Source organism: Pseudomonas sp. B6002 (assembly GCF_013385985.1).
Classification (GTDB): domain Bacteria; phylum Pseudomonadota; class Gammaproteobacteria; order Pseudomonadales; family Pseudomonadaceae; genus Aquipseudomonas.
The window spans coordinates 157,179-214,849 of the sequence record NZ_JACAOY010000001.1; the positions used below are offsets into that span (position 1 = coordinate 157,179).

Sequence of the window (57,671 nt, forward strand, 5' to 3'; positions counted from 1 at the left end):
GGCGCTGACCCCGCTGGATGAAATGCTTACCCGCATGGCCGCCCTCACCGGCCACCTCAAGACGTTTGCGCGCAAAAGTCCGAGCGGCCTGCGCGAACGACTGGATTTGGCGTTAGTGGTGGACCAGTCCCTGCATCTGCTCGATGCACGCCTGCGTGATGAAGGCATCGGCGTGGTACTCGACCTGACCCGCCCGGCCTGGGTCCGTGGTGATGCAATCCGCCTGGAACAGGTGCTGATCAACCTGCTGCGCAACGCCCTTGATGCGATGGCCGACAAACCGCGCAAGCGCCTGGAAATCCGTCTGCATGCCGACCAGCAACTGTGGCAACTGACCGTCAGCGACAGCGGCGGCGGGATAGCCGAGGAACACCTCAACAGCGTGTTCGACCCCTTCTTCACCACCAAGCCGGTGGGCGACGGACTGGGCCTTGGGTTGGCCGTGTCGTACGCTATCGTGCATGAACTGGGTGGACGCCTGATCGCCGGTAATCGGGGCGATGGCGCCGTGTTTACCCTGACCTTGCCCATCGCGCTGGAGACACCCGACCTATGTTGAACGCGGTGATTGTGGTCGATGACGAAGCCAGCATTCGCACGGCCGTCGAGCAATGGTTGAGCCTGTCCGGCTTTGAAGTGCAGTTGTTCAGCCGCGCCGAGGAATGCCTGGCGCAACTGCCCAAGGATTTTGCCGGCGTGATCCTGAGCGACGTGCGCATGCCGGGTCTGAGCGGCCTGGAACTGCTGGCCGAAGTACAGCGCCGCGACACCGACCTGCCGGTAATCCTGCTCACCGGCCATGGCGACGTGCCGATGGCCGTCGAAGCCATGCGCGAGGGTGCCTACGATTTCCTGGAAAAACCCTTCAGCCCTGACGCCCTGCTCAACAGCCTGCGCCGGGCGTTGGACAAGCGCGGGCTGATCCTGGAAAACCGGCGCCTGCATCAGCAGGCCGATGCCAAGGCGCAACTGGAATCCAGCCTGCTCGGCGTATCCCGTGGGCTGCAGAACCTTCGGCGCCAGGTGCTCGACCTGGCGAGTTTGCCAGTCAACGTGCTGATCCGTGGCGAGACCGGCAGCGGCAAGGAACTGGTCGCCCGTTGCCTGCATGATTTCGGGCCTCGGGCGAAGAAGCCGTTCGTGGCGCTCAACTGCGCCGCGATCCCTGAGCAACTGTTTGAGGCCGAGCTGTTCGGCCACGAAAGCGGCGCGTTCACCGGCGCCCAGGGCAAGCGCATCGGCAAGCTGGAATATGCCCATGGCGGCACGCTGTTCCTGGACGAAATCGAGAGCATGCCCCTGGCCCAGCAGGTCAAGCTGCTGCGGGTGCTGCAGGAACAGAAGCTGGAACGGCTGGGCTCCAACCAGAGTATCCCTGTGGACCTGCGCATCATCGCCGCCACCAAGCCGGACCTGCTGGAAGAGGCCCGCGCCGGGCGTTTCCGCGAAGACCTGGCCTACCGGCTGAACGTCGCGCAACTGCGCCTGCCGCCCTTGCGCGAGCGCCGTGAAGATATCCCGTTGCTGTTCGACCACTTCGCCCGAAGTGCTGCCGAACGCCTGGGGCGCAGTGTCGAGCCCCTGAGTGGCGCGCAGTTAGGACGCCTGCTCAGCCATGACTGGCCGGGCAATGTGCGTGAATTGGCCAACGTCGCCGAGCGCCAGGTGTTGGGCCTGGGTGATCCGGAGCCAGAGGGTATAGAGGCCGGGCAATCCCTGGCGGCGCAACAGGAGGCCTTTGAAGCACACTGCCTGAAGGCGGCGCTGATGCGGCACAAAGGCGATATCAAGGCGGTATTGGCGGAGCTGCAACTGCCGCGGCGGACCTTCAATGAGAAGATGCAGCGGCATGGGTTGGTGCGGGAGATGTTTCTCTAGCGATCTTCAGGCCGCCATCGCGGGCAAGCCCGCTCCCACAGTTTGATCTGTGAACACATTCCCATGTGGGAGCTGGCTTGCCTGCGATGAGGCCGGCAGCCATAAGCGGATTTCCGCTCATCACCCAAAATTTATCAGCGACTTTCCGCTCAAAAAATCCTGCCAACCCTTCTAGGCCGGGCCTTCATCTACCTGGCACAGCTCCTGCTATAGCCCGAACCAGGCTGTGCTCAGGCACGCTCCATAAAAACAACTAGATGAAGGATCCTTCAATGGATAACTCCAACGCCCTGCCTCTGGGGTCGACGGCCGCGCCGACGAAAGAGCGCACTACCTCAAGCCGTATCAAATCGATTTTCAGTGGTTCCGTCGGCAACATGGTCGAGTGGTACGACTGGTACGTCTACGCCGCGTTCTCGCTGTACTTCGCCAAGACCTTTTTCCCTAAAGGCGACACCACCGCCCAACTGCTCAACACCGCCGCGATTTTCGCCGTGGGCTTCCTGATGCGCCCGATCGGCGGCTGGCTGATGGGCCTTTACGCTGACAAAGTCGGGCGTAAAAAAGCCTTGATGGCCTCGGTCTACCTGATGTGCTTCGGCTCGCTGCTGATCGCCCTGAGCCCGGGCTATGAAATCATCGGCATCGGTGCACCGATCCTGCTGGTGTTTGCCCGCTTGCTGCAGGGCCTGTCGGTCGGTGGCGAATACGGCACCTCCGCCACTTACCTCAGCGAGATGGCCACCAAAGAGCGCCGTGGTTTCTACTCCAGCTTCCAGTACGTCACCCTGATCTCCGGCCAGCTTATCGCGCTGGGCGTGCTGATCGTGCTGCAACAATTCCTCACCACCGAACAACTGTACGCCTGGGGCTGGCGTATTCCGTTCGCCATCGGCGCCCTGTGTGCGGTGGTCGCGCTGTACCTGCGTCGTGGCATGGAAGAAACCGAGTCGTTCACCAAGAAGGAAAAAGCCAAGGAAAGCGCCATGCGCACCTTGATGCGTCACCCCAAGGAACTGATGACCGTGGTCGGCCTGACCATGGGCGGCACCCTGGCCTTCTACACCTACACCACCTACATGCAGAAATACCTGGTGAACACGGTCGGCATGAGCATCTCCGACTCCACCACCATCTCGGCCGCCACGCTGTTCCTGTTCATGTGCCTGCAACCGATCATCGGCGGGCTATCAGACAAGGTCGGTCGTCGCCCGATCCTGATCGCCTTCGGCGTCCTCGGCACCCTGTTTACCGTGCCGATCCTCACCACCCTGCACACCATCCAGACCTGGTGGGGCGCGTTCTTCCTGATCATGGCGGCGCTGATCATCGTCAGTGGCTACACCTCGATCAACGCGGTGGTGAAGGCCGAGCTGTTCCCTACCGAAATCCGCGCCCTGGGCGTGGGCCTGCCGTATGCACTGACGGTGTCGATCTTCGGCGGTACGGCTGAATACATCGCACTGTGGTTCAAGAGCATCGGCATGGAAACCGGGTATTACTGGTACGTCACGGCGTGTATTGCGATTTCGCTGGCGGTTTACGCGACCATGAAAGACACCCGCAAGCATTCACGCATCACCACCGACTAAAGGTTTAACACGGTAAAAAATGTGGGAGCTGGCTTGCCTGCGATAGCGGTGAGCCAGCCAACGAATTTAGAGACTGATCCACCGCAATCGCGGGCAAGCCCGCTCCCACATTTTAGTTTTGTGTCGCCTGGCTAATGCGGTCACGCCCATACCGCCGCTGCGCATACGACGCCCCCGCAATCATCACCACCAGCACCGCCGCCAACACTGCCGACGAGCCAATAGTGCCGAAATCCAGCCCGCCCTTTTCATGGGGTTTGGTGAGGAAGTCACCCAAGGTCGCGCCAAACGGTCGGGTCAGTACAAACGCCACCCAGAACAACAGCACCGACGAGATCCGGGTGAAGTATTTGAGTACTACCACCGCCGCAATGGCGGAGCCGATCAGCAAGGCGCCACCGGCGAAACCAAGCCCCGAGTCATCAGCCAGGAAGTCGCCCAATGCGGTGCCCAGGGTGTTGGAAAACAGAATCGCCATCCAGTAGAACAGCTCACCGCGAAAGCTCTGCACCTTATTCACGTTCAGCGAATCGCCGCTCACATGCCACAAGGCAAAGATGATCATCAGGATCGCAATCAGGATCATCGACCCCGTGGCATACCCCAGGCCCAAGGAGCGGTCCATGAAGTCCGACATGGTGGTGCCCGCCGTGCTGGTGGACAAAATCACGATCCAGTACAACACCGGGTTGTAGGCTTTGGACCAGAGTTGCGTCACCAGGGTGACCAGAAACACGCTGATCAAGATCATCGAGCTGATGGCGTAACCCACGTTCAGGGTCATCGACAGCAAGTCACCGGCCGTTTCGCCGAGGGTGGTTGCGCAGATTTTCATGACCCAGAACGCCAGGGTGATCTGAGGAAGTTTGTTCATCGTGTAGAAGGCTCCAAAGCTCAGTCTTTCAATTGGCCGACTTATAAAGGGGGGTGTCGACCTGGGCGCAGACTGAACGTGGCGCTGTGAAAAATAGGTGGCCGATCAATGAAAATTCCATAGGGCCGGTGGAAATTCAGCGCCGTGGCTTGCAGTATGGCCACCTCACCGACCCCATTAGCAGGAACCCCGGCCATGCCTGACGATATCCACTTCTACGAACCCGCCAACGGCCATGGCCTGCCCCATGACCCGTTCAATGCCATTGTCGGCCCACGTCCCATTGGCTGGATTTCGTCACAGGACAGCGAAGGCCGCCTGAACCTGGCGCCCTACAGTTTCTTCAATGCGTTCAACTACATTCCGCCGATCATTGGGTTTTCCAGTGTCGGGCGCAAAGACAGCCTGAACAACATCGAACAGACCGGCGATTTTGTGTGGAACCTGGCCACGCGCCCGCTGGCCGAGCAGATGAACCAGAGTTGTGCGGCGGTATCGCCAGAGGTGAACGAGTTCGAATTGTCCGGGCTGACCCCGGTTGCGTCGAAGATCGTCAAGGTGCCACGGGTAGGCGAAAGCCCGGTGTCGTTCGAGTGCAAGGTGACGCAGATCATCCAGCTGCAACGCGCGGACAAAGCGCTTGTGCCCAGCTGGTTGGTGCTGGGTGAAGTGGTTGCCGTGCACATTGCCAAGTGGTTGCTCAAGGACGGCATCTACGACACCGCTGCCGCCGAGCCGATCTTGCGCGGCGGTGGGCCGGCGGATTATTTCCAGCTGGGGCCAGAGGCCCTGTTCAAAATGCACCGCCCACGCTGATTGATCACTTTCTAACAAACACAACCGATCCATGTGGGAGCCGGGCTTGCCCGCGATGGCGGAGTCTTAGCCACCCAATGAGTCGGCTGACCTGCCCTCATCGCGGGCAAGCCCGGCTCCCACATTTGCTCTTCGTTAGGCAGTAAAAAGTGTTCGGCTTCAGTTAGTGGCAGTTGCCCAGGTCAACTGACCTTCTTCATCCACATCAACCAGCCGCTCAAGCTGCACCGTCGCCGCATCATCGGCGTCGGAAGCGGTCTTGAACTTCTGTCCATCAAGGATCTTGTGAAACTGCGGTGCGCCCATGCCATCCAGTGCCTTGACGGCGACGGCGGCGCTGTAGCCACCTTCTCCCGGTACAACGGCAGAGACGGCTTCGTGATGGGCAAATTGTTTACGTGCCATGTTGCAGGTCCTGGCCAATGGAAAGTCGGCCATTCTACCTTTTAACCAGCAAGTTGCAGGTACTCGCCGTAGGCGTGTGCAGCGGATGCATCGGTGAAGGTCTGGAAGTCCATGCTGCGGACCACCATGTCGTTCAACAGCTCGGTAAAGATCATCAGGGCCGGCGAGTTGAAGTAGGCACTCATGGCCTGTTCGCTGCTCCAGAAACCCGAGACCAGCCAGACATCGGGGTCGACCTGGGAATGCTGCAACGAAAATTGCAGGCAACCCTGAGCCTGACGGCCCGGTTCGATCAAACTGCTCAAGCGTGCACCGAGTTCGGTGCTGCACCCGGTACGGGCACGGATAAAGGCCATATGGCTCGCGGGAATTGGGGTGGACATATTCGACTCTCCCGTTGAGAAGTGATGCTCGGCAAACACTGTGAGGGCGTGTTGCCACAGGATCAAAGATAACGGCGCGGGTGTGGGCGCAGTTAGTCAATTCCTGCAGGCTTATTGCACAATCCTGCGAGAAGCGTAGATAGGACGTTTGCCGTCCGGGGTTTATTCCAAGCCCATGTTCAGTGTTTCAAGGAGATGACAGGCCCTGTGATTGCCTGATTCACGACCTGTCGCAGGATCAGGCAAGGATTGTGCAGAATCGACCTAACACTTTTTGAAAAGCCGCCGCTAAGCTGATCCCATCGAAACAGCCTGTAGAGGACGTCCCATGTCGTCGCCGGAACATAAGCCCATTCCCCTCGATGCCGAGATGGAAAAACAGCGAGCTGAGCTGGCCAGCATCGTGCACCGGCATACCTGGGAAGATGGCTCCTACGGTACGGCGGTGACCTCGCTGTACCTCAACCGCCACAACACACCGCGTGACTTCATGCCGGTGCTGGTGGAGCCGGCCTTGTGCATCCTGGCCAGCGGCAGCAAGGAAGTGCGCCTGGCCGACGAAATCTTTGCCTATGACCCGCTCAACTATTTGGTGTTCTCGGTGGCGATGCCGGTGGCCGGGCGAATCATCGACGCCACGCCAGAAGACCCCAATCTGTCGGTGCGCATCAACATCGACCCGGCGCAGCTCACCGCGTTGATCGCCGAGGCCGGACCGATGGGCGTGCCCTCGCGCCCGACCTCCCGTGGCATGTACGTCGACCGCATTGACACTCAATTGCTCGACGCCGTGTTACGCCTGGCGCGCCTGCTGGACACCCCCAAAGACATCGCCATGCTGGCGCCGCTGATCAACCGCGAAATCCTCTACCGTTTATTGCGGGGCCCGCAGGGCTATCGGCTGTATGAGATCGCCGTGGCCAACAGCCAGAGCCATCGGGTCAGCCAGGCGATCACCTGGTTGAACGGCAACTACGAACAACCGCTGCGCATCGACGACCTGGCCAAGGAAGTGAACCTCAGCGTCTCGACCTTGCACCACCGCTTCAAGGCGATCACCGCCATGAGCCCGCTGCAATACCAGAAGCAACTGCGTTTGCAGGAGGCTCGGCGGTTGATGATTGCCGAAGGGCTGGAGGCGTCGGCGGCGGGGTATCGGGTGGGTTATGAAAGCCCGTCGCAGTTCAGCCGCGAGTACAGCCGGTTGTTTGGCGCGCCGCCCTTGCGTGACCTGGCCCGGATGCGCCAAAGCGTCTGACCCCTCGCCGATCAAAATGTAGGGGCTGGCTTACCGGCGATGAGGGCTGCACGCCGTCCCTATTGTAGGAGCCCGGCTTGCCGGCGATGGCGTCCGTGAGAGCGCTATCGCCGGCAAGCCGGGCTCCTAAAAGGGGTGCGGTATATTCAGTCGAGAGTGCGGGGGAGCTGCAAGGTGACCCGCAATCCACCCTCGCGCAAATTCTGCAAACTCACTTCCCCGCCATGGCTGTGCGCAATGTTGCGCGCAATCCCAAGGCCCAGGCCGTAGCCCTGCTGCTGGCCGGCGAGGCGGAAGTGCGGTTCGAAGACTTGCTCCAGGCGCTGCTCCGGCACGCCCGGGCCTTCGTCGTCGACGTGCAGGATAAATTCCGCGCCATCGTCCTCGATGTGCAGGTGCGCGTTCTGCCCGTACTTCAAGGCGTTGTCGATCAGGTTGCCAATGCAGCGCTTGAGCGCCAGCGGCTTGCCCGGGTACGGCGCCAGCGCACGGCCGTCCTGGGTGATCCGGCCGTTGCCGTTGGGGGCGAGGTAGGGTTCCACCAAGCAATCGAGGACGTGGTTGAGGTCTACGGGCTCGATGTTTTCGTGGATGTCGGTGTCTTTCACGCATTGCAGCGCACCTTTGACCAACAACTCCAGTTCGTCCAGGTCGCGCCCGAACTTGGTTTGCAGGTTCTCGTCTTCCAGCAGTTCCACACGCAAGCGCAGCCGCGTGATCGGGGTGCGCAGGTCGTGGGAAATGGCGCTGAACAACTGACTGCGCTCGGTGAGGTAACGGCTGATGCGCTCGCGCATGGCGTTGAAGGCCCGACCCACTTCCACCACTTCACTGCCGCCGCCTTCGGCCACCGGTTCTACATCGGCGCCCAGGGACATGTCCCGCGCGGCCCGCGCCAGGCGCTTGAGTGGCCGGCTCTGCCAGTGCACCAGCAGGCCGATGAACAGCAGCAGGAAACCGCTGGTGAGCACGATGAACCACACTTGCTGGGACGGCAGGCCTTGCTCTTCAAGGCTGGTGTAGGGCTCGGGCAGCAGCGAGGCGATGTAGAGCCATTCGCCGGGGGCTAGCTGGATCTGGGTGACCAGCACCGGTGGGTTGACGGGTTCGAGGGTCAGCGCGTAATGCGCCCACGAGCGCGGCAGCTCATCAAGCTTCAAGCCGGCGTTGAAGATGCGCAGGTCTTCGGCGCTGACGAATTCCACCGAGATATGCACGTCGGCGCCCAGGGTCTGGCGCAGCACTTCATCCACCGCCTCCAGCACCGCTTGCTTGCGCGGGGTCTGGGGCAGGATGGCCATGTCCAGTGGGCGGTCGTTGAGGGTCACCACAAAACGGGTGCCGCCCATGCTGCGCAATTGGTCCAGGACCAACGGGCGATAGGCCACCGGCAACGAACGAAAGTAGCTCACGCTGGCCGTCATCGAATGGGCCAGGCTACGGGCGCTGGTGACCAGGCCTTCGAGCTGGGTGGCGCGCAATTGCGAAACCCAGATCACGCTCGACAGCGCCTGGGCGAACAACACCGCCAGCAACGTCAGTAACAACATCCGCCCCAGCAGCGAACGCGGCACCGGGAAGCGACGGCGGCGCTCGGTCAAATGCTCAGTGGGCATTGCCGGCAACCACGCTGGCTGCCAGTTGATAACCGCTGCCACGCACGGTGCGGATCAGTCGCGGAGGTTTTTCGGTATCGCGCAGGCGCTGGCGCAAGCGGCTGACGGCCATGTCGACGATACGGTCCAGCGGCATCAGGTCCCGGCCCCGGGTGGCGTTGCCGATGGTGTCGCGGTCGAGAATTTGTTGGGGGTGGTCGAGAAACAATTTGAGCAGGGCAAAGTCGGCGCCCGAGAGAATCACCTCTTCGCCATCCACGTGGAACAGCCGGTGGCTGATCATGTCCAGGCGCCACTCGTCAAAGACCAACACATCGCCCGCGCCACTGCGCTCCTGGCCAAACTGGGCACGGCGCAGCAACGCCTTGATGCGAGCCTGCAATTCGCGGGGGCTGAAGGGTTTGCCGATGTAGTCGTCGGCGCCCAGCTCCAGGCCGATCACGCGGTCGGTTTCGTCGGAGCTGGCGGTGAGCATGATGATCGGCACCTGCGCCTGACGCGGGTGCTGGCGGATCCAGCGGCAGAGGCTGAAACCGTCTTCGTCCGGCAACATCACATCGAGGATGACCAGGTCGCAGGGCGCCTCGTTCATCGCCTGACGGAACCCCGCACCGTCCGGCACCCCACGCACCTGGAAACCGGCGCGGCTGAGGTAGGTTTGCAGCAATTCGCGGATTTCCTGGTCGTCGTCGACGAGGAGAATCGATTTACTGATTACGCTCACGGGGTCCTCCTTGTTGTTATGGGGTGTTCTTCGGGGCCTCATCGCCGGCAAGCCGGCTCCTACAGGGAAATGCATTCCAACTGTGGGAGCTGGCTTGCCTGCGATGGCGCCATCACGGTCTACGCAAATGCCTGCTCCAACGCCACGCCCGCCCCAGTCAACCCGGAGTAAGGCGCCGTCACCAACCACACCGGAATGCCTTTGAAGTAGTCACTCATGCAACCCTTGTCACCGAAGCTCTTGGCAAAGCCGCTGTTGATAAAGAAGTCGGCAAACCTGGGAATCACCCCGCCCACGATATACACACCGCCGCGTCCACCCGTGGTCAACACGTTGTTCCCGGCTACCCGGCCCAGCCAGATGCTGAACTGGTTCAACACTTCCATCGCCACCGGGTCACCCGCCAGGCCGGCTGCGGTAATGGCTTCGGGCGTATCGAGCACCGGCGTATGGCCGTCGACCGCGCAAATCGCGCGGTACACACGCGGCAAACCGCCACCGCTCAAGGCGGTCTCGGCGCTGACGTGACCGATCTCAGTGTAGATGTGTTGCCACAGCTGGGTTTCACGCGGGCTGCTCAAGGGCAGGTCGACATGGCCGCCCTCCCCCGGCAACGCCGCCCAGCGGCCGCCGCCCAGATCCAGCAGGGTGCCGACACCCAGGCCGGTGCCCGGGCCGATCACCACCGCAGGGCGCAACGGTTCCGGCGTGCCTTCGCAGACCACGCGGAATTCGTCCGGCTTAAGGCGGGTCATGCCCAGGGCCATGGCCGAGAAGTCGTTGACCAGCAGCAGTTCATCCACCTGCAGGGTTTTGCAAAACGCAGTCTTGCTCAGGCGCCAGTGATTGTTGGTGAATTTAAATTCATCCCCGCTCACCGGCCCGGCGACTGACAGGCACACCGCACCGACGTCCCCGATTTCCAGGCCTTCTTCCTTGAGGTAGACCTTGATGGCCTCCTCAGGGCTTTGGTGATCCGCCGTGGCATGCACGCGGATCGAATGCAGTTCCTGGTCCCGCCACAACGCAAAACGGGCGTTGGTGCCCCCGATATCACCGACCAGCGCAAGCTTCACTTAAGCGTCTCCAAAGCAGCGGTAAAGGCGCTGGCGCCTTGCTCTGCGGAGCTTGCGGCCAAGCGCATAAATGCAAACAGCTCGCGACCGGCCCCCACGTTATTGCCCAACAGGCCCGTGGCAGGCGTGCGCGCTGCAAATTCTTCGGCGTCCACCTTAAGCTCCAGGGTGCCGGTGACGCCATCGACGCGAATGATATCGCCATCTTGCACTCGCGCCAGCGGCCCGCCGCTCTGGGCTTCGGGGTTGACGTGAATCGCGGCGGGGATCTTACCCGAGGCGCCGGACATACGCCCGTCTGTTACGAGGGCCACTTTGAAGCCACGGTCCTGCAACACACCGAGGAACGGGGTCATCTTGTGCAATTCGGGCATGCCGTTGGAGCGCGGGCCCTGGAAGCGCATCACCGCGACGAAATCCTTTTCCAGCTGGCCGGCCTTGAACGCATCGGCCAGGTCTTGCTGGTCCTGGAACACCACCGCCGGTGCTTCGACGACCTGGTGCTCAAGGGCCACGGCCGAGACCTTCATCACGCCGCGGCCGAGGTTGCCTTCCATCACGCGCAGGCCGCCTTCTGGCGAGAATGCACGGGCCACGGGGCGCAGGATGGTTTCGTCGAGGCTCTCGATAGGGCCGTCGCGCCAGATCAGTTCGCCGTCCACCAGGAACGGCTCCTGTGTGTAGCGGCTCAGGCCCTTGCCGGCCACGGTGTTGACGTCTTCGTGCAGCAAGCCGGCTTCGAGCAGCTCGCGGATCAGGAACGACATGCCGCCCGCCGCCTGGAAGTGGTTGATGTCGGCCTTGCCGTTCGGATACACGTGGGACAGGGTCGGCACCACCTCGGAGAGGTCGGCCATGTCCTGCCAGGTGAGGATGATGCCCGCCGACATGGCGATGGCCGGCATGTGCAGGGTGTGGTTGGTGGAACCACCGGTGGCATTGAGGGCGACGATGGAGTTGACGATGGATTTTTCGTCGACGATCTCGCCGATCGGCGTGAAGTTGCCATTGGCCTTGGTCAGGCGCGTGACCTGGTGCGCGGCTTCGCGGGTCAGCGCGTCACGCAGCGGCGTGTACGGGTTGACGAACGAGGCGCCCGGCAGGTGCAGGCCCATCACTTCCATCAGCAACTGGTTGGTGTTGGCGGTGCCGTAGAAGGTGCAGGTGCCCGGGCTGTGGTAGGACTTCATCTCCGATTCCAGCAACTCTTCGCGGGTGGCCTTGCCTTCGGCGTAGCGCTGGCGCACGTCGGCCTTTTGCTTGTTGGAGATACCCGACGGCATCGGGCCACCCGGCACGAAGACCATCGGTAGGTGACCGTAGCGCAGTGCGCCCATCATCAGGCCCGGTACGATCTTGTCGCAAATGCCCAGCATCAGCGCCGCGTCGAACATGTTGTGGGACAGCGCTACCGCCGTGGACATGGCAATCACTTCACGGCTAAGCAGGCTCAGCTCCATGCCGGGCTCGCCCTGGGTCACGCCGTCGCACATGGCGGGAGTGCCACCGGCGAACTGGCCGACCGAGCCGACTTCGCGCAGGGCTTTCTTGATCTGTTCAGGGAAATGTTCGTACGGCTGGTGCGCCGAGAGCATGTCGTTATATGACGAAACAATTGCCACGTTGGCGGCATTCATCATGCGCAGACTATTTTTATCTTCAGTGCCGCAACCGGCCACGCCATGGGCGAAGTTGGCGCACTGCAGCTTGCCGCGCATCGGACCGTCGCTGGCTGCGCCGCGAATGAGCGCAAGGTAGGCCTCGCGGGTGGCGCGGCTGCGGGCGATAAGCCGTTCGGTGACCTCAAGGACGCGGGGATGCATGTGTAGAACTCCAGGCTAACGGATGTGGCGACCTGAGTGTCTATGCTGGTCAAACGCCCGCCGCGAAGAGGTTGGCAGGGTGTTACTTGACCAATCGGACCAGTTGATTCAGGTCACTCGTTGTAGATTGAACAAAATATTGCCACTAAAAAGGCTTGTTTTCTATTTTTATGCGAATAATCTTGTAATTCTTACAACAAATCGACGACAGGCACTTTCCAATGACTCTTCGTATCGCAATCAATGGTTTTGGCCGTATCGGCCGTAATGTCCTGCGCGCACTGTATACCCAAGGCTACCGTCAGGATTTGCAGATCGTCGCCATCAATGATTTGGGCGACAGCGCAATCAATGCCCACCTGCTCAAGTACGACACCGTGCATGGCACTTTCGAAGCAGAGGTCGCCCACGATCAGGAAAGCCTGACCGTCAATGGTGACCGGATCGCCGTCAGCGCCATTCGCAACCCGGCCGAACTGCCGTGGGCCGCGCACAAGATCGACGTGGTGTTCGAATGCACCGGCCTGTTCACCGACCGCGACAAGGCCGCCGCCCATATTACCGCTGGTGCGCGCAAGGTGATCATCTCTGCACCCGCCAAGGGCGCTGATGCGACCGTGGTTTATGGGGTTAACCATGACATTTTGCGTCAATCCCACCAGATCATCTCCAACGCGTCGTGCACCACCAACTGCCTGGCGCCTGTGGCGCAGGTGCTGCACCGTGAACTGGGCATCGAAAGCGGCCTGATGACCACCATTCACGCCTACACCAACGATCAGAACCTGACCGACGTCTATCACACCGACCCGTACCGTGCGCGCTCGGCCACCCAGAACATGATCCCGAGCAAGACCGGCGCCGCCGAAGCCGTGGGCCTGGTGCTGCCGGAACTGGCCGGCAAGCTGACCGGCATGGCCGTGCGTGTACCGGTGATCAATGTGTCGCTGGTGGACCTCACCGTCACCCTGAAAAAAGACGCCACGGCCGAAGAGGTCAACGCGCTGCTCAAGGAAGCCAGCCAACATTCGAAGATCCTTGGCTACAACACCCTGCCGCTGGTTTCCAGCGATTTCAACCACAACCCGCTGTCGTCGATTTTCGATGCCAATCACACCAAGGTCAGTGGCAAATTGCTGAAAGTGCTGGCCTGGTACGACAACGAGTGGGGTTTCTCCAACCGTATGTTGGATAACTGCCTGGCGCTGTGCAACGCCGAATAATCCTCAACCCTTGTAGGAGCCGGCTTGCCGGCGATCGCATCGACACGGTTTTCCAGGAAACCGAGTTGCCTGCATCGCCGGCAAGCCGGCTCCTACAAGGTTTTGCAACGCCGGCCAACGTGCCACTTGCCATTTGAGTTGATGATAAGCATTATCATTCACTGCAAATCGGTCTGGTATCACTGTGAGCCAATCTCGCTTCAACCACGTCTTTCTCACCCAACGGGTGATTCTGCTTCGCACCTTGCAGCGGATGGTGAATAACCACAGCACCGCAGAGGACCTGTTGCAGGAAACCTACCTGCGCGTCACCCGGGCCTTGAGCGAGCGGCCCATCGATCACCTCGAACCTTTCGTCTATCAAACCGCGCGCAACCTGGCGCTGGATCACCTGCGTTCGCGCAGGATCCAGGCTCGCACCTTGCAGGAAGATGTGCCGCTGGACATCCTGCAAAGCGTTGCCGCCCCCATCAGCACCCCGGAAGACGCCACTCAGGCCGAGCAATTGCTTGAGCACCTGAGCGTCAGCCTCGGCCAGTTGAGCGCCCGCCAGCAACAGATCTTCATCCTCAGCCGCCTGCACGGTTGCAGCTATCAGGAGATTGCCGATCAGCTCGACGTGTCCTTGAGCACGGTGCAAAAGGAACTGAAATTGATCATGGCCATCTGTGTAGGTGTGGCCGAACGGCTGGATCAGCCTTAAGCTTCACCCGACAGATAGGTCGATCCAGGCTGTAGGAAAGATGAATAAGACGTGGCGAAGACCCGAGGAACACCGTGACGGACCCGAATAAACTGCGCCCCCATGAGCTGGCTCATGAGGTGCTGCAAGACGTGGCTATGGACCAAGCCCTCGACTGGCTGATCGCCTTGCAGTGCCCGCAACCCGGGCAACAGGCCGAGTTCGAGGCCTGGCTGGCCAAAGACCCTGCCCACGTCCACGCCTTCGCCAAAGCCCAGGCTGCCTGGGGTGGCGCGCCGGTGTACAGCGCCGCCGTGGCGCTGGCAGCACCGCGCAAGCCGTCGGCCTGGCGGCGGATCAAACCGCACTGGAAACCCTTGGCCACCGCCGCCGTGCTGCTGATCGGCCTGTTCAGCTTCAGCAACTTGCCCGTGCGCCTGCAAGCCGATCACCTCACCGTGGTGGGCGAACGCCAGCGCCTGCAACTGGACGATGGCTCCAAAGTGTTGCTGAACACCAACTCGGCGTTTTCCAGCAGCATCAAGGACCACCAGCGCATCGCGCGCCTGTACCAGGGCGAGGCGTTTTTCGAGGTTCTGCCCACCCATGGACTGCCGCTGGAAATCGATGCAGGCCCGGTGCGTGCGAGCGTGCGCGACACGTCCTTCGCCGTGCGCTACCTCAATGGCGAAGCCCAGGTGCAGGTACAGCGCGGCGATGTCGACCTGAGCAATACCGTCAACGATGCGCGTGTGCGCCTGAGCGCGGGCGAAAGTATCCGTATCGGCCCCACAGGTTTCGGCCAACCAGCCAAGCTTGATCTCAACAAAGACCTGGCCTGGGTGCAGGGCCGGCTGATTTTTGAAAACTGCCCGATGAGCGAAGTGCTTGCCGAGCTGCGTCGCTACTACCCGGGCTGGATCGTGAACAACAACGACAAGCTCGCCAGTGTCGCGGTCACCGGCAATTACCGCCTCGACCAACCGCTGGACGTGGTGCGTTCCCTGGCCCACATCACCTCGGCCAAGCTCTCGGAATACCCCGCGCTGGTCATCCTGAACTAAATGAGAATTATTTTTACTCGATAGCTGTCGGTGGTACGTCTCGTCTTAGCCAATGCAACTGATTCCTATTTGGTTCGGTTCGCAACTATAAGATTCGTACCCCCGGAGCGCTCTCGATGTCCTCTTGTTTCAATCGCCGGTCTTCCTCGCCCGTCCTGTCCTTACTGACCGCCGCCATCCTGCTGGCCGCAACGCCAGTCATGGCCGCCACGGCCACTGAACCGGCCGCGCGTAGCCACGGCAACTACACCTTCAGCATCGAACAACAACCGCTGGTCTCGGCATTGAACGCGTTCACCGTGGTGACCGGCTGGCAAGTCGGCCTGCCTGCTGAACTGGGCCAGGGTGTGTCGTCACCTGGCGTGCGCGGCCCGCTGACACCAGAAAAAGCCCTGGATCGCTTGTTGGTGGGGACCAACCTGAGCTACCGCAAACTGGGCAACAACAACATCGTGTTGGAAAAACGTGCCGCCGGCAGCACCCTCAACCTGCAACAGGTGACCATCAGCGCCACCCGCACCGAGCAGGACGTGAGCAGCGTGCCCAGCACCGTCTCCGTGCATGATCGCCAGGACCTGGACCGCGACAACGTGAACACCATTCGTGAACTGGTGCGCTACGAGCCCAACGTCTCTGTCGGCGGCGCCGGCACTCGCGCCAGCAATGCGGGCTACAACATTCGTGGCATCGACGGTGACCGCATCCTCACCCAGGTCGACGGCGTCGAAGTACCGGACAACTTCTTCAACGGCCCTTATGCCAAGACCCGTCGCAACTACGTCGACCCGGAAATCGTCAAGCGTGTGGAAATCCTGCGTGGCCCGGCCTCGGCCCTGTACGGCAGCAGCGCCATCGGCGGCGCCGTCAGCTATTTCACCCTCGACCCGGATGACATCATCAAGCCCGGCCAGGACTACGGCGCCCGCCTGAAAACCGGCTACAGCTCGGCCGACGACAGCTGGCTGACCTCCGGCACCGTCGCCGGACGCGTGCAGGACTTCGACGGTTTGCTGCACCTGAGCCAGCGCAATGGCCACGAGATGGAATCCTACGATGGCAACAACGCCACCGGCCTCGCCCGCACCGGCGCCAACCCGGAAGATGCGCGCACCACCAACGTGCTGGCCAAACTGGGCTGGAACTACGGCGATGACAACCGCCTGGGCCTGACCTACGAGAAGTTCAAGGATGACCGCGACGTCAACCTGAAAAACGCTGTGGGCGGCCCGTTCACCGGCGGCCGTGGCTTCAACTTCTACCGTGCACGTTCGGGTAACGACACCATCACCCGTGAACGTTTCGCCATTGAAAACCGCTTCGCCCTCGACTCGCCGATTGCCGATCACATCAAGACCAGCCTCAACTATCAGATCGCCAAGACCGACCAGACCACCGCTGAAATCTACCAGCCCTCGCGCCGCGTATTGCGCACCCGCGAAACCCTGTATGAAGAAAAACAGTGGGTGTTCGACGCGCAGCTGGACAAGGCGTTCAGCATCGGCGAAACGGATCATCAGGTGACCTACGGCACCACCCTGAAACAACAAAAAGTCACCGGCTCCCGCGAAGGCGGCGCGACCTGCCTGGCCGTCGGCGGCGGTTGCACGGCCATTGGCGCACCGAGCCCACAGGCCAGCGACAGCGTGAAAAAGGCCAGCGACTTCCCGGACCCGACCATCAACACCTATTCGCTGTTCGCCCAGGACCAGATCACCTGGGACAAATGGACCTTCCTGCCGGCCGTGCGTTACGACTACACCCAGCTCAAGCCCAAGCTGACCGAAGAGTTCCTCAACACCGTTGACCCGACGCGGATCTATGACCACAGCGACGCCGACAAAACCTGGCATCGGGTCACACCCAAGTTCGGCCTGACCTACGCGCTGACCGACCATTACACCTGGTTCGGCCAATACGCCGAAGGTTTCCGCACGCCATCGGCGAAAGCGCTGTACGGCCGTTTCGAAAACCTGAACCAGGGCTACACCGTCGAGCCCAACCCGAACCTCAAGCCGGAAACCAGCAAAGGCATTGAAACTGGGATTCGCGGCAACTTCGACGAGGGCTCGTTCGACATCGCCGTGTTCTACAACAAGTACCGCGACTTCATTGACGAAGACGCCTCGGTCGCTGGCGGCACCGTGCAGCAGTTCGAAGCCAACAACATCAAGCACGCCACCATCAAGGGCATCGAAGCCAAGGGCCGCCTGAACCTCGATGCGTTCGGCGCACCACAAGGCCTCTACACCCAGGGTTCGGTCGGCTACACCTACGGGCGCAACGACGACAACGGCGAGCCGCTCAACAGCGTCAACCCGCTCAAAGGCGTGTTCGGCCTGGGTTACGACCAGGACAACTACGGCGGCCTGCTGAGCTGGACGCTGGTGAAAAAGCAAAACCGTGTGGACAGCACCACCTTCCACGCCCCCGATGGCAGCACCAGCGCGCCCTTCAAGACTCCGGGCTTTGGCGTGCTGGACCTGACCGCCTTCTACAAAGTCACCGACGACGTGACCATCAACGGTGGCGTCTACAACCTGACCGACAAGAAGTACTGGAACTGGGATGACGTGCGCAGCTACGACGGTGTCGGCGAAGCCGGCGTGACCGCGCCCGCCAATCTCGACCGTTTGACCCAGCCGGGCCGAAACTTTGCGATCAACCTGATCTGGGACATCTGATAACGCCCGCCTCACCCCGCTGGAATTTCATCGGCGGGGTGAGGATTTTTTACTGTGCTGCGTCTTCTTGTTCGTCTAGTTGATAACAGCTCTCTTTAGAGCCACAAGGCGCTACCCTTCTCAAGGACTTTCCCCATGACCGCTTCCCCTACCGCAGAACGCCCAAGCCTGCGCTCCCAGCGCCTGAACCAGATCACCAACGAGCCACACACCAAGCTCGACGCCCTGGTCAAGGCTCACGCGCCGTTTGAAACCCAGGCCAACTTCGCCCGCTTCGTGGTGGCGCAGTACCTGTTCCAATCGGAACTGGTTGCGCTGTACAACGACGCCGAGTTGATCAAGATTGTCCCGGACCTGGCGGCACGCTGCCGCGCAGAAGCCGCCAAGCTGGACCTGGGCGATCTGGACACCGACGTACCGGCTCCCGTTGCCGGCGCCGTAAAAAACCCGAGCAAGGCCGAAGCCCTGGGCTGGTTGTTCGTGTCTGAAGGTTCCAAGCTGGGCGCTGCGTTCCTGATCAAGCGCGCCGTGGGCCTGGGCCTGAGCGAAACCTTCGGCGCCCGCCACCTCGGTGAGCCGGCCGGTGGTCGTGCCGAAGGCTGGAAGAGCTTCACCCGCACCCTCGACGGCCTGGAATTCAGCGCCGAAGAAGAAGCGGCCGTGGAAAAAGGTGCAATCGACGCGTTCGTGCGCTTCACCGTGCTACTGGAACAGGCGTACGCTAGCGCCCCTGAATTCGCCTGATTCAACACTCCCTGTAGGAGCCGGCTTGCCGGCGATAAGGCCATCAGCCTTGCGCTGATTTCAAAGGCCTCATCGCCGGCAAGCCGGCTCCTACAATGGGTGTAATCCCTCTCTCTGCAAATCACTCCCCATGACCGGCAAAACCCAATCCACCTCGAAAATCGCGCAGATCCTCTTCGGCCTGCTGGCCTACGTCAGCCTGGGCATCGGGTTGGTGGCGATTGTCATCCCGGGTTTGCCCACCACCGAATTCATCCTGCTCGCCGCCTGGGCCGCTACCAAAAGTTCGCCGCGCCTGAGTGCCTGGCTGGAAAACCACCGGTTGTTCGGGCCGATCCTGTTCAACTGGCGCAACGGCAAGATCATCGCGCGCCGCGCCAAAATCAGCGCCACCATCAGCATGTTGGTCTGCGCCGTGCTGATGCTGGTCATGCTCGAACACGGCTGGCCGGTGTACCTGGCCATTGCCGGGATGAGCCTGGGCAACCTGTGGATCTGGTCCCGCCCGGAACGGCTTGCAGCCCCCGTATAACGCTGCGTGTAGCCTTTTGCCTACCGCTCATCGCCTTCCCCTCATGAAACATCCCGTAACGCCGATGTTCCGGATATAGCGCCGAATGGACTTGGCTCGCCCTGCTTGCATTCCAACAAGTCCATACGCGAGTGAACCTATGTTCGACACCCTCTCAATCCGCTTGAAAATCGTGCTGCTGTCCGGCCTGTGCCTCTTGGGCGTCATCGCGCTGGTGGTGGGGGTCAACCTGTACGAGGCCGATCAGAACAACCGAGTGGTCAGTGATTCAAGCTCGCGGATGCTCACCCACAGCGTGCAAAACCTGTTGCAAGCCAAGGCCGCGGAACAAGCGGTGCAGTTGCAGAAAACCTTCGGTGAAAACCTGATCGTCATCACCGCGCTGGCCGACCAGATCAAAGGCTTGCGCACCACCGCCGCCAAGCGCGGGCTTGAAGCCGGCGCCCTGCGTGAAGAACTCAACCAAAGCCTCAAGACCACGTTCGAGCGCAACAGCAAGGTGCTCGGCATCTGGCTGTCCTTCGAACCCAACGGCCTGGATGGCAAGGACAGCGAGTTCATCGACGACAAGGCACGCGTCTCCAATGAAAAAGGCCGCTTCTCCAGTTACTGGAGCCGCGCCGGTGGCGATGGCCTGAACACCATCATGGTCGAGGACGACCTCACCAAGACCACCCCCAACCTCAGCGGTACGCCCTACAACATCTGGTACACCTGCCCACGGGACACCCGCAATGTGTGCCTGCTGGACCCTTACGCCGACGAAGTGGCCGGCAAATCGATGCTGATGACCACCATCGCCCTGCCCTTGCTGGTAGACGGTAAAGTGATTGGCGTGGTGGGGATCGATATCGCCCTCAACACCCTGCAGGCCGTGACGGAAGCTGCGCAAAAAGAACTGTTCGACGGTGCGGCGCACCTGGAAATCCTGGCCGGTACCGGCTTGATCGCGGCCTACAGCGGCCAACCGGACAAAGTCGGCAAGAACCTGATCGACACCATCGGCGCCGAAGGCAAAGAGATTGTGCAGTTGCTGGCCAGTAACACACAGATGATCCGTGAACAGGACGACACCATCCGCGCCGTGTACCCGGTCAAGCCGATTGCCGACGCCAAAGCCTGGGGCATCGTAATCAAGCTGCCCAAAGACGTGATGCTGGCCGATACCGTGAAGCTGCAAGGCGTGCTCAACAAAGCCCAGGCCGCCTCCACCTTCAAGGCATTGCTGGTCGGCGCCGCGGCCGCCTTGCTCGGCTTGCTGCTGATCTGGCTGACCGCAACCGGCGTCACCCGCCCCATTAACAACGTGGCGGCCATGCTCAAGAACATCGCCAGCGGCGAAGGCGACCTCACCCAGCGCCTGGCCTACGCCAAGAAGGATGAATTGGGCGAGCTGGCCAACTGGTTCAACCGTTTCCTCGACAAGCTGCAACCGACCATCGCGCAGATCAAGCAAAGCATCACCGAAGCCCGTGGCACCGCCGACCAGTCCTCGGCCATCGCACGCCAGACCAGCGAAGGCATGCAAGTGCAGTTCCGCGAAATCGACCAAGTGGCCACCGCGTCCAACGAGATGAGTGCCACCGCCCACGATGTGGCCAACAGCGCATCCAATGCCGCGAGTGCGGCACGCGGAGCTGACCAGTCGGCGCGTGAAGGCATGTCGATCATTGAGCAGAGCACACGTGACATCACCACCCTGGCCGAAGAAGTCAGTAAGGCGGTGAGCGAAGTCGAAGCTCTGGCGGTGAACAGCGAGCAGATCGGTTCAGTGCTGGAAGTGATCCGCAGCATCGCCGAGCAGACCAACCTGCTCGCGCTGAATGCCGCCATCGAAGCGGCTCGTGCCGGGGAAAGCGGCCGGGGTTTTGCAGTGGTGGCTGACGAAGTACGCAACCTGGCCAAACGCACGCAGGATTCCGTGGAGGAAATCCGCCTGGTGATCGAACGCATCCAGACTGGCACTCGCGGCGTGGTCGCGACCATGCATTCCAGCCAGAGCCAGGCGCAAAGCAACGCCGGGCAGATCCATCAAGCCGTGCAGGCCTTGGGCAAGATCAGCGATGCGGTGACGGTGATCAGCGACATGAACCTGCAGATCGCCAGCGCCGCCGAACAACAGAGCGCCGTGGCCGAAGAGGTCAACCGCAACGTCTCGGCGATCCGCACCGTGACCGAAACCCTGACCGGCCAGGCCACTGAGTCGGCGGCCATCAGCAGCCAGCTCAATGCCCTGGCGACGCAGCAGATGACGCTGATGGACCAGTTCAAGGTCTGACCGCTTATTCAAACCCCACGCTAAACCCTGTGGGAGCCGGGCTTGCCCGCGATGGCGGTGGGTCAGCAATGACTCTATTGGCTGACACACCGCTATCGCCGGCAAGCCGGCTCCTACAGATTAACGCCCGGGCCAGGCCTGGACGAACGCTGCTACGTCTTCTTTGCCCGCCGTGCGCGGCGGGTTCTGCGGCGTGCCCAGGTACAGGAAGCCAATCACTTCCTCATCCGCCGTCAGCCCGAGGCCTTTGGCGACGTGGGCTGAGTAGGACAATTCACCAGTGCGCCACACCGCACCGATCCCCTGGGCGTAGGCCGCCAGCAGGATGCCGTGGGCTGCACAGGCGGCCGCCAACAACTGCTCGGACTTGGGCACCTTGAAGTGCTCCTGCAACCGTGCAATCACCACCACCACCAACGGCGCACGCAGCGGGCCGTTCTGGGCCTTGTCGATCACCGCTTGCGGTGCGTCGGCGTCTTGCAGGCGGGCGGCCTCGGCCAGCAGCGTGCCCATTTGCTCGCGGGCGGCGCCTTCCACAGTGAGGAAACGCCATGGGCGCAGTTGGCCGTGGTCAGGCGCGCGCATGGCGGCGGCGAACAGCACGTCGCGCTGCTCCTGGGTCGGCGCCGGCTCCAGCAAACGCGGCACGGAAACACGGTTGAGCAAAGCGTCGAGAGCCTGCATTGGCCACCTCCAGAGAAAAATGTGCGGCCATTCTAGCGGGATTGAATCGGATTGGACCAAACGATAATTGCTCTTATTCAATCCGCCCCGCCCTGTTAGACTTTGCGACCTTATTTTCAGCCGCCGTTCAGGAAACTCGATGTTCCGTTCGCTTTTTCGCCTGTCCGCAGCATTGATGGCCTTGAGCCTCACGGCCTGCGATGACGCCCCTCGCTTCACCAAGGCCGAGCCGGGTGAATCGCGCAGCGGTGGCGCCACGACGGTGAACAAGCGCGACCAGAACGCGTTTTCCCTGCCTTCGGCCAACCTGCCCCCTACCCGCCGCCTGGACTTCAGCGTCGGCAACAGCTTCTTTCGCAGCCCGTGGGTGATCGCGCCGTCCACCACCACCGCACGGGATGGCCTGGGCCCGCTGTTCAACACCAATGCCTGCCAGAACTGCCATATCAAAGACGGCCGTGGCCATCCGCCGCTGCCCGACGCGCCCAACGCGGTGTCGATGCTGGTGCGCCTGTCGATCCCGGGCACGCCGGCCTATGCCAAGGTCATCGAACAGATCGGCGTGGTGCCCGAGCCGGTCTACGGCGGTCAACTGCAGGACATGGCCGTGCCCGGCGTGGCTCCGGAAGGCAAAGTGCGGGTGGACTACACACCGGTCAACGTCACGTTCAAGGACGGCACCGTTGTCGAGTTACGCAAGCCCAGCCTGCAAATCTCCCAGCTCGGCTACGGCCCGATGCATCCAGATACACTTTTTTCCGCGCGAGTTGCGCCGCCCATGATCGGCCTGGGGCTGCTGGAAGCCATCAGCGACGCCGACATTCTGCGCAATACCGACCCGAAAACCGCCGACAAGGAAGCCCTCGTCGGCCGTGCCAACCGGGTGTGGGACGACGCCCAGCACACCACGGTTCTCGGGCGTTTTGGCTGGAAAGCCGGGCAGCCGAACCTGAATCAACAAAATGTTCACGCGTTTTCTGGTGATATGGGTCTCACCACGTCACTGAGACCCTTTGATGACTGCACCGATGCACAAGTCGCCTGCAAACAGGCGCCCAATGGCAATGGCCCCGATGGCGAGCCGGAAGTCAGCGACAATATCCTGCGCCTGGTGCTGTTCTACACGCGCAACCTCGCCGTACCCGCTCGCCGAGGCGTCAACACGCCGCAGGTGTTGGCCGGCAAGAACCTGTTTTACCAGGCCGGCTGCCAGGGTTGTCACAAACCGACGTTCACCACGGCCGCGACTGCCGCCGAGCCTGAGCTGGCCAACCAAGTGATCCACCCCTACAGCGACCTGTTGTTGCACGACATGGGCGAAGGCCTCGCCGACAACCGCAGCGAATTCAAGGCCGGTGGCCGCGATTGGCGCACCGCGCCGCTGTGGGGCATTGGCCTGACGCAAACCGTGAGTGGCCATACCCAGTTTTTGCATGACGGCCGCGCCCGCAACCTGCTCGAAGCCGTGCTGTGGCACGGCGGTGAAGCACACGCGGCGCAGCAGCATGTGCTGTCCTTTAATGCCGAGCAGCGCGCTGCGTTGCTGGCGTTCCTGAATTCTTTATAAGCGTTGCCCCAATTACAGAAGGGAGCTCTACATGTTCCGTCCCAAGTTGTTGTTCACCAGCCTGGCCGCCCTCGCACTGGGCGCCTGCTCGCCACAAGACCCGCAGGCCGTGACCTCGGCGGCCATCGCCAAGCAAGTGATCCTGCCGACCTACAGCCGCTGGGTCGAAGCCGACCGCCAGTTGGCCGTCAGCGCCCTCGCCTACTGCCAGGGCAAGGAAAGCCTGGAGACCGCCCGCGCCGATTTCCTGCACGCACAAAAGGCTTGGGCCGAGTTGCAACCGCTGCTGATCGGCCCGCTGGCCGAAGGCAACCGTTCGTGGCAGGTGCAGTTCTGGCCGGACAAGAAAAACCTGGTCGGTCGCCAGGTTGAACAACTGGTCACCGCCCAGCCACAGATCGATGGCGCGGCGCTGGCCAAATCCAGCGTTGTGGTACAAGGCCTGTCGGCCTACGAATACATCCTCTACGACGCCAAGACCGACGTCGCTGACGAAGCCCAGAAAGCCCGTTACTGCCCGTTGCTGGTGGCCATTGGCGAGCGCCAGAAAGCCCTGGCCGAAGAGATTTTGGCCAGCTGGAACAGCACCGACGGCATGCTCGCGCAGATGACCAAGTTTCCGAACCAGCGCTACGCCGATTCCCACGAGGCCATCGCCGATCTGTTGCGCGTGCAGGTAACCGCACTGGACACGCTCAAGAAGAAACTCGGCACGCCGATGGGCCGCCAGACCAAGGGCATCCCGCAGCCGTTCCAGGCCGATGCGTGGCGCAGCGAGTCGTCCCTGCAAAGCCTCGAAGCCAGCCTCGCCGCCGCCCAGACCGTATGGGTCGGCGTCGACAACAAGGGCCTGCGTGGCCTGTTGCCGTCGGACCAGAAGCCATTGGCTGACAAGATCGACGCCGCCTACGCCGCCTCCCTCAAACTGTTCGCCAGCAACCAGCGCACCCTCAATGAGTTGTTGGCAGACGATGCCGGGCGCCAGCAACTCAACGACCTCTATGACAGCCTCAACGTCGTCCACCGCCTGCACGAAGGCGAGCTGGCCAAGGCGCTGGGCATTCAACTGGGCTTTAACGCCAACGACGGTGACTGATGATGCTCAGGCGACAGGCTTTGGCCGTTGGCAGCGTGCTGCTCAGTGCAATCACATTGGGTGGCTGGACGCTGTTTAAAAGCAAAGACAAGGGCCCGCTGCTGCTGTCGGCACGGGATGATGCGGACGGCAAACACTACGCCGTAGGGTACCGCCTGGACGGCAAACCCGTGTTTGCCACCCAAGTCGGTCAACGCTGCCACGACATCATCAACCATCCGACGCTGCCGATTGCGCTGTTTGTCGCCCGTCGCCCGGGCACCGAGAGTTACCTGATTGACCTGCGCGATGGCACGCTGCTGCAAACGATCACCTCCAAGGCCAATCGTCACTTCTACGGCCACGCGGTCATTCACAAGGGCGGCGACTGGCTGTATGCCACCGAAAACGACACGTCCGACCCCGGTCGTGGCCTGCTCGGCGTGTATAAATTCGAAGGCGAGCGGCTGGTGCACACGGGTGAGATTTCCACCCATGGCATTGGCCCGCACCAGGTGTCCTGGATGCCCGACGGCGAAACCCTGATTGTGGCCAACGGAGGCATTCGCACCGAGGCCGAAAGCCGCGTGGAGATGAACCTCAACGCCATGGAACCGAGCCTGGTGCTGATGCACCGCGACGGCACGCTGATCAGCAAGGAAACCCTCGGCCAACAGATGAACAGCGTGCGGCATATGGGGATCGCCAGCGATGGCACGATCCTCACCGGGCAGCAATTCATGGGGCCGTCCCAGGAGCGTTCCGAGCTGCTGGCGATCAAGCGCCCAGGGCAACCGTTCGTGGCGTTCCCGGTGGCTGATGAGCAGTTGCAGGCCATGGGGCACTACACCGCAAGCGTCGCGGTACACAGTGAGTTGCGCCTGGTTGCACTGACGGCACCGCGTGGCAATCGCTTCTTTATCTGGGACATGGACAGCGGTGAGTTGCGCCTGGATGGGCCGCTGCCCGATTGCGCCGGCGTGGGTGCGGTGGCCGATGGATTTGTCGTCACCTCAGGCCAGGGGCGCTGCCGTTTCTACGACTGCCGCCAGAAACCGCTGGTGGCCAAACCGCTGGAGTTGCCGGCAGGGCTTTGGGACAACCATCTGCATCTGGCCTGACGCGAAGTTATTCAAGGCAAAAAAAAGGGCCTCGCATCGCAAGGCCCTTCTCCGGGGGTTTGAATAATTTCAACTTTGCGGCCTCATGCCTTGAGACATGCCAAACATGAACAGCAACAGTTCATGATCAGGCTTGACCGCCACACCGGCCTTGGCGACGCGTGGCAACAGGCATTGCCCGCCACCTTGCACCGCATGCAGAACCTGTGTGCGAGGCTGCTCCCACGCCGCCAGGGCGAGGGCTGCAATGCCCAATGCCCCGACCAGAAACAAACCTCGTGCTATTTCTAGCTTCATCTGGTTAAACCCTTGATAGCGCTGCCAAACGCCGTCTCGTAAAAGTAGCTGAGTTTTTTCCAGTCGGTACTGTTCCACGACGAATGGCGGCGCAATTGCAGCATGTCGTGGGAGGCGGCCCGATAAGCGGTCAAACGCTGGCGGCATTTCTCGAAATCCAGCAACGCCACCTCCACTTTGGCCGAGTCACCCTCGCCCGTTACCCGTACAAAGATGTGCTTGATGTACAGGCAACCATGTTGCCAACGGCCCTTGTGCATGCGCGCCAGGGTGCCCGCCAGTTCCTTGAGCAAACGCTCGTGAACCTGTTCGCCGTACTGCTCACGCCCACCGGCGGCGTACCAGTTTTCGATCTCGTCGAAACCGTCCAGGGACGCGGTCACCAACAGGGCCTTCCACTGATGCTCCGGGTCGCGGCGCGCTTCGCAGAACACCAACTCTGGCACCCGCACATCCAGCAAACGCAGGCCCTTGAGGGCATCACGCTCGCGCAAAACGGTCGGGCGTCCAAACGGGTGCAGCAGGCTGCGGTAGATATGCCCGGTCTGGCGCTTGCTGTAGAGCAAGCGGCCATTGGGGCTGATCACCCGCTGCACACCACTTTCACCACCGCGCCGACGGTTGGGTTCTTCCACCCACTCGCCCTGCTGGCGCCAGAAAAAATCGAATCGTTCTTCGGGAGCTACATGACTGCCTACTGCGCACTCAACTGCCATCCTGTTACCTCTTACGCAAGACATACACTCGCCACATGGCGTAGAGCGGTATGAAGTCCAGGGATTCCTGAACACGGAAACCGGCCTGCTCAAACTCTGCCTCAACAGTAGCAGCCGGTAGCACAAAGCGGTTTTGGTAACCTTCCTGCTCACCTTTCTCGCGACGTTTCGCTTCGGTGCGCTTGCGCTTCCATGCCTTGAAATTGCCATCCACCCACAGCGAAATAATCACGCTGTCACGGGTAACCCGCTGAAATTCCTTCAAAATCGCCAACCGATGCGCAGGCTCACCAATGTGGTGCATCAAGCGCATGCAAAAAATGCTGTCGACCGAGTTATCGGGCAGATCGATATCAAAGGCAGATGTCTGCAAGGGCCGTACCCGTTTCACCACATCGGCGGGCTGGGCGGCTGTAGCAACCTTTAACATCGACGCTGAATTGTCGGCCCCGATAATCACACGGTTGGGTTTTTCGGCCAGTAACGGCCAGAAACGCCCCGCCCCGCAAGGCAGGTCCAGCACCAGGCCGGGCTCACCAGCCATCGCCAGTGCACCACGCGCCAATTGCTCGTCGCGTTTGTGGGACAACCGGCGAGCCAGATTGTCCTGATGCTTGAGCAAATATTTCTGAGCGTGCTGATCGTCGTACTTTTCAGAAAATTCGAGTTTGGTCGGGGTAGACATCAACGGATCTCCAGTTGCTGATGCCTACAACCTTAAGCAGCGAACTGTGATCAACAGGTCAACCCGTTGTGAAAAACTTGTCCTGTCCAATCCCATACATTTCAAGACTTTACAGATACAAGCAGTGGCATGGGGCCATCTTCGCCGAAAAGGTGGGGATCTGCCGCAGGATAGCGGCAGGGAGGGGGCTCAGGGTTTGACCTGGCTCAACTCGACGTGGAAGCGGCAGCCGTTAGGCTCCATGGTACTGAGGCTGACGCTCCAGCCCTGGTTCTCGCAGATGCGCTGCACCAGTGAAAGCCCAAGGCCCAGGCCATCACCACGCTTCTCGCTGCCACGTACAAACGGCTCGAACATCGCTTCGCGCTTGTCTTCGGGGATGCCCACGCCGGAGTCTTCCACCACAAAACCACTGGGCTCCAGGGTCAAGCGGATAAACCCTTGCTCGGTGTAGTGCAAGGCATTGCGCAACAGGTTGCCCATGACCGCATGCAGGAACGTCGTGTTATAGCGCGTATCCAGCGGCTGACCGGGCTGGTAGATCAGCTCCAGGCCCTTGCGCTCGATGGGTTCACGCCAGATGCCAAGCAGGTCGTCGGCCACCTGGGAGAGGCTGACCTGAGGCGACATGGCGCCGTTATCGTGCTGGGCACGGGCCAGCATCAGGAAGGTCTGCACCAGTTCGCGCATTTCCTCACACGCCCGGGCAATTCGCTCGACCTGGTTGCGACCGCGCTGGTCGATGGCCGGGTTCTCCAGGAGCAATTCGCAGGAACTGGCCAGTACCATCAAGGGGGTGCGCAACTCGTGGCTCACATCGCTGGTAAACAACTGCTCGCGGTTCAGCGCCTGGCGCAACCGGCCCAGGGTGGCGTCGAAGGCCACTGCCAACTCGCCCACTTCGTCAGCGGCATAGTCAGGCGCCAAGGGCGGCGCCAGGCCCAGCAGCTGGTCACGATGGCGAACCTGGCGGGCCAGGCGGACCACCGGTGCCATCACTTTGCGCGCCAGCACCCAGCCGAGGAACACCGCGAGCGCCAGGCTGAGCACAAAGCCCACCAGCACCACGGCGAACAGCACGCGCTCCCGTTCTTCAAAATCGCTTTGGTCTTGCAACAGCACATAGCGCCGGCCGTCGACCACTTCCACCATGGCGTGGTACGACAGCGCCTCGCGGAACACTTCGTGAAAACCCGGTTCCAGGTGCCTCAGGTCCTTGGGCAACTCGAAATCACCGCGCCCACCGCTGAAATAAAACAGCTGGTCCGGCTCAGGCCGGTGGCTCCAGTCTTCGACGCTGTCCATCAGCAGCAGGCGTTGCAAGTCACCGCCCAGGCCAGCCGAGATCAGCTTCTCTTCCACCAAATGCACGGTGGCGACAATGCCCATGGCGAAGGCCCCCGCCACCAGTGCGCTCATCAACGCAAAGGCGATGATGATCCGCTGGGCAAGGCTCTGCTTAAACTCCATCACGACCCTCGGCCAGGCGATAACCCACACCGTGCACCGTTTGCAGCAACGGCTTGGCGAACGGTTTATCGATCACTTGGCGCAATTGGTGAACGTGGCTGCGCAGGCTGTCGCTGTCCGGGCAGTCATCGCCCCACAGCGCTTCTTCGAGGATCTCGCGGCGCAGCACGTGCGGGCTCTTTTGCATCAACACCGCCAGCAATTTCAGGCCGACCGGGTTGAGCTTGAGCAGGCGCCCTTCGCGGGTGACTTCCAACGTATCAAGGTCATAGCTCAGGTCGCCGACTTGCAGGGCACGTCGCCCGCCGCCCTGGGCACGGCGCAATACGGCTTCGATGCGGGCCGCCAGTTCCGACAGGGCGAACGGTTTGAGCAAGTAGTCGTCGGCGCCGGACTTAAAGCCCTGCAGCCGGTCATCCAGTTGGTCGCGGGCGGTGAGCATGATCACCGGGGTGTCGCGGCGTGCGTCTTCGCGCAGGCGTTTGCACAAGGTATAGCCATCGATACCCGGCAGCATGATGTCGAGCACGATCAAGTCGTAATGTTCGGTGGCGGCCAGGTGCAAGCCCGACAAACCGTCCTGCGCGCAATCCACGGTATAGCCTTTTAGCCCCAGGTAATCCGCCAGGTTGGCCAGAATATCGCGGTTGTCTTCAACCAATAAAATTCGCATGGGCAGTGTCTCCGTACGCGGTAACAGCCGTGTTGGCTCGCGCAGCTTAAGGCCAAGTGTGGCTCAGGGATAGACCTGGAAGGCCCGTCCATTAAGGTTTTCAACCGATATTTTAGTTGAACGAGATTTTCACTATAGCTTCACAAACTGACTACAGTGTCAGGGCGAAGATCGCCGCCCATCGATATAAGGAATTTGGACATGGGGTTTCTCAGAACGGCGCCTATGCGCTATTTGCTGCTCGTCACCGGCGCCTGGCTGGTTGTTTTCCTGCTCACCCGCAGTGTGTTGCTCGTCACTCACCTGGACGAAGTCGGTGGCAATTTGCTGCCGGTGTTTGGCGTGGGCGTGCTCTATGACTTGGGCTTCTTGACCTATGCGGCGTTGCCGTTAGGGCTGTATTTGCTGCTGTGCCCGCCCGCATTGTGGCGCCGCCGTGGCCATCGCTGGTTCCTGCAGGCGGTACTGACGGTCAGCCTGTTTGCCATGCTGTTTACCGCCGTCGCCGAGTGGCTGTTCTGGGATGAGTTCGGCGTACGCTTCAACTTTATTGCCGTCGACTACCTGGTGTATTCCAACGAGGTCTTGAACAACCTGCTGGAGTCCTACCCGATCGGCAAGCTGCTCAGCTTGTTGGCGATGCTCGCCATTGTGCTGAGCCTGGTCCTGCGCAAGCCATTCAATGCGGCGATGAGTGCCCCGCTGCCGCCGCTGCGTGGTCGTCTGCTGAATGCACTGGGCCTGTTGCTGGTTGCCGGGCTCAGCCTGCAACTGATCAGCCAGGACAGCCCCCGCGCCCAAGGCGGCAATGCCTACAAGAACGAACTGGCCAGCAATGGCCCGTACCAGTTTTTTGCGGCGTTCCGGAACAACGAACTGGACTACACGCAGTTCTATAAAAGCCTGCCCGCCGACGTGGTCGCCCAGCAGTTGCGCGCCGAACTCAGCGAACCCAACGCCCGCTTCATCGGCAAGGACCCGCTGGACATCCGCCGTGCCATCACCAACCCCGGCACGCTGCGCAAACCCAACATCGTGCTGGTGACCATCGAAAGCTTCAGCGCCAAGTACATGGGCAGCAATGGCGACGGGCGTAACCTCACGCCCAACCTCGACGCCTTGCGCCAGCAGAGCCTGTACTTCAATAACTTCTACGCCACCGGCACCCGCACCGACCGCGGCCTGGAGGCGATCACCCTGGCCATTCCCCCCACGCCCGGGCGCTCGATCGTCAAGCGCATCGGCCGTGAAAGCGGTTTTGCCAGCCTCGGCCAGCAGTTGAGCGCCATCGGCTACGACAGCGTGTTCGTCTACGGCGGGCGCGGTTACTTTGACAACATGAACGCGTTTTTCAGCGGCAACGGTTATCGGGTCGTGGACCAGAGCAGCGTGGCTGAATCGGAGATTTCGTTCAAAAACGCTTGGGGCATGGCCGACGAAGACCTCTACCGGCAAACCCTGAAACTGGCGGATGCCGACTACGCCAAGCAGCAGCCGTTCTTGCTGCAACTGATGACCACCTCCAACCACCGCCCTTACACCTACCCGGACGGGCGCATCGATATCAAGTCTGGCAACGGCCGTGACGGCGCGGTGAAATACACCGACCACGCCATCGGCGAGCTCCTCACGGCGGCGCGCCAGAAGCCGTGGTTCGACAATACGATCTTCATTTTCGTCGCCGACCACACCGCCGGCAGCGCGGGCAAGGAAGACCTGCCCATCACCAACTACCAGATCCCGTTGTTCATCTATGCGCCCAAGCTGATCGAAGCGCGGGAAAGTGCACAACTGGCCAGCCAGATCGACCTTGCGCCAACATTGCTGGGCTTGATCAACCTGAGCTACGAGTCAACCTTCTTTGGCCGCAACCTGTTGCAGGACAACCCGCTGCCGCCGCGCGTGGTGGTGGGTAATTACCAGCACCTGGGTTTGTTTGACGGCAAGGACCTGGCAATCCTCAGCCCGCGCTTCGGGCTGCGTCGCCATGACCAGGCGCTGGGCGATAGTCAGGAGCTGCGGGTGGGCAGCGATGATCCGTTGATCCAGCGGGCGATCACCTATTACCAAGGGGCCAGTTATGGGTTCAAGCAGCAGTTGCTCAGCTGGAAAGCGCCCAAGGACACAACCCCGCAACTGACCAACCGCTGACTGTAGTGAGCGGGCTTGCCCCGCGCGGCGGTGTGTCAGGAAAATGTGGGGCGCCTGGTAGACCGCGGCGCGGGGCGAGCCCGCTCACTACAAAGGCATGGCCAAGCACCCTATTAATAACGGCAATAAAAGCCCAAGCCCCCCCACAACTGACCGAACTGCGACTGTAGTGAGCGGGCTTGCCCCGCGCGGCGGTGGGTCAGGAAAATGTGGGGCTCCCGGTAGACCGCGGCGCGGGGCGAGCCCGCTCACTACAAAGGCACGGCCAAGCACCCTATTAATAACGGCAATAAAAAGCCCAAGCCCCTCCACAACTGACCGAACTGTGACTGTAGTGAGCGGGCTTGCCCCGCGCGGCGGTGGGTCAGGAAAATGTGGGGCTCCCGGTAGACCGCAGCGTGGGGCGAGCCCGCTCACTACAAAGGCACGGCCAAGCACCCTATTAATACCGGCAATAAAAAGCTCAAGCCCCCCCCACAACTGACCGAACTGCGACTGTAGTGAGCGGGCTTGCCTCGCGCGGCGGTGGGTCAGGAAAATGTGGGGCGCCTGGTAGACCGCGGCGCGGGGCGAGCCCGCTCACTACAAAGGCACGGCCAAGCACCCTATTAATAACGGCAATAAAAAGCCCAAGCCCCCCCACAACTGACCGAACTGCGACTGTAGTGAGCGGGCTTGCCCCGCGCGGCGGTATGTCAGGAAAATGTGGGGCGCCTGGTAGACCGCGGCGCGGGGCGAGCCCGCTCACTACAAAGGCACGGCCCCGCTTAGTAACCGGCAATAAAAAAGCCCCGCCTGCATCACTGCAGGCGGGGCTTTTTCAGTACGGGGGTAAGGCTGGCTTACATCATGCCGCCCATGCCACCCATGCCGCCCATGTCTGGCATGCCACCGCCAGCTGCGCCTTCAGGCTTCGGCTTGTCAGCGATTGCAGCTTCGGTGGTCAGAACCAGGCCACCAATGGAGGAGGCTGCTTGCAGCGCGGAACGAGTCACCTTGGTAGGGTCCAGGATGCCCATTTCGATCATGTCGCCGTAGACGCCAGTTGCAGCGTTGTAACCGTAGTTACCTTTGCCGTTCTTGACTTCGTTGACCACCACGCTCGGCTCGTCGCCGGAGTTGGCAGCGATCTGGCGCAGTGGTGCTTCAACGGCACGACGCAGAACAGCGATACCCACGTCCTGATCGGCGTTGTCGCCTTTCAGACCGGTCAAGGCTTCCAGAGCACGGATCAGCGCAACGCCACCGCCAGGTACCACGCCTTCTTCAACGGCTGCACGGGTAGCGTGCAGGGCGTCTTCAACGCGGGCTTTCTTCTCTTTCATTTCAACTTCGGAACCCGCGCCAACCTTGATCACTGCGACGCCGCCGGACAGCTTGGCCAGACGCTCTTGCAGTTTTTCACGGTCGTAGTCGGACGAAGTCTCGGCAACCTGGGCACGGATCTGAGTGATGCGAGCCTGGATGTCCTGCTCAACGCCAGCACCGTCAACGATGATGGTGTTTTCTTTGGAGATGGTCACGCGCTTGGCACTGCCCAGGTTTTCCAGGGTGGCGCTTTCCAGGCTCAGGCCGATCTCTTCGGAGATAACGGTACCGCCGGTCAGAACGGCGATGTCCTGCAGCATGGCCTTGCGACGGTCGCCGAAGCCTGGAGCCTTGACGGCTGCGACTTTAACGATGCCACGCATGTTGTTCACAACCAGGGTCGCCAGGGCTTCGCCTTCAACGTCTTCGGAAACGATCAGCAGCGGACGGCCAGCTTTGGCAACGGCTTCCAGTACTGGCAGCATTTCGCGGATGTTGGAGATCTTTTTGTCGACCAGCAGGATCAGCGGGCTGTCCAGCTCGGCAACCATGGTGTCTGGCTTGTTGACGAAGTACGGGGACAGGTAGCCACGGTCGAACTGCATGCCTTCTACAACCGACAGTTCGTTTTCCAGGCCAGTGCCTTCTTCAACGGTGATCACGCCTTCTTTGCCGACTTTTTCCATGGCTTCGGCAATGATGTCGCCGATGGAGCCGTCGGAGTTGGCGGAGATGGTACCTACCTGAGCGATAGCCTTGGTGTCAGCGCATGGCTTGGACAGGTTTTTCAGCTCGGCAACAATGGCGATGGTCGCCTTGTCGATGCCGCGCTTCAGGTCCATTGGGTTCATGCCGGCAGCGACGGCCTTGTAGCCTTCGTTAACGATAGCCTGAGCCAGAACGGTAGCGGTGGTAGTACCGTCACCAGCGTCATCGTTGGCACGGGAGGCAACGTCTTTGACCAGCTGCGCGCCCATGTTTTCGAAACGGTCTTCCAGTTCGATTTCTTTGGCTACGGAAACGCCGTCCTTGGTGATGGTCGGAGCGCCGAAGCTCTTCTCGATGATCACGTTACGGCCTTTCGGGCCCAGGGTCGCTTTTACCGCGTCAGCCAGGACGTTGACACCAACGAGCATTTTCTTGCGGGCGGAATCGCCGAATTTAACTTCTTTAGCAGCCATGATCGATAATCCTTAAATTCTTTGGAGTAACGGGAAAGTAAGCGGAAAAATCACGCTTCCAGAACGGCGAGAATCTCGTTCTCGGCCATGACCAGCAGGTCTTCGCCGTCAACTTTCACAGTGTTGCTGCCGGAGTAAGGGCCGAATACAACCTTGTCACCGACTTTAACGGCCAGAGCACGCACTTCACCGTTTTCCAGGGTTTTGCCTGGACCAGCAGCGACGATCACACCGTGGTTGGCTTTTTCAGCAGCCGAACCTGGCAGAACGATACCGCCAGCGGTTTTCTTTTCTTCTTCGCTGCGACGGATTACGACGCGGTCGTGCAGAGGACGAAGCTTGCTCATTGTCGATCTCTCCTAATTGTGTTTTTCATCGGCCGGTGTCAGTACCGGCGGGTTGTAATCCGGCTGTGCCGGTCGCGGTTCGCCAAGCGAAACGCGGAAGTCTGTCTGGCGTTGCCACCAGAAACCTTGCGGTGACCGATACATAAGGGCGCATAAGCTTATTACAAGGGGGCTCGACGGATTTTTTTTGCACTCGCCGGGCGGTAAAAGCAACACGGCACCCGAAGGTGCCGTGCTGGTGAAGCGGTTACTTGGTGTCGCGGTGTTCGAACTCGCCTTCAATCACGTCGCCTTCACGCTCCAGCGGCTGGCGCGGGGTCGGGCCGCCACGGGATTGCAGGTCGTCGGCGAACGCTCGCTGACGGATCGCAGCCTCTTCGGCACGCTGGCGCATCTTGCCCGCCAGCAGCTTGCGGGTGAACGGCAACAACATCACCAGGCCGACCACATCGCTGATAAAGCCTGGCAGGATCAACAAGCCACCGGCCAGGGCCATCATCAGGCCTTCAAGCATGGTCTGGGCGGGCAGTTCGCCACGGTTCAGGCTTTCACGGGCACGCAGCGCCGTGGCCAGGCCGGCGACGCGCAGCACCAGAACGCCGAGCATCGAGCCGAGAATGATCAGCAACAGGGCCGGGAAAAACCCGATCGCGCTGCTGACTTGAACGAATACGAACAGCTCCAACACCGGGAACAGCAGAAAGAGCAATAAAAAAGGGCGCATCAAATGGTTCCTCAACGCAAGAATGCCTTGCCAGTCCACCTTAGATGACGTCGCCGTTTCGTGAATTCAAGCGCTGGCCGCCGCTTTTTTCGGCCAAACCTCGGCGTGAGCCAATGAAACCAGGGCTTCGCGCACTTGTGTCGGAGTGTTGCAAGACTCCGCAAAGGGCAACCAATATAAGGATTGGCCTATACGCAGGTGCATGCCTTCACTGTCTATGCCCGCCAGTTGTGCAGGCTCGGAGGTCGGCAAACCGGTGAGGTCGACGTAATGGGCAATAGCCTTGGTGTGATCGCTGTTCATGTGCTCGATCATGCTGCGTTCGGCCTTGCCCGCGAACGGGTTGGCGAGCGTCAGTTCATCGACCCAGTGAATCGCGCCAAACCCGCCGATATAACGGTGGCGCACCGGTTTGAGCACCCAGAAATCGAAGTCATGGGCCTTATGGTAGTTGGCCGAATCGGGGAAATAGCGGTAATAACGCTCGGCGGCCGCCTCAATGGCTGCGGCGTCTTCCAGTTTCTCGGCTTCAGCCAGGTACGTCAGACGCCCCACCGCTTGCACATCATCGGCCTCGCGCTCACCCACCAGCAGCGAGCACTTGGGGTCTTTCTGCAAGTTATGGGTGTGTTGGGCGATACGGCTGATGAGGATGAGCGGGCGGCCTTGATCGTCAAGGCAGTAAGGCACCACCGAACCGAAGGGAAAGCCAGGCATGGCTTTGGACAGTGTGGCGAGCGCCCCACGGTATTCCTTGAGCAACAGCTCTCGGGCGTTCTTGGCAACCTGTGTGCTCAACGTATGACTCCTCGGGGTATTCAGCCGCCCATGGCATATGGGAATGGATCTCAACCACAAGGTAATCAATATCGGCAAAGGTTGCCAAGCAGGTTTTGTGCAGCCTTATTACCAGGCCACACCGAACCCGGCGGTATAGCGGGTTTTGCTCAGGCTGCTGTCCGAATCGCCACTGATGATGTCGCGCTCGGCCTTGAGGTTGAGCGAGGCCCATTCGGTGACTTTGTAGCGCAGGCCCATTTCCGCATCCAGGGAGTAGTCCACCGGCCCATCGATCGGCCGGCCCAATTCGCCGTTGGTGAAGAACTCGACGGTCTTGCCCACCAGGTAGCGGTTGTAGTTCCACTTCATGGCCACGGAGTAGAAGTTGTCCTTACCGCCGTCGGAATATTCGTAGTCAGTACGGTTGACCAGCGAACCCAGGGAGAACGCGCCCAATTCATCGTCCCAGAACTGGTAGCCCGGGCCGGTGCCGACGGTGCGTTGGCGGGACAGGTCTTCCACCTTGTCACGCTTATAGGTCAGGCGGCCCTGCCAGAACCAGTGCTCGGTGAGGAAGCGGTCCAGGTCGTATTCCAGGGCCCAGTTGTCGGTGGTAGTGACGTCGTCCTGGAACTCGCGGTTGTACTCACCCTGCCCCGTGTGGCGCCATTGGCCGTGACGGGCGGTGGTCTTGAAGTCGATGTCGTAGTCGTTGGTGTCTTTTTCTGCGCGCTTGTAGTCCAGCGCCAGGTCGACGTTGCCTTTCCACACCAGGTCTTCGATCACAGGCTTGGGCTTGATGATCTGCTGGATGCTCGCCAGCTCCACGGTCTTGGGCGCTTCGCCATTGGCCAGGACCACTTTGCCGTCATCTGCGGCTTTGAGCGACTTGGCTTTCTCGCCCGTGTAGGCATCCTGTTTGACCAGCAACTCCTGGTCGCTCTCCAGGGTTTTCACCTGTTTCCAATCCACCGGGATGGCCCCTGCGTAGTCGGTCTGGATCAGCAGCTTGCCACCGTCGAAGACCTTGATCTTGCCGGTCAGGCGGTCGCCGTTCTTCAACCAGACGGTGTCGGCCAACAAGGGCGTGGAGGCGCTGAAAACAGCGAGGCACAGCAGGGTTCTGGACAACATAAGCAGGTTCGGGGCTCAAGTTTGACAAAAAAGGCGGCATTATCGTGTTAGATAACGTCTTAGCAAGGACTGACTCAGGGATTTGGGTTGAGTTCAGTGTTCACCGCGATATTTACAGACGTTTCTGACAAAGATGCCGACGATCTCAACGGATATGCCCACAGTGAATGAACCCGCCGAAACCCCGCAAAGCCCCGCCGAGATGCGCCGTACGGCGCTTTACCTGACCTTGGCGCAGGTCCCGCCTGGCTGCGTGGTGAGCTACGGGGAACTGGCGCACCTGGCTGGGCTGGGACGCGCGGCGCGCTGGGTGGGGCGCACCTTGAGCCAGCTTCCCGAGGACACCAAGCTGCCCTGGCACCGGGTGCTGGGTGCCGGTGGTCGGATAAGCCTGCCAGTGGGCAGTGCTTCAGGCGACGAGCAACGCGCGCGATTGCGCAGCGAAGGCGTCACGATCCGCAACAATCGCGTGGATATTCAGCGCCATGGCTGGCGCCCGGTAGAGCACAGCGGTTAGAGTGCGCGCTTTGTTTCCGCAAATCTGAGGCAGACTCCAGCCCATGCCCCGTAAAACCTGGCGCGCCGCGCTCGCCGCCTATGCCAGCCCCTCGACGTTAGTGCTGTTGTTGCTCGGCTTCGCCGCCGGCTTGCCTTACATGTTGGTGTTCTCGACGCTTTCCGTGTGGTTGCGTGAGGCCGGTGTGGCCCGCGAGACCATCGGTTATGCGAGCCTGATCGGTCTGGCCTACGCCTTTAAATGGGTCTGGTCACCGCTGCTCGACCAATGGCGCCTGCCGCTGCTCGGTAAACTCGGGCGCCGTCGTTCCTGGCTGGTACTAGCCCAGTCACTGGTAATCCTCGGATTGATCGGCATGGGCTTCTGCGATCCGCAGAAACACTTGTCCTGGCTGATCGCCATCGCTGTCATCGTCGCCTTCGCGTCGGCCACCCAGGATATTGCAGTAGACGCCTATCGCCTGGAAATCGCCGACGACAGCCGCCAGGCCGCCCTGGCGGCCAGCTATATGTCTGGCTACCGCATTGCCGCCCTGCTGGCGACGGCCGGCGCGCTGTTCTTTGCCGAAGGCTTCGGCTCGACCGGCTTCAACTATAAGCACTCGGCCTGGACCGGCACCTACGTGCTGTTCGGCGTGCTGATGATCCCGGCACTGCTGACCACCCTGTTCATGCGCGAGCCGAACGTACCGCTGCGTACCCAGTTGCAGGCCGGTCGCTACAGCTTCGTGCACCAGTTGGTGTCGGTGTTTGTCTTGATTGTGCTGCTGGTGTCGGTGCCGGCGATGTTCACCCAGCTGTACAACACGGATTTCGCCAGCGTGCTGTTCCACGGCGTGAGCCTGTGGGAACTGCTGATGGAAGACCGCGCCTTCCTGCGCGCCATTCTCTACATCACCCTCACCTGCCTGTGCCTTTCGGCCATGGGCCGCCGTGGCCTGGCGCCGGTTCTGACGCCGGTCAACGACTTCATCGTGCGCTACCGCTGGCAGGCGCTGCTGCTGCTCGGGCTGATTGCGACCTACCGCATGTCCGACACCGTGATGGGCGTGATGGCGAACGTGTTCTACATCGACCAAGGCTTTACCAAGGATCAGATCGCCGGCGTCAGCAAGATCTTCGGCCTGATCATGACCCTGCTCGGCGCGGGCATGGGCGGCCTGTTGATCGTACGATTCGGCATCCTGCCGATCCTGTTCATCGGCGGCGTGGCCTCGGCCGCAACCAACCTGCTGTTCGTGATGCTCGCCGACATGGGCCCGGACCTGCAGATGCTGATTTTCACGATTTCCCTGGATAACTTCAGCTCCGGCCTGGCCACTTCGGCGTTCGTGGCCTACCTGTCAAGCCTGACCAACCTCAAGTTTTCCGCGACCCAATACGCGCTGCTCAGCTCGATCATGCTGTTGCTGCCGCGCCTGATCGGCGGCTATTCAGGGGTGATGGTGGAGAAGTTTGGCTACCACAACTTCTTCCTGATCACCTGCCTGCTGGGCGTGCCGACGTTGTTCCTGATTGCCTTGCATTGGTTCCAGGAGAATCGGCGGGCTCGGTTGAATCCGCCAGCTGACGAAGTATCTCCCCTGTAGGAACCGGCTTGCCGGCGATGAGGCCCGCAAGCCTCGCGTCAATCTCAAAGACGCCATCGCCGGCAAGCCGGCTCCTACATACCCCTCTGTATTCTGATGCCTGTACTCCGGCAGTTTGCGCCCGTACAATCCAGAGTCATTTCAAGTCCAAGCAACCGACAACGGCCTACCATGCGTACCAGTCAATATTTGCTCGCCACACAGAAAGAAACGCCTTCCGACGCGGTTGTGATCAGCCATCAGCTGATGCTGCGCGCCGGCATGATCCGCAAACTGGCCTCCGGCCTGTACACCTGGCTGCCCATGGGCTTGAAGGTGATGCGCAAGGTCGAAGCCATCGTTCGTGAGGAAATGAACGCCGCCGGCTCTCTGGAAGTGTTGATGCCGAGCACTCAACCGGCTGAACTGTGGCAGGAATCCGGGCGCTGGGAAGAGTACGGCCCTGAGTTGCTGCGCTTCAAGGACCGTCATGGCCGCGATTTCTGCGCCGGCCCGACCCACGAAGAAGTGATCACCGACCTGATGCGCAACGAGCTGAGCAGCTACAAGCAGCTGCCGTTGAACCTGTATCAGATCCAAACCAAGTTCCGTGACGAAATCCGCCCACGCTTCGGTTTGATGCGCGGCCGCGAATTCATCATGAAGGACGCGTACTCGTTCCACGCCGACCAGGCGTCCCTGCAGGTCACCTACGACCGCATGCACACCGCTTACTGCAACGTGTTCACGCGCCTGGGCCTGAAATTCCGCCCGGTTGAAGCGGACAACGGCTCCATCGGCGGTGCCGGCTCCCACGAATTCCACGTGCTGGCCGAGTCCGGCGAAGACGATATCGTGTTCAGCAACGGTTCCGACTACGCGGCGAACATCGAGAAAGCCGAAGCCGTGCCACGGGAGACTTCCCGTCCTGCTCCGGCCGAAGCACTGCGCCTGGTGGACACCCCAGAGACCAAGACCATCGCGGCCCTGGTGGAAAAATTCAATCTGCCGATTGAAAAGACCATCAAGACCCTGATCGTGCGCGCCGAAGAAGAAGGCAAGCTGATCGCCCTGGTAATCCGTGGCGACCACGAGCTCAACGAAATCAAGGCGGCCCAGCAACCTGGCGTGGCCAGCCCGCTGGTCATGGCCACCGATGCCGAACTGCGCGACGCCATCGGCGCCGGTGCGGGCTCCCTCGGGCCGCTGAACCTGCCACTGCCGATCATCATCGACCGCTCGGTCGAGCTGATGAGCGACTTCGGTATCGGCGCCAACATCGACGACAAGCACTACTTCGGCGTGAACTGGGAGCGTGACCTGCCGGTTCCAACCGTGGCCGACCTGCGTAACGTGGTGGCCGGCGACCCAAGCCCGGACGGCAAGGGCACCCTGGAGATCAAGCGCGGCATCGAAGTCGGGCACATCTTCCAGCTGGGCAACAAGTACAGCAAGGCGATGAAGTGCGAAGTGCTGGGCGAGAACGGCAAGCCGATCACCCTGGAAATGGGTTGCTACGGTATTGGCGTGTCGCGCGTGGTGGCAGCTGCCATCGAGCAGAACAACGACGAGAAAGGCATCATCTGGAGCGACGCCCTGGCCCCGTTCCAAATCGCCCTGGTACCGCTGCGCTACGACAACGAGCAAGTACGCGAAGCCACTGACAAGCTGTATGCCGAACTGACGGCCGCCGGTTTTGAAGTGTTGCTCGATGACCGGGACAAGAAAACCAGCCCGGGCATCAAGTTTGCCGACATGGAGCTGATTGGCATCCCGCACCGTATCGTGGTCAGTGACCGCGGCCTGGTGGATGGCAATCTGGAATACAAGAGCCGGACCGAAGCCGAAGCCCAACCGTTGCCGGTGGCTGACGTGCTGTCTTTCCTTCAGGCGCGTATTCGTCGCTGAAAACCAGATCAAGAGAAGTCATGTTCAAGCGAAACACCAGAGCCCTGGGGGGCGCCGCCTTGTGCGGCGCCCTGCTGGTCAGCGGCTGCGCCAACCAGATGTCGCAACGCAGTGAGCACGAGGAACGGGTCGAGCGTAAGTTGCTCGACCACAGCCTGCAGATCGATGTAGGCGAGCCCAAAGTGCTGGAACTGCCGCAACGCCGGGTTCGGATTCACGAGCAAAAGACCTTTGAGGTCACCGAGTTCGAAGTCACCCGTCGTTACGATCGCTACACCCCCTACCAGCCCTGGCGCAAACTCTACGAGATGCCTCTGGGTGCCGTGGCCCTGGTGGCTGGCGCCGGCGCCAACGTGGCGAATATCTTCGCCCTCGGCAACCTGCCCACCAGCATGACCCGCGACTGGCTGAGCTACGGCGTGGACGGCATCAACCCGTTCATGAACGTGCAATCCCATGGCCGTGCGCAACAGAACCTGGCGGGTATCGATGAAGTCCAGCGCGACAAGCGCGTGGAGTATTCGAGCCTGCCCTGGAGCGAGCGCCCGGTGCAGGTCACTGCCGGCAAGCAGACCCATGAACTGACCACCGACCGCAACGGCGTCCTGCGCCTGAACCTGTTGGACAGCCCATTTGCCGAACAGGATCTGAACCGCGTCAGCACCTTGAAGATCAGCGTGGAAGATGGCCAGGACGATGTGCATTCGGACTCGACCCTGGCGATCAGCAGCACCCTGCGCAGCAAGTTGCTGGAGGCCCACGGCCTGATCTACGACGACCTGGAAGACGACGAGGTCAACCAGTGGGTGCATCGCGTCAAGCGCCTGTCGGAGTTGGGTCTGGAAGAAGAAGCCAGTGAACTGGAACAAAGCCTGATCGAACTGACCCGCAATGATCCGGAGTTGCAGCAGGAATTCCTGCAGGCATTGACCAAGGATGCGGGGCGTTTGGTGGCAGACCCCGGCGCACGCTGAAACCTGATTCGCACGCTTCCTTGTAGGAGCCCGGCTTGCCGGCGATGGCGATCTTGCGGATGCCATCGCCGGCAAACCGGGCTCCTACAAGGGGTGCGTGAACAGTTCCAGCTGTTCGTTACCGCCGCTGAGGTCCAGCAAGCGTACGCCAATCCCCAGCAACCGCACCGGCTTGCCACCGCGATTAAACGCCTGCGTCAGCAGCTGTTGATAACTCTCCAGGTCCCGCCCTGCCCCCGCCTGTTCCAGTGTGGTCTGGGTAAAGTCATGAAACTTCACTTTCACGAACGGCTTACCGGCGCGGTAGCTGCTGTCGATGCGCGCCATGCGCCCGGCCAGGGTTTCCATCAGTTCAGGCAATTTCGCCAGGCAGCTTGAAAGGTCCGGCAGGTCGACATCGTAGGTGTTTTCCACGCTGATCGATTGCCGGCGGCTGTCGTTCTGCACGGCGCGATCATCGATCCCACGGGCCAAACTCCACAGTCGTTCACCGAAACTGCCGAACTCACGCACCAGCGCCAACTTGTTCCACTCGCGCAATTGCAGGCAGTCCTCGATGCCCAGGCGCGCCAGCTTGTCCGCCGTGACCTTGCCCACCCCGTGCAGCTTGCTGACCCGCAACTGGGACACAAAATCCTCGACCTGATCCGGCGTGATCACATACAGCCCGTTGGGTTTCTTCCAGTCGCTGGCGATCTTGGCCAAAAACTTGTTCGGCGCGACCCCGGCAGACACTGTGATATGCAACTGGTTGGAGACCCGCCGACGGATGTCCTGGGCGATACGCGTCGCGCTGCCGCCAAAGTGCGGGCTGTCGGAGACGTCCAGGTAGGCTTCATCCAGGGAGAGCGGCTCGATCAAATCGGTGTAATCGCGAAAGATCGTCTGGATTTCCTTTGACGCTTCTTTATAGGCGTCCATGCGCGGCTTGACGATGGTCAGGTCCGGGCACAGCTTCAAGGCGTGACGGGAAGACATGGCCGAGCGCACGCCATAGGCCCGCGCCTCGTAGTTGCAGGTGGCGATCACCCCACGCCGGTCCGCCGAGCCGCCCACGGCCAGGGGCTTTTGCGCCAGGCTCGGGTCATCGCGCATCTCGATGGCGGCGTAGAAGCAATCACAGTCGACGTGGATGATTTTGCGCTGCGTCATATAAAGGGGTGTGGTCCTACGGGTGGCCAGTATCGCATTCACCCCTGTATATAGCACCAGTAGTTTGAATCTTCCGTCTGAGTGGTAGGAAATTTCGCCAATGAATTTATTTTCTCAATCGAAATCGGCAATCCGATAGAGCTGAAAGCCACGGCCTGACTGGCCCCAAGCCCTTTCGGAAACCCACCCCGGCACGCTAACCGATTGAAGCAGAAGCGCTTTTCCTGGAATCTACGGTTGACACACCGAAGTTCCTCTGTAGAATGCCGACACACAGACGCGGGATGGAGCAGTCTGGTAGCTCGTCGGGCTCATAACCCGAAGGTCGTCGGTTCAAATCCGGCTCCCGCAACCAAACATCAAAAAAGGCTACTCGAAAGAGTGGCCTTTTTTGTGCGCGCTGATTTTGTAGTGAGCGGGCTTGCCCCGCGCCAGCGGAATACCTGACACACCGCCGCGCGGGGCGAGCCCGCTCACTACAAAAGCGTTTTCAATCGGGAACTTAGGTGGGCTGAGTGGCTAATTCACACTTATTTGACTCATATGGCCATTAACGGTTGACACCCCGCCGCTGGACTGTAGAATGCCGCCCACAGACGCGGGATGGAGCAGTCTGGTAGCTCGTCGGGCTCATAACCCGAAGGTCGTCGGTTCAAATCCGGCTCCCGCAACCAAACATCAAAAAAGGCTACTCGAAAGAGTGGCCTTTTTTGTATCCGGTGAAAAAGTTCTTCTGAAACAATGACATGGCATATTTCATGAAACCCTACACGGTTTGTTGAGTCCATGTCTTTGCAAGCTATGCTCAATGCTCAAGCGCTACCCTCTACGACCAATGGCCGCTGTCGCCGCCCCCGGCGATACGCGTTAATATTTGTAATTATTTTGTCCATAGGGATTGGTAACTTGGCTGGATACCTCCATCCTGTCGCGCACAATCCACGAGGTGATTGATGCGCGCCAACTCGTCTGAACCACAAGACACTGTCACAGCAGAACAACCGATCACTCCCACTCGTTTGCGTTGGCTGGATCTGTTGAGCAAATACCGTCAGCCCATCGGGTTGGCCGTTACCCTGTTGCTGTTCGCAATCGCCCTGATCGCCTGCCGGCACCTGCTGCTGGAACTGGACCTCTACGCCCTCCACGACTCGATCCTGGAAGTGCCCAAGCCTGCCCTGCTCGGTGCGTTTGCCGCCGCCGTGGCCGGTTTCATCATTCTGTTGGGCTACGAGTTTTCGGGGGCGCGTTATGCCGGCGTGAAGCTGCCGGCCAAGACCCTGGCTCTTGGTGGTTTTACCGCCTTCGCCATCGGCAATGCCATTGGCTTGTCGATGCTCTCGGGCGGCTCAGTGCGTTACCGTTTATATGCACGTCATGGCATCGGGGCTTCGGAAGTGGCCCACATGACCGTGTTTGCCAGCCTGGCCCTCGGCACCGCCTTGCCACCCCTGGCAGCATTGGCGACATTGAGCAACCTGCCCGCTGCCGCGACCTACCTGCACCTGCCACAGATGGTGCTCGGCGGTATTGCAGGCGCGGTGCTGCTGCTGTCGACCGTGCTGTGCATCGGCATTTATCGTCGCAGGTTGCCGGAACAACCCTACCCCGACAACCTGCTGGTCAAGGCTGGCCGTCGTACCCTGCGCCTGCCGGGCCGCCGCCTGACGTTCCTGCAGCTGATCATCACCGCGCTGGACGTCGCCGCCGCTGCAACCGTCCTTTATATGCTGCTGCCGGAAGCGCCACCGTTCGGCCCGTTCCTGCTGGTGTACCTGCTGGCCCTGGCGGCGGGTGTACTCAGTCACGTACCGGGCGGCGTGGGTGTATTTGAAGCCATCCTGCTGGCCGCCTTTGCCGACAAGCTCGGCGCCGCGCCGCTGGCCGCCGCCCTGTTGCTGTACCGGATGATCTACGTGGTACTGCCGCTGTTGATCGCCTGTGTGTTCCTGCTGGTCAACGAAGCCCAGCGCTTGTTCCAGACCCAGCAGAGCCTGCGGGTTGCATCAGGCCTGGCGGCGCCGGTACTGGCCGTACTGGTTTTTTTGTCAGGCGTGGTCCTGCTGTTTTCCGGCGCCACGCCAGAAATCGACTCACGCCTGGAAAACATCGGCTTTCTGATTCCCCACCGCCTGATTGACGCCTCCCACTTTGGCGCCAGCCTGATCGGTGTGCTCTGCCTGCTGCTCGCCCAAGGCCTGCGCCGACGCTTGTCGGCAGCCTGGATGCTGACGATGGTGCTGCTGCTGACCGGCGCCCTGCTCTCGCTGCTCAAGGGCTTCGACTGGGAAGAAGCCAGCCTGATGATCATGACCGCCGTGCTGCTGGCGATCTTCCGTCGCTCGTTCTACCGCGCCAGCCGCCTGACTGAACTGCCGTTCTCGCCGCTGTACCTGGTGGCCAGTGTCTGCGTGCTGGGCGCTTCGATCTGGTTGCTGCTGTTTGCCTACCAGGACGTGCCGTACAGCCATCAACTGTGGTGGCAATTCACCCTGGACGCCAACGCCCCCCGTGGCTTGCGTTCGTTGCTGGGTGCCGCCGTGCTGCTGGTGATCGTGTCACTGACCTGGCTGCTGCGCACCGCACGCCCGGTCATCCACCTGCCGACTCCGGATGAGCTGGAACGCGCCACCAAGATCCTGATGGCCTCGTCTCAGCCTGACGGCGGCCTCGCGCTGACCGGCGACAAGGCGCTGCTGTTCCACCCCAACGATGAAGCCTTCCTGATGTACGCCCGTCGCGGGCGCAGCCTGGTGGCCTTGTATGACCCGATCGGCCCGACCCAACCCCGGGCCGAGATGATCTGGCAGTTCCGTGACCTGTGCGACATCCACCACGCCCGCCCGGTGTTCTACCAAGTGCGCGCCGAGAACCTGCCGTACTACATGGACATCGGCCTCACCGCGATCAAACTGGGTGAAGAAGCCCGCGTCGACCTGAAACGCTTTGACCTGGAAGCCAAGGGCAAAGAGATGAAGGATTTGCGCTACACCTGGAACCGTGGCACCCGGGACGGCCTGTCCCTGGAGATCTTCGATCCGGGCCACGCACCGATGGATGAACTCAAGGTCATTTCCGACGCCTGGTTGACCGGCAAGAACGTGCGGGAAAAAGGCTTTTCCCTGGGACGCTTCAGTGACGACTACCTCAAGCACTTTCGCATCGCGATCATTCGCTTCGAAGGGCGCCCGGTGGCCTTCGCCAACTTGCTCGAGACTTACAACCACGACCTGGCCAGCCTCGATCTGATGCGCGCCCACCCAGACGCACCCAAGCTGACCATGGAGTTCATGATGGTCGGCCTGATCCAACATTATAAGAACCATGACTACGCCCGCTTCAGCCTCGGCATGGTGCCGTTGTCGGGCCTGCAACCGCGTCGCGGCGCCCCGTTGACCCAGCGCCTGGGTTCGATGGTGTTCCGCCGTGGCGAGCAGTTGTATAACTTCCAAGGTTTGCGCCGCTTCAAAGACAAGTTCCAGCCTGACTGGGAACCCCGTTACATGGCCGTGCCCGCAGGACTTGATCCGCTGGTGGCACTGGCCGATACCGCCGCCCTGATCGCGGGCGGCTTGACTGGATTGGTGAAACGCTGATGATTCGACGCTCCTGGCGGTATGTATTGGCCTTTGTAGTGCTGCTCGCCCTGATCCTGGGTGGCGGCTATTGGTACTGGAACCGCCCTGCCCCGCAACCGACCCTGGAGCAATTGCCCCAGGCCGACGGCTCTGTCATGACCCGCGTCACCCCGGCCGGCACGGCCAAAGCCCGCGTTGCCGTTGCGGTGCTGGCCGCTGACACCTTGAGCGACAGCCAACTGATTGCCCTGAGCCAGGGCGGCAAGGCACAGATTGTCCAAGTGGTCTTGCCCAAAGATGACTGCACGTTGCAGGAGCAAGCCCTGCAAGGCGCCCTGAGCCAACTCAAGGGCCCGGCAACCCTCGTCAGCGGCATCGGCCCTGGCGCAGCGCTGGCATGGCGCTGGCTGGCCGCACAGAGCGACGACAAGGCCAACGCCATCTCCGTCGGCTTCGCCATGACGCAGGAAGGCTGCAAGGACCCATTGCCAAAAACCTCTGCCCACGGCAGCTGGCTGGTGGCCTGGAACGATAACCCTGACGATGATGCCGCCAGTTTCGTACGCGATACGCCGCGCGCAACCACCAGCATCAGTGACTACGACATTCACTACCCGCAAGTGCTGAACAACGAACTGCGCAAGCAGCTGGTGGGTTCGGACAACGGCGGCCTGGCCATTCCCGTGGTGGAAGTGCCCGCCGGCCAAGCCAAGGACACCGTGACCCTGTTCCTCTCCGGTGATGGCGGCTGGCGCGACCTGGACCGCGACGTGGCCGGCGAGATGGCCAAGATCGGCTACCCGGTGGTGGGCATCGACACCCTGCGCTACTACTGGCAGCACAAGACCCCGGAACAAAGCGCCAAGGACCTCACCGAGCTGATGCAGCACTATCGGCAGAAGTGGGGCACCAAGCGCTTCGTGCTGACCGGCTATTCGTTCGGCGCCGACGTACTGCCGGCCATCTACAACCGCCTGCCGGAAAACGAGCAACAACGCGTAGATGCAATCATCCTGCTGGCATTCGCCCGCACCGGCAGCTTTGAGATTGAAGTGGAAGGCTGGCTGGGCAACGCCGGTAAAGAAGCCGCCACCGGCCCGGAAATGGCCAAGCTGCCAGCGGACAAAGTGGTGTGCATCTACGGTGCCGAAGAAGTCGACGAGAGTGGCTGCACCGACAAGACGGCCGTGGGCGAAGCCGTGAAGCTGCCTGGCGGGCATCACTTCGATGAGAACTACCCGGCGCTGGCCAAGCGGTTGGTGGACATCATCGTGAAGCACCAGGCCAAGGATAAAGCCGAGTAATTCCAGGCCTACACAGGCTTATGTGGGGCTGGCTTGTGTGGGAGCTGGCTTGCCTGCGATGCAGTCACCACGGTGTGTCAGTTACACCGGAGTGATGCTATCGCAGGCAAGCCAGCTCCCACATTTGTTTTGTGGTGTTGCCGAGATCTAGCGCGGTTCGATGTGGGCAATCATCAACTGCACCGTTTCATTGCCGCGAAACTCGTTCACATCCAGCTTGTAGGCCAATTCCACCCACTTCACCGTCGGGTTCGGCCAGACCTCCCGGTCCACCCCAAACGCAATCCCGTCCAGCTTCACCGACCCGCACTCGGTCTTGAGTACCACTTTGAGGTGGCGCTCCCCTACCACACGCTGCTCCACCAACTGGAACACCCCGTGAAACACCGGCTCGGGAAAGTGCTGGCCCCAGGGACCTGCGTGGCGCAGTGCGCGGGCCAACTCCAGGTGAAACTCTTCCACGGCCAGGGTGCCGTCGGACAGCAGGCGCCCGGTCAGGTCTTCTTCACGCAGTTGCCGACGCACTTCCGCATCAAAGGCTTCGGCAAACAGTGGGAAGTTTTCCTCAGACAATGTCAGACCCGCCGCCATGGCGTGGCCGCCGTATTTGGCGATCAGGTTGGGGTGCTGGCTCGCGACCACCGCCAGCGCATCACGGATGTGAAAGCCCTGCACCGAGCGTCCAGAGCCCTTGAGCAGGCCGTCACCGGCGTCGGCGAAGGCAATGGTCGGGCGGAAGTAACGCTCTTTCATGCGCGACGCCAAAATCCCGATCACGCCCTGGTGCCACTCCGGGTCGAACAGGCACAAGCCGTAAGGCATTGACTCCACCGGCAGGTCCTTGAGCTGGGCCAAGGCCTCGCGCTGCATGCCCTGCTCGATGGATTTACGGTCCTGGTTCATGCCATCCAGCTGCGCGGCCATTTCACGCGCGGCAGCAAAATCCGTGGTGAGCAGGCATTCAATGCCCAGGCTCATGTCATCCAGGCGCCCGGCTGCGTTCAGGCGCGGCCCGAGGATAAAACCGAGGTCGGTGGAGGTGATGCGCGCGGCATCACGCTTGGCCACTTCGAGGATCGCCTTGATCCCCGGCCGCGCACGCCCGGCGCGAATGCGCTCCAGGCCCTGATGCACGAGGATGCGGTTGTTCGCGTCCAGGGGCACCACGTCGGCCACGCTGCCCAGGGCGACGAGGTCGAGCAGTTCGCCAATGTTGGGCTGCGGCTTGTTCTCGTACCAACCCAGGCTGCGCAGGCGCGCACGCAGGGCCATCAGCACGTAGAAGATCACGCCTACACCAGCCAGGGCCTTGCTTGGGAACTCACAGCCGGGCTGGTTCGGGTTGACGATAGCGTCGGCCAGCGGCAGTTCGTCGCCGGGCAAGTGGTGGTCTGTCACCAGGACTTTCAGCCCCGCGGCTTTCGCCGCCGCCACGCCTTCGACGCTGGAGATGCCGTTGTCCACGGTGATCAGCAACTGCGGCTTGCGCTGCAGGGCCACGGCGACGATTTCGGGGGTGAGACCGTAGCCGTATTCGAAGCGGTTCGGCACCAGGTAATCGACATGGGCCGCGCCGAGCAGACGCAAGCCCAGGGTGCCCACTGTGCTGGCCGTGGCGCCGTCGGCGTCGAAGTCACCGACGATGAGAATCCGCTGGCGCTGCTCCAAGGCGGTCACCAGCAAGTCCACGGCAGCATCGATGCCTTTGAGTTGCTGGTAGGGAATCAACCGCGCCAGGCTTTTATCCAGCTCGGCTTCCGACTGCACCCCGCGTGCGGCATAGAGACGGGTCAACAGCGGCGGCAATTCACCGAGAAACGGCAGGACAGCAGGCAAGGGGCGGGGATCGATACGCATGGGGTGAAAGGTGCTTCTCTTCTAATACAACGGTTAAACAGCAATTCTGAATACAACACAAATCAACTGTGGGAGCTGGCTTGCCTGCGATAGCGGTGGGTCAGTTGGCACATCTGCTGCCGATACACCGCTATCGCAGGCAAGCCAGCTCCCACACAAAGAGTTCCTGCCCGTTCAGTCGCGTCCGCCAGCCAGCCATTGCAATTGCACTTCATGCTGGCCACGGTCGTCGGTGACGAAGATCGTGCCTTCGCTGATCATCACGTCCCACTTGATCACCCGGGGCATGTCCTTGGCCAGTGTCTCAAGGACTTCCTGCGGTACGGCGGCGATGTGCACGTTTTTCAGATTGTTCGCCACTGGCACGACCTTGCCTTCCCACACACGCAGGCTGCCGTAGGCCAGCAGGCTGGTGCGTTCGGTACGACGCGAGCACCAGGTCAGGCGGTCGGCGTCGGGTTGGCCGACTTCGATCCAGTGCAGCACCCGGTCATCCAGGCTTTTTTCCCACAGGGCGGGTTCGTCTACGTCCGACAGGCCACGTCCGAACGACAGCTGCTCGTTGTACCAGAGGGCGTAGGCCAGCAGGCGCACGGTCATGCGTTCTTCGGTTTCCGAAGGATGGCGGGCGATGGTCTGTTTGACACTCTCGTACACCGAGCGGTCGAGGTCGGTGAGGTTGAGTTCGAATTTATAGGTCGTGGACGGCTGGGCCATGAACGGGCTTCTAGAGACAGGGAAAGGCGGCCAGTCTAACCGATGGCGAGGTCATTCAACGAATACTGAGCTGCATCATCCTTATCACTGGGCCCCTCGCCTATGTTAAAAGGCATTCCACCACAGCCCTGCACAGACAAGGATCCTCATGTCGTTTAACGCCAAACCGCTTGCCGGCCTGAAAGTCATCGAACTGGGCACCCTGATTGCCGGGCCGTTCGCCTCGCGTATCTGCGCCGAATTCGGCGCCGAGGTGATCAAGGTCGAATCCCCGGATGGCGGCGACCCGCTGCGCAAATGGCGCAAGCTGTATGAAGGCACTTCGCTGTGGTGGTTCGTGCAGGCCCGTAATAAAAAATCGCTGACGCTGAACCTCAAGCACCCGGACGGCCTGGCAATTCTCAAGCAACTGCTGGCAGACGCCGACATCCTGATCGAGAACTTCCGCCCCGGCGTGCTGGAAAAACTCGGCCTGAGCTGGGAAACCCTGCATGCACTGAACCCGAAATTGGTGATGGTGCGGCTGTCGGGCTTTGGCCAGACCGGGCCGATGAAAGACCAGCCGGGGTTCGGCGCCGTGGGCGAGTCCATGGGCGGGTTGCGCTACATCACCGGGTTCGAGGATCGCCCGCCCGTGCGCACCGGCATCTCCATCGGCGATTCGATTGCGGCCTTGTGGGCGGTGATCGGTGCGCTGATGGCGTTGCGTCACCGCGAGGTCAACGGCGGGCTCGGCCAGGTGGTGGATGTGGCGCTGTACGAAGCCATTTTCGCCATGATGGAAAGCATGATTCCGGAGTTCGACGTGTTCGGTTTCATTCGCGAGCGCACCGGCAACATCATGCCCGGCATCACGCCCTCTTCCATCCACACCAGTGCCGACGGCAAGCACGTGCAGATCGGCGCCAACGGTGATGCGATCTTTAAGCGTTTCATGAGCGCCATCGGCCGTGACGACCTGGCCAACGACCCCGCGCTGGCCAGCAATGATGGGCGTGACAGCCGCCGTGATGAGCTATACGGCGTGATTGATCGCTGGGTCAATTCGTTGCCGCTGGAGCAGGTGGTCGACCAACTCAACAAGGCCGAAGTGCCTGCCAGCCGTATCTACAGTGCCGAAGACATGCTGGGCGACCCGCAGTTTCTCGCCCGGGAAATGTTCCTCAAGGCGCGGTTGCCAGGGGGCAAGGACTTCAAGATGCCTGGCATCGTGCCCAAGCTTTCCGATACGCCAGGCAGTTGTGAATGGGTGGGCCCACAATTGGGTGAACACAACAGCGTAGTGCTCAATGAGCTGGGCTACGACGCCCTGGCCATCACCCGCTTGCGCGAGGCTGGCGCGATCTGATGGCTCGCCGCGCCAGGCGCTGGTTCAGGCAAGTGTGCCTCGCCATGGTCATGCTCTGCAGTGGGTGGCCACTCTTGGCCAACGCCGAGGACACCTTGATCTGGCTGCTGCGCGACTTGCCGCCACTGACCATTTTCGAAGGACCACAGAAAGGCCAGGGCGCGCTGGACGCGCTGTTGCCGATGCTCAAGGAGCGGCTGCCGGAATATCGGCACCAGATCCTGCACGTCAATCGCGCCCGCGGCACGCAAATGCTGCGCGAGCCCTCGTTCACCTGCGACCCTTCGCTGCTGTGGACACCTGAGCGGGCCAGCTACGTGGTGTTTTCGGACCAGGCCTTTGTGGTGGCCAGCAACGTGGTGATGATCCGCCGCAGCAAAGAGCAAGCGATGGCGCCCTATATCGTCGACGGCCAGTTTGACCTGCAGGCGTTTCTCGAAGCGCGCAATGCACGCCTGGGGGCAATTGCCGAGCGCAGCTATGGCCCGGCCATCGACGAGCGGCTCAAGCACGCCGCGCCTCATCGACTTGCCCTGCATTACGGTAACGACGCGCTCGGTAGCCTGTTGCAGATGCAGCGTCTTGGCCGACTGGAGGCGGTACTGGGCTATTGGACGGAAATTCGTTACCACGCTCAGCAGCAGGGTATCGACCCCCAGGATCTGGTGTTCTTCCCGATAAAAGGTTCCGCGCCCTACCAACGCACCTATATCGGCTGCTCCGACACCACCCAAGGGCGACAGGCTATCGAACGCATCAATGCGGTACTGCGAGATATCCCACAACGGGAAGTACAACAGTCTTACGCCTCATGGCTGGACCCTGCCACACGCGAGCGTTACCTGTCGGATAACCCGAGCTTTTTCCAGGATTCACCCGTCCCCTGACAAATCCCAGGCAAAAAGAAACCCCGAAGAGTGGGGAGACACTTCGGGGTTAAACGTGGCCTACAAAGACCAGTACGACAAGCCACAAACACCGGAGCACAATGCTTGCTCTTGCCGTTATAAAGTCTGACCGGCCATGATGTAGGAAGTTTCCTCAGATAAACTTTTCTTCATGCCACGGCAGCGTTGCGTGTCTGGGCAGCGTTTCTCAGGGCAGCGATGACGGAAGGTTCCAGGCGCCCTTCGGCGATTTTCAGGTCTCGCAGCAAACAGTCCACCACATCCACCAGCACGCGCTTGTCCATCAATTGCGCCCGGTCGACTTCACGCTCGACGACGATAGCGCCAGCAGGATTCTTCACGGTCACCAGGCACTCGCCCTGCACACCTGAGGTGGTCAGCGTAACCTGATAAGGGCTCAGTGCTTCTTCGAGCAATAGGCTGATACTTTCCATCTCGATCACCACTCAATAGTTCGGGAACAATCGGTTCAACGGGAGCTGCATCTATCCTAAGTGACTGTTTGTGACGTAGGAAAGTTCGCTTTATCGTCTTTATGGGGTCGTCAGGGGTGACGGATTCCAGCATGCGCTTGCAACATGACAACGAAAAAACGGCGCACATACCTGCTTACGCAATGGGCGGCTGTTTTGGGGTTTGCCGAAGGCTGCTAGCTGAGGTGAATCCTATACTCGGTGAGCGCTGAACAGGCTGTTATGCCGATAAAAGCGCATGTCAAAAGGCCCTTATTGCGAAGGATGAAGACAATGCTGGAACACGACAAAGAGCAAGCGGCGTTAGAGAAGATTCACGCCGACATATCACGCATCTATGCGGAGCAACGCAAACTCACGGCTGAAACACACAAGATAACCCGTGAAAATTTCTGGTACCCCCTGGGGGTGGTAATGGCCATGTTTACGGCGTTCAGCACCGTGTTGGCCATCGCGCAGAAACTTCTAACGTAGCCGCTCACGCCAAGCCGGGCCTGCCAGAAACAAAAAACGCCGCTGCCCCAAGGAAGGGACAGCGGCGTTTTTGTCTACGTGGCTTGCCTTACAGCGGCTTGCCCCGGTTGCCATGCTGGCTCACAAACGCCTGCACCGCCTTCAAGTCATTGGCCAATACCGTGCAGCGCTCTTCACGCTCGAACAGGTCAGCCAAGTGCACCGGCAATTCCAGCGCCTTGCCCACGCCGGCTTTCTCCACAGCCTCCGGGAATTTCACCGGGTGCGCAGTGCCCAGGATCACCATCGGGATATCCAGGCTGCGACGGCATTCGCGGGCGGCCTTCACACCGATGGCGGTGTGCGGGTCGAGCAGTTCGCCGGTCTGGGCATAGACTTCTGCGATGGTTTCGCAGGTCTGCGCATCGTCCACGGCCAGCGAGTCGAACAGCTTGCGGGTTTCGGTCCAGCGCTCTTCATCCACGCTGAAGCCGCCGCCGCTCTTGAAGGTGTCCATCAAGCCGGCAATCGCCGCACCGTTGCGACCGTGCATGTCGAACAGCAGGCGTTCGAAGTTCGACGAAACCATGATGTCCATGGACGGCGACAGCGTGGCGTGCAGGGTTTCCTTGACGTACTGGTTGCCGCTCATGAAGCGGTGCAGGATGTCATTGCGATTGGTGGCGACGATCAACTGGTTGATCGGCAGGCCCATGTTGCGCGCCAGGTAGCCGGCGAAGATGTCACCGAAGTTACCGGTTGGCACCGAGAACGACACCGAACGCGCCGGGCCGCCCAACTGCAGGGAGGCGTGGAAGTAGTAGACGATCTGGGCCATGATCCGTGCCCAGTTGATCGAGTTCACCGCCACCAGTCGCGTGCCCTTCAGGAAGCTCTGGTCAGCGAAGCTGTTCTTGACCATTTCCTGGCAGTCATCGAAGTTGCCTTCGATGGCGATGTTGTGGATGTTGTCACCAAAGATGGTGGTCATCTGGCGACGTTGTACTTCCGACACGCGCTTGTGCGGGTGCAGGATGAAGATGTCGACGTTTTCGCAGTGCTTGCAGCCTTCGATGGCGGCCGAACCGGTATCACCGGAGGTGGCACCGATGATCACCACGCGCTCGCCGCGCTTTTGCAGCACGTAATCCAGCAGGCGACCCAGCAGTTGCAGGGCGAAGTCCTTGAACGCCAGGGTCGGGCCGTGGAACAGCTCCAGGACCCACTCGTTGCCGTTCAGCTGGCGCAGAGGCGCGATGGCGTTGTGGGAAAACACGCCGTAGGTCTCTTCCAAAATCTTCTTGAAGTCTGCATCCGGAATGCTGCCGGTGACGAACGGGCGCATCACGCGGAAGGCCAGTTCGTGGTACGGCAGGCCGGCCCAGGAGGCGATTTCTTCCTGGGTGAAGCGTGGCAGGTTTTCCGGCACGTACAGGCCGCCGTCAGTGGCAAGGCCTGCCAGCAAAACGTCTTCGAAATTCAGGGCCGGTGCCTGGCCGCGGGTACTGATATAACGCATGACTGGCTCCTCTAGAGCATTCTTGAACAAGGGCCGCCGAACCTGCGGGGCCCTTGCAGCAAAACCATTAGTTCAGGTGTTCGACGCGGATCCGCACCACCGGGCCGACCACGCCTTGCAGGGCTTCGAGGGCGGCGATGGCATCGTTGATGTGCTGCTCGAGCACGCGGTGGGTCAGCAGGATCATCGGCACCTGGCCGTTTTGCTCCTCGACTTCCTTCTGCATGATCGACTCGATATTGATGCCGCGCTCCGACAGGATGCTGGCGACCTGGGCCAATACGCCCGGGTGGTCCTGGGCCTGGATGCGCAGGTAGTAGGCGCTCTCGCAAGCTTCGATCGGCAGGATCGGATGGGCCGACAGCGAGTCCGGCTGGAAGGCCAGGTGCGGCACGCGGTTTTCCGGGTCGCTGGTCATGGCGCGGACCACGTCCACCAGGTCGGCGATGACCGACGAAGCCGTTGGCTCCATGCCGGCGCCGGCGCCGTAGAACAGGGTGGAACCTGCCGCATCACCGTTGACCATCACCGCGTTCATCACGCCATTGACGTTGGCGATCAGGCGGTCGGCCGGGATCAGCGTCGGGTGCACACGCAGTTCGATACCGGCCGGTGTGCTGCGCGCCACGCCCAGGTGCTTGATGCGGTAGCCCAGCGCTTCGGCGTAGTTCACGTCGGCAGTGGTCAGTTTGGTGATGCCTTCGGTGTAGGCCTTGTCGAACTGCAGCGGAATACCAAAGGCGATGGAGGCCAGGATGGTCAGCTTGTGCGCTGCGTCGATGCCTTCCACGTCGAAAGTCGGGTCGGCTTCGGCGTAACCCAGGGCCTGGGCTTCGGCCAGCACGTCTTCGAACGTACGGCCCTTCTCGCGCATTTCGGTGAGGATGAAGTTACCGGTGCCGTTGATGATGCCGGCCACCCAGTTGATACGGTTGGCGGACAGGCCTTCACGGATCGCCTTGATCACCGGGATGCCACCGGCCACGGCGGCTTCGAATGCCACGATCACGCCCTTCTCGCGGGCCTTGGCGAAGATCTCGTTGCCGTGCACGGCGATCAGCGCCTTGTTGGCGGTGACCACGTGCTTGCCGTTCTCAATGGCCTTGAGCACCAACTCACGGGCCACGGTATAGCCGCCGACCAGTTCGATGACGATATCGATCTCAGGGTTGGTGGCAACAGCGAACACATCGTTGGTAATCGCAATACCGGTCGTTTCGAACTGAGGCTTTGGCGAACGTGTGGCAATTTGTGCCACTTCAATCCCGCGACCTGCACGGCGGGAAATTTCCTCAGCGTTACGCTGAAGTACGTTAAAGGTGCCGCCACCGACGGTCCCTAACCCACAGATGCCTACTTTGACCGGTTTCACTGAAGAACTCCCCATGAAACGGCCGACACGAGGTCGGCCGTGGAAAACAGCCGCACGACTGCGGCTTTCAATTAGTGGCCCGCCGACTCATCAGCGGGCCATGATCGTCAAAGGTTCGACGATGCTGGTTTATTTGGCACTCAGCGCCAGTTTGGCAACTTGTGGTGCCGGCTGGTAGCCCGGAATCACTTGGCCGTCAGCCAAAACGATGGCCGGTGTACCGTTCACGCCAATGGACTGGCCCAGGGCGAACTGCTTGGAAACCGGGTTGGCGCACTTGGCTGCCTTGATTTCCTTGCCATCGACCATCTTGTCCATGGCCGCTTTCTTGTCGGCCGAGCACCACACGGCTTGCAGCTGCTCGTCACCCGGCGAGCCCAGGCCCTGGCGCGGGAACGCTACGTAACGCACTTCCACACCCAGCTTGTTCAGCGCAGGCACTTCGGCGTGCAGCTTGTGGCA

Annotated in this window: 49 protein-coding genes, 2 tRNA genes and 2 pseudogenes (2 of these 53 cut by a window edge); 28 read left to right on the plus strand and 25 right to left on the minus strand. The window is 61.0% G+C overall.

All coding sequences use genetic code 11. The features are described 5' to 3' along the window. The 3 genes from HX792_RS00750 to HX792_RS00760 form a co-directional block, all read left to right on the plus strand. Window positions 1-559: the end of an ATP-binding protein gene (locus HX792_RS00750; protein ID WP_176994342.1), read on the plus strand. It extends 1,208 nt beyond the left edge of the window; 559 of the gene's 1,767 nt are visible here — the last part of the coding sequence; its start codon lies beyond the left edge, outside the window; the stop codon is at window positions 557-559. After that, entirely contained in the window at window positions 553-1,878 is a 1,326-nt protein-coding gene (locus tag HX792_RS00755) for a sigma-54 dependent transcriptional regulator (RefSeq protein ID WP_176994343.1), read from the plus strand. Before HX792_RS00750 ends, HX792_RS00755 begins: the two co-directional genes overlap by 7 nt. 272 nt (window positions 1,879-2,150) lie before the next feature. Next, window positions 2,151-3,470: an MFS transporter gene (locus HX792_RS00760; protein WP_176994344.1), complete on the plus strand. Its 1,320-nt coding sequence runs from the start codon at window positions 2,151-2,153 to the stop codon at window positions 3,468-3,470. A 112-nt stretch (window positions 3,471-3,582) separates the two neighbouring features. Here the strand turns inward: HX792_RS00760 and HX792_RS00765 are convergent, their stop codons facing one another. Beyond that, the gene (locus HX792_RS00765) at window positions 3,583-4,344 is read right to left on the minus strand and encodes a hypothetical protein (protein WP_176994345.1); all 762 of its coding nucleotides are present in this window, start codon (window positions 4,342-4,344) and stop codon (window positions 3,583-3,585) included. A 195-nt stretch (window positions 4,345-4,539) separates the two neighbouring features. Here HX792_RS00765 and HX792_RS00770 point away from each other — a divergent pair, with 195 nt between their 5' ends. Beyond that, window positions 4,540-5,160 (plus strand): flavin reductase family protein, encoded by a 621-nt coding sequence (locus tag HX792_RS00770; RefSeq protein WP_176994346.1) that lies wholly within the window; start codon window positions 4,540-4,542, stop codon window positions 5,158-5,160. Window positions 5,161-5,319: 159 nt separating this feature from the next. Here the strand turns inward: HX792_RS00770 and HX792_RS00775 are convergent, their stop codons facing one another. Continuing rightward, entirely contained in the window at window positions 5,320-5,598 is a 279-nt protein-coding gene (locus HX792_RS00775) for a hypothetical protein (RefSeq protein ID WP_176994347.1), read from the minus strand. 8 nt (window positions 5,599-5,606) lie between these two features. Beyond that, the gene (locus HX792_RS00780) at window positions 5,607-5,948 is read right to left on the minus strand and encodes an antibiotic biosynthesis monooxygenase family protein (RefSeq protein WP_016975490.1); all 342 of its coding nucleotides are present in this window, start codon (window positions 5,946-5,948) and stop codon (window positions 5,607-5,609) included. A 328-nt stretch (window positions 5,949-6,276) separates the two neighbouring features. On the opposite strand from HX792_RS00780, the gene HX792_RS00785 reads away from it, so the two are divergent. Next, the gene (locus tag HX792_RS00785; protein WP_176994348.1) at window positions 6,277-7,206 is read left to right on the plus strand and encodes an AraC family transcriptional regulator; all 930 of its coding nucleotides are present in this window, start codon (window positions 6,277-6,279) and stop codon (window positions 7,204-7,206) included. 146 nt (window positions 7,207-7,352) lie between these two features. Here HX792_RS00785 and HX792_RS00790 read toward each other — a convergent pair whose 3' ends face one another. The 4 genes from HX792_RS00790 to edd all read right to left on the minus strand — a co-directional run bounded on the left by HX792_RS00790 (window position 7,353) and on the right by edd (window position 12,445). Next, on the minus strand, window positions 7,353-8,780 hold the full coding sequence (locus tag HX792_RS00790; RefSeq protein WP_176994414.1) for an ATP-binding protein: 1,428 nt from the start codon (window positions 8,778-8,780) through the stop codon (window positions 7,353-7,355). 31 nt (window positions 8,781-8,811) lie between these two features. Then, window positions 8,812-9,546, minus strand: coding sequence for a response regulator (locus tag HX792_RS00795; protein ID WP_176994349.1), 735 nt, complete (start codon window positions 9,544-9,546; stop codon window positions 8,812-8,814). A gap of 119 nt (window positions 9,547-9,665) precedes the next feature. After that, on the minus strand, window positions 9,666-10,622 hold the full coding sequence (locus HX792_RS00800; RefSeq protein ID WP_176994350.1) for a glucokinase: 957 nt from the start codon (window positions 10,620-10,622) through the stop codon (window positions 9,666-9,668). After that, a complete protein-coding gene (gene edd / locus HX792_RS00805) occupies window positions 10,619-12,445 on the minus strand; it encodes a phosphogluconate dehydratase (protein WP_176994351.1) in 1,827 nt (608 codons plus the stop codon). The genes HX792_RS00800 and edd overlap by 4 nt, the downstream gene beginning before the upstream one ends. A 221-nt stretch (window positions 12,446-12,666) precedes the next feature. Here edd and gap point away from each other — a divergent pair, with 221 nt between their 5' ends. The 8 genes and pseudogenes from gap to HX792_RS30525 all read left to right on the plus strand — a co-directional run. After that, a complete protein-coding gene (gene gap, locus HX792_RS00810; protein ID WP_176994352.1) occupies window positions 12,667-13,668 on the plus strand; it encodes a type I glyceraldehyde-3-phosphate dehydrogenase in 1,002 nt (333 codons plus the stop codon). 184 nt (window positions 13,669-13,852) lie between these two features. Then, complete coding sequence (locus HX792_RS00815; protein WP_176994353.1) at window positions 13,853-14,371, plus strand: sigma-70 family RNA polymerase sigma factor; 519 nt, start codon at window positions 13,853-13,855, stop codon at window positions 14,369-14,371. Window positions 14,372-14,445: 74 nt separating this feature from the next. Then, window positions 14,446-15,414 (plus strand): FecR domain-containing protein, encoded by a 969-nt coding sequence (locus HX792_RS00820; protein ID WP_176994354.1) that lies wholly within the window; start codon window positions 14,446-14,448, stop codon window positions 15,412-15,414. A 116-nt stretch (window positions 15,415-15,530) separates the two neighbouring features. Then, a complete protein-coding gene (locus HX792_RS00825; RefSeq protein WP_176994355.1) occupies window positions 15,531-18,095 on the plus strand; it encodes a TonB-dependent receptor in 2,565 nt (854 codons plus the stop codon). A 135-nt stretch (window positions 18,096-18,230) separates the two neighbouring features. After that, on the plus strand, window positions 18,231-18,839 hold the full coding sequence (locus tag HX792_RS00830) for a biliverdin-producing heme oxygenase (RefSeq protein ID WP_176994356.1): 609 nt from the start codon (window positions 18,231-18,233) through the stop codon (window positions 18,837-18,839). Window positions 18,840-18,969: 130 nt separating this feature from the next. Next, window positions 18,970-19,371 (plus strand): YbaN family protein, encoded by a 402-nt coding sequence (locus HX792_RS00835; protein WP_176994357.1) that lies wholly within the window; start codon window positions 18,970-18,972, stop codon window positions 19,369-19,371. A 280-nt stretch (window positions 19,372-19,651) separates the two neighbouring features. Beyond that, window positions 19,652-20,743 (plus strand): annotated as a pseudogene (locus HX792_RS30520) (chemotaxis protein); the annotation flags it as partial. A 375-nt stretch (window positions 20,744-21,118) separates the two neighbouring features. Beyond that, window positions 21,119-21,649 (plus strand): annotated as a pseudogene (locus HX792_RS30525) (methyl-accepting chemotaxis protein); the annotation flags it as partial. 120 nt (window positions 21,650-21,769) lie between these two features. Here HX792_RS30525 and HX792_RS00845 read toward each other — a convergent pair. Further along, on the minus strand, window positions 21,770-22,333 hold the full coding sequence (locus tag HX792_RS00845; RefSeq protein ID WP_176994359.1) for an NAD(P)H nitroreductase: 564 nt from the start codon (window positions 22,331-22,333) through the stop codon (window positions 21,770-21,772). A 139-nt stretch (window positions 22,334-22,472) separates the two neighbouring features. On the opposite strand from HX792_RS00845, the gene HX792_RS00850 reads away from it, so the two are divergent. From HX792_RS00850 to HX792_RS00860, 3 genes are read left to right on the plus strand one after another with little or no spacing between them, the layout of a single operon-like run. Continuing rightward, a complete protein-coding gene (locus HX792_RS00850) occupies window positions 22,473-23,900 on the plus strand; it encodes a di-heme oxidoredictase family protein (protein ID WP_176994360.1) in 1,428 nt (475 codons plus the stop codon). 31 nt (window positions 23,901-23,931) lie between these two features. After that, window positions 23,932-24,996 carry an imelysin family protein gene (locus tag HX792_RS00855; protein ID WP_176994361.1) on the plus strand — a complete coding sequence of 355 codons (1,065 nt, stop codon included), beginning with the start codon at window positions 23,932-23,934 and terminating at the stop codon, window positions 24,994-24,996. Between the two features lie 2 nt (window positions 24,997-24,998). Next, window positions 24,999-26,096, plus strand: a complete 1,098-nt coding sequence (locus HX792_RS00860; RefSeq protein WP_176994415.1) for a DUF1513 domain-containing protein — start codon at window positions 24,999-25,001, stop codon at window positions 26,094-26,096. A gap of 69 nt (window positions 26,097-26,165) precedes the next feature. On the opposite strand, the gene HX792_RS00865 is transcribed toward HX792_RS00860, so the two are convergent. From HX792_RS00865 to colR, 5 genes are all read right to left on the minus strand, one after another. After that, complete coding sequence (locus HX792_RS00865) at window positions 26,166-26,393, minus strand: hypothetical protein (protein WP_176994362.1); 228 nt, start codon at window positions 26,391-26,393, stop codon at window positions 26,166-26,168. Beyond that, on the minus strand, window positions 26,390-27,109 hold the full coding sequence (locus HX792_RS00870; protein ID WP_176994363.1) for a lipopolysaccharide kinase InaA family protein: 720 nt from the start codon (window positions 27,107-27,109) through the stop codon (window positions 26,390-26,392). Before HX792_RS00870 ends, HX792_RS00865 begins: the two co-directional genes overlap by 4 nt. Before the next feature lie 4 nt (window positions 27,110-27,113). Then, the gene (locus HX792_RS00875) at window positions 27,114-27,794 is read right to left on the minus strand and encodes a class I SAM-dependent methyltransferase (RefSeq protein WP_176994364.1); all 681 of its coding nucleotides are present in this window, start codon (window positions 27,792-27,794) and stop codon (window positions 27,114-27,116) included. Between the two features lie 189 nt (window positions 27,795-27,983). After that, window positions 27,984-29,264 (minus strand): HAMP domain-containing sensor histidine kinase, encoded by a 1,281-nt coding sequence (locus HX792_RS00880; protein ID WP_176994365.1) that lies wholly within the window; start codon window positions 29,262-29,264, stop codon window positions 27,984-27,986. Then, on the minus strand, window positions 29,254-29,937 hold the full coding sequence (colR, locus tag HX792_RS00885; RefSeq protein WP_003175870.1) for a two-component system response regulator ColR: 684 nt from the start codon (window positions 29,935-29,937) through the stop codon (window positions 29,254-29,256). The genes HX792_RS00880 and colR overlap by 11 nt, the downstream gene beginning before the upstream one ends. A gap of 201 nt (window positions 29,938-30,138) precedes the next feature. Here colR and HX792_RS00890 point away from each other — a divergent pair, with 201 nt between their 5' ends. Then, window positions 30,139-32,088 (plus strand): LTA synthase family protein, encoded by a 1,950-nt coding sequence (locus HX792_RS00890; RefSeq protein WP_176994366.1) that lies wholly within the window; start codon window positions 30,139-30,141, stop codon window positions 32,086-32,088. 842 nt (window positions 32,089-32,930) lie between these two features. On the opposite strand, the gene groL is transcribed toward HX792_RS00890, so the two are convergent. The 5 genes from groL to HX792_RS00915 form a co-directional block, all read right to left on the minus strand. Continuing rightward, window positions 32,931-34,577, minus strand: a complete 1,647-nt coding sequence (gene groL, locus HX792_RS00895; protein WP_176994367.1) for a chaperonin GroEL — start codon at window positions 34,575-34,577, stop codon at window positions 32,931-32,933. A gap of 50 nt (window positions 34,578-34,627) precedes the next feature. Continuing rightward, a complete protein-coding gene (gene groES / locus HX792_RS00900) occupies window positions 34,628-34,924 on the minus strand; it encodes a co-chaperone GroES (protein ID WP_016975516.1) in 297 nt (98 codons plus the stop codon). Between the two features lie 247 nt (window positions 34,925-35,171). Then, window positions 35,172-35,648: an FxsA family protein gene (locus tag HX792_RS00905; protein WP_176994368.1), complete on the minus strand. Its 477-nt coding sequence runs from the start codon at window positions 35,646-35,648 to the stop codon at window positions 35,172-35,174. Between the two features lie 66 nt (window positions 35,649-35,714). Then, on the minus strand, window positions 35,715-36,446 hold the full coding sequence (locus tag HX792_RS00910; protein WP_176994369.1) for a HugZ family protein: 732 nt from the start codon (window positions 36,444-36,446) through the stop codon (window positions 35,715-35,717). Window positions 36,447-36,554: 108 nt separating this feature from the next. After that, on the minus strand, window positions 36,555-37,562 hold the full coding sequence (locus HX792_RS00915) for a DUF481 domain-containing protein (protein WP_176994370.1): 1,008 nt from the start codon (window positions 37,560-37,562) through the stop codon (window positions 36,555-36,557). A gap of 154 nt (window positions 37,563-37,716) precedes the next feature. On the opposite strand from HX792_RS00915, the gene HX792_RS00920 reads away from it, so the two are divergent. The 4 genes from HX792_RS00920 to HX792_RS00935 all read left to right on the plus strand — a co-directional run bounded on the left by HX792_RS00920 (window position 37,717) and on the right by HX792_RS00935 (window position 42,528). Then, entirely contained in the window at window positions 37,717-38,079 is a 363-nt protein-coding gene (locus HX792_RS00920; RefSeq protein ID WP_256349773.1) for an MGMT family protein, read from the plus strand. 43 nt (window positions 38,080-38,122) lie between these two features. Further along, window positions 38,123-39,667, plus strand: coding sequence for an AmpG family muropeptide MFS transporter (locus HX792_RS00925; RefSeq protein WP_176994372.1), 1,545 nt, complete (start codon window positions 38,123-38,125; stop codon window positions 39,665-39,667). Between the two features lie 171 nt (window positions 39,668-39,838). Next, on the plus strand, window positions 39,839-41,554 hold the full coding sequence (locus HX792_RS00930) for a proline--tRNA ligase (RefSeq protein WP_176994373.1): 1,716 nt from the start codon (window positions 39,839-39,841) through the stop codon (window positions 41,552-41,554). 20 nt (window positions 41,555-41,574) lie between these two features. Beyond that, a complete protein-coding gene (locus HX792_RS00935; RefSeq protein WP_176994374.1) occupies window positions 41,575-42,528 on the plus strand; it encodes a hypothetical protein in 954 nt (317 codons plus the stop codon). Between the two features lie 84 nt (window positions 42,529-42,612). Here the strand turns inward: HX792_RS00935 and dinB are convergent, their stop codons facing one another. Beyond that, window positions 42,613-43,680: a DNA polymerase IV gene (gene dinB, locus HX792_RS00940; RefSeq protein WP_176994375.1), complete on the minus strand. Its 1,068-nt coding sequence runs from the start codon at window positions 43,678-43,680 to the stop codon at window positions 42,613-42,615. A gap of 278 nt (window positions 43,681-43,958) precedes the next feature. Here dinB and HX792_RS00945 point away from each other — a divergent pair. From HX792_RS00945 to HX792_RS00960, 4 genes are all read left to right on the plus strand, one after another. After that, window positions 43,959-44,035 (plus strand) — tRNA-Met (locus HX792_RS00945). A 242-nt stretch (window positions 44,036-44,277) separates the two neighbouring features. Next, window positions 44,278-44,354: transfer RNA gene (locus tag HX792_RS00950), tRNA-Met, on the plus strand. A 279-nt stretch (window positions 44,355-44,633) separates the two neighbouring features. Continuing rightward, window positions 44,634-47,276, plus strand: a complete 2,643-nt coding sequence (gene mprF, locus HX792_RS00955; RefSeq protein ID WP_176994376.1) for a bifunctional lysylphosphatidylglycerol flippase/synthetase MprF — start codon at window positions 44,634-44,636, stop codon at window positions 47,274-47,276. After that, entirely contained in the window at window positions 47,276-48,562 is a 1,287-nt protein-coding gene (locus HX792_RS00960) for a virulence factor family protein (RefSeq protein WP_176994377.1), read from the plus strand. Before mprF ends, HX792_RS00960 begins: the two co-directional genes overlap by 1 nt. 147 nt (window positions 48,563-48,709) lie before the next feature. Here HX792_RS00960 and recJ read toward each other — a convergent pair whose 3' ends face one another. Continuing rightward, window positions 48,710-50,419, minus strand: a complete 1,710-nt coding sequence (gene recJ, locus HX792_RS00965) for a single-stranded-DNA-specific exonuclease RecJ (RefSeq protein WP_176994378.1) — start codon at window positions 50,417-50,419, stop codon at window positions 48,710-48,712. Between the two features lie 174 nt (window positions 50,420-50,593). Continuing rightward, window positions 50,594-51,136, minus strand: a complete 543-nt coding sequence (locus HX792_RS00970) for a YaeQ family protein (RefSeq protein WP_176994379.1) — start codon at window positions 51,134-51,136, stop codon at window positions 50,594-50,596. A 148-nt stretch (window positions 51,137-51,284) separates the two neighbouring features. Between HX792_RS00970 and HX792_RS00975 the strand changes: the two genes are divergently transcribed. Both HX792_RS00975 and HX792_RS00980 read left to right on the plus strand, forming a co-directional pair. Next, window positions 51,285-52,484 (plus strand): CaiB/BaiF CoA-transferase family protein, encoded by a 1,200-nt coding sequence (locus tag HX792_RS00975; protein ID WP_176994380.1) that lies wholly within the window; start codon window positions 51,285-51,287, stop codon window positions 52,482-52,484. Continuing rightward, window positions 52,484-53,371: a TIGR02285 family protein gene (locus tag HX792_RS00980; RefSeq protein ID WP_176994381.1), complete on the plus strand. Its 888-nt coding sequence runs from the start codon at window positions 52,484-52,486 to the stop codon at window positions 53,369-53,371. The genes HX792_RS00975 and HX792_RS00980 overlap by 1 nt, the downstream gene beginning before the upstream one ends. Window positions 53,372-53,541: 170 nt before the next feature. Here HX792_RS00980 and HX792_RS00985 read toward each other — a convergent pair whose 3' ends face one another. Then, a complete protein-coding gene (locus HX792_RS00985) occupies window positions 53,542-53,826 on the minus strand; it encodes a DUF3509 domain-containing protein (protein ID WP_176994382.1) in 285 nt (94 codons plus the stop codon). Between the two features lie 312 nt (window positions 53,827-54,138). On the opposite strand from HX792_RS00985, the gene HX792_RS00990 reads away from it, so the two are divergent. Continuing rightward, on the plus strand, window positions 54,139-54,339 hold the full coding sequence (locus HX792_RS00990) for a hypothetical protein (protein WP_176994383.1): 201 nt from the start codon (window positions 54,139-54,141) through the stop codon (window positions 54,337-54,339). 88 nt (window positions 54,340-54,427) lie between these two features. On the opposite strand, the gene thrC is transcribed toward HX792_RS00990, so the two are convergent. The 3 genes from thrC to HX792_RS01005 all read right to left on the minus strand — a co-directional run. Next, window positions 54,428-55,837 carry a threonine synthase gene (gene thrC, locus HX792_RS00995; protein WP_176994384.1) on the minus strand — a complete coding sequence of 470 codons (1,410 nt, stop codon included), beginning with the start codon at window positions 55,835-55,837 and terminating at the stop codon, window positions 54,428-54,430. A gap of 67 nt (window positions 55,838-55,904) precedes the next feature. Beyond that, entirely contained in the window at window positions 55,905-57,209 is a 1,305-nt protein-coding gene (locus HX792_RS01000) for a homoserine dehydrogenase (RefSeq protein WP_010207988.1), read from the minus strand. Window positions 57,210-57,338: 129 nt separating this feature from the next. Beyond that, window positions 57,339-57,671, minus strand: the 3' end of a protein-coding gene (locus HX792_RS01005; RefSeq protein ID WP_010207987.1) for a thioredoxin fold domain-containing protein. Its footprint extends 399 nt past the window's final position; only the last 333 of its 732 coding nucleotides appear in the window; its start codon lies off the right edge, out of view; its stop codon occupies window positions 57,339-57,341.

Coding starts and splice junctions, on each gene's coding strand:
- HX792_RS00755 (WP_176994343.1), top strand. CDS start 553: ATGTTGAACGCGGTGATTGTGGTCGATGACGAAGCCAGCATTCGCACG.
- HX792_RS00760 (WP_176994344.1), top strand. CDS start 2,151: ATGGATAACTCCAACGCCCTGCCTCTGGGGTCGACGGCCGCGCCGACG.
- HX792_RS00765 (WP_176994345.1), bottom strand. CDS start 4,344: ATGAACAAACTTCCTCAGATCACCCTGGCGTTCTGGGTCATGAAAATC.
- HX792_RS00770 (WP_176994346.1), top strand. CDS start 4,540: ATGCCTGACGATATCCACTTCTACGAACCCGCCAACGGCCATGGCCTG.
- HX792_RS00775 (WP_176994347.1), bottom strand. CDS start 5,598: ATGGCCGACTTTCCATTGGCCAGGACCTGCAACATGGCACGTAAACAA.
- HX792_RS00780 (WP_016975490.1), bottom strand. CDS start 5,948: ATGTCCACCCCAATTCCCGCGAGCCATATGGCCTTTATCCGTGCCCGT.
- HX792_RS00785 (WP_176994348.1), top strand. CDS start 6,277: ATGTCGTCGCCGGAACATAAGCCCATTCCCCTCGATGCCGAGATGGAA.
- edd (WP_176994351.1), bottom strand. CDS start 12,445: ATGCATCCCCGCGTCCTTGAGGTCACCGAACGGCTTATCGCCCGCAGC.
- gap (WP_176994352.1), top strand. CDS start 12,667: ATGACTCTTCGTATCGCAATCAATGGTTTTGGCCGTATCGGCCGTAAT.
- HX792_RS00825 (WP_176994355.1), top strand. CDS start 15,531: ATGTCCTCTTGTTTCAATCGCCGGTCTTCCTCGCCCGTCCTGTCCTTA.
- HX792_RS00830 (WP_176994356.1), top strand. CDS start 18,231: ATGACCGCTTCCCCTACCGCAGAACGCCCAAGCCTGCGCTCCCAGCGC.
- HX792_RS00835 (WP_176994357.1), top strand. CDS start 18,970: ATGACCGGCAAAACCCAATCCACCTCGAAAATCGCGCAGATCCTCTTC.
- HX792_RS00845 (WP_176994359.1), bottom strand. CDS start 22,333: ATGCAGGCTCTCGACGCTTTGCTCAACCGTGTTTCCGTGCCGCGTTTG.
- HX792_RS00850 (WP_176994360.1), top strand. CDS start 22,473: ATGTTCCGTTCGCTTTTTCGCCTGTCCGCAGCATTGATGGCCTTGAGC.
- HX792_RS00855 (WP_176994361.1), top strand. CDS start 23,932: ATGTTCCGTCCCAAGTTGTTGTTCACCAGCCTGGCCGCCCTCGCACTG.
- HX792_RS00860 (WP_176994415.1), top strand. CDS start 24,999: ATGCTCAGGCGACAGGCTTTGGCCGTTGGCAGCGTGCTGCTCAGTGCA.
- HX792_RS00865 (WP_176994362.1), bottom strand. CDS start 26,393: ATGAAGCTAGAAATAGCACGAGGTTTGTTTCTGGTCGGGGCATTGGGC.
- HX792_RS00870 (WP_176994363.1), bottom strand. CDS start 27,109: ATGGCAGTTGAGTGCGCAGTAGGCAGTCATGTAGCTCCCGAAGAACGA.
- HX792_RS00875 (WP_176994364.1), bottom strand. CDS start 27,794: ATGTCTACCCCGACCAAACTCGAATTTTCTGAAAAGTACGACGATCAG.
- HX792_RS00880 (WP_176994365.1), bottom strand. CDS start 29,264: ATGGAGTTTAAGCAGAGCCTTGCCCAGCGGATCATCATCGCCTTTGCG.
- colR (WP_003175870.1), bottom strand. CDS start 29,937: ATGCGAATTTTATTGGTTGAAGACAACCGCGATATTCTGGCCAACCTG.
- HX792_RS00890 (WP_176994366.1), top strand. CDS start 30,139: ATGGGGTTTCTCAGAACGGCGCCTATGCGCTATTTGCTGCTCGTCACC.
- groL (WP_176994367.1), bottom strand. CDS start 34,577: ATGGCTGCTAAAGAAGTTAAATTCGGCGATTCCGCCCGCAAGAAAATG.
- groES (WP_016975516.1), bottom strand. CDS start 34,924: ATGAGCAAGCTTCGTCCTCTGCACGACCGCGTCGTAATCCGTCGCAGC.
- HX792_RS00905 (WP_176994368.1), bottom strand. CDS start 35,648: ATGCGCCCTTTTTTATTGCTCTTTCTGCTGTTCCCGGTGTTGGAGCTG.
- HX792_RS00915 (WP_176994370.1), bottom strand. CDS start 37,562: ATGTTGTCCAGAACCCTGCTGTGCCTCGCTGTTTTCAGCGCCTCCACG.
- HX792_RS00920 (WP_256349773.1), top strand. CDS start 37,717: ATGCCCACAGTGAATGAACCCGCCGAAACCCCGCAAAGCCCCGCCGAG.
- HX792_RS00925 (WP_176994372.1), top strand. CDS start 38,123: ATGCCCCGTAAAACCTGGCGCGCCGCGCTCGCCGCCTATGCCAGCCCC.
- HX792_RS00930 (WP_176994373.1), top strand. CDS start 39,839: ATGCGTACCAGTCAATATTTGCTCGCCACACAGAAAGAAACGCCTTCC.
- HX792_RS00935 (WP_176994374.1), top strand. CDS start 41,575: ATGTTCAAGCGAAACACCAGAGCCCTGGGGGGCGCCGCCTTGTGCGGC.
- dinB (WP_176994375.1), bottom strand. CDS start 43,680: ATGACGCAGCGCAAAATCATCCACGTCGACTGTGATTGCTTCTACGCC.
- mprF (WP_176994376.1), top strand. CDS start 44,634: ATGCGCGCCAACTCGTCTGAACCACAAGACACTGTCACAGCAGAACAA.
- HX792_RS00960 (WP_176994377.1), top strand. CDS start 47,276: ATGATTCGACGCTCCTGGCGGTATGTATTGGCCTTTGTAGTGCTGCTC.
- recJ (WP_176994378.1), bottom strand. CDS start 50,419: ATGCGTATCGATCCCCGCCCCTTGCCTGCTGTCCTGCCGTTTCTCGGT.
- HX792_RS00970 (WP_176994379.1), bottom strand. CDS start 51,136: ATGGCCCAGCCGTCCACGACCTATAAATTCGAACTCAACCTCACCGAC.
- HX792_RS00975 (WP_176994380.1), top strand. CDS start 51,285: ATGTCGTTTAACGCCAAACCGCTTGCCGGCCTGAAAGTCATCGAACTG.
- HX792_RS00980 (WP_176994381.1), top strand. CDS start 52,484: ATGGCTCGCCGCGCCAGGCGCTGGTTCAGGCAAGTGTGCCTCGCCATG.
- HX792_RS00985 (WP_176994382.1), bottom strand. CDS start 53,826: ATGGAAAGTATCAGCCTATTGCTCGAAGAAGCACTGAGCCCTTATCAG.
- HX792_RS00990 (WP_176994383.1), top strand. CDS start 54,139: ATGCTGGAACACGACAAAGAGCAAGCGGCGTTAGAGAAGATTCACGCC.
- thrC (WP_176994384.1), bottom strand. CDS start 55,837: ATGCGTTATATCAGTACCCGCGGCCAGGCACCGGCCCTGAATTTCGAA.